The 51,949-nt window shown below is 73.4% G+C and carries 48 protein-coding genes and 1 pseudogene; 20 read left to right on the top strand and 29 right to left on the bottom strand.

Going from position 1 to position 51,949, the window contains the following annotated elements; genetic code table 11:
- Both ABT093_RS23875 and ABT093_RS23870 read right to left on the bottom strand, forming a co-directional pair.
- A pseudogene (locus tag ABT093_RS23875) lies at nt 1–114 on the bottom strand (BTAD domain-containing putative transcriptional regulator); the annotation flags it as partial.
- Nucleotides 110–1,537, bottom strand: a complete 1,428-nt coding sequence (locus ABT093_RS23870; RefSeq protein ID WP_350567622.1) for a sulfatase family protein — start codon at nt 1,535–1,537, stop codon at nt 110–112. The pseudogene ABT093_RS23875 and the gene ABT093_RS23870, both read right to left, overlap by 5 nt.
- A 496-nt stretch (nt 1,538–2,033) precedes the next feature.
- Between ABT093_RS23870 and ABT093_RS23865 the strand changes: the two genes are divergently transcribed.
- Nucleotides 2,034–2,705, top strand: coding sequence for an HAD family hydrolase (locus ABT093_RS23865; RefSeq protein WP_350567620.1), 672 nt, complete (start codon nt 2,034–2,036; stop codon nt 2,703–2,705).
- Between the two features lie 12 nt (nt 2,706–2,717).
- Here the strand turns inward: ABT093_RS23865 and ABT093_RS23860 are convergent, their stop codons facing one another.
- The 6 genes from ABT093_RS23860 to ABT093_RS23835 form a co-directional block, all read right to left on the bottom strand.
- Nucleotides 2,718–3,500: an alpha/beta fold hydrolase gene (locus tag ABT093_RS23860; protein ID WP_350567618.1), complete on the bottom strand. Its 783-nt coding sequence runs from the start codon at nt 3,498–3,500 to the stop codon at nt 2,718–2,720.
- Nucleotides 3,501–3,629: 129 nt separating this feature from the next.
- Nucleotides 3,630–4,307: a phosphonatase-like hydrolase gene (locus ABT093_RS23855; protein ID WP_350567615.1), complete on the bottom strand. Its 678-nt coding sequence runs from the start codon at nt 4,305–4,307 to the stop codon at nt 3,630–3,632.
- Between the two features lie 34 nt (nt 4,308–4,341).
- The gene (locus tag ABT093_RS23850; RefSeq protein WP_350567612.1) at nt 4,342–5,463 is read right to left on the bottom strand and encodes a TIGR03364 family FAD-dependent oxidoreductase; all 1,122 of its coding nucleotides are present in this window, start codon (nt 5,461–5,463) and stop codon (nt 4,342–4,344) included.
- Nucleotides 5,464–5,571: 108 nt separating this feature from the next.
- A complete protein-coding gene (locus ABT093_RS23845) occupies nt 5,572–6,084 on the bottom strand; it encodes a pyridoxamine 5'-phosphate oxidase family protein (protein ID WP_350567609.1) in 513 nt (170 codons plus the stop codon).
- Nucleotides 6,085–6,253: 169 nt separating this feature from the next.
- Entirely contained in the window at nt 6,254–6,922 is a 669-nt protein-coding gene (locus ABT093_RS23840) for a phosphatase PAP2 family protein (protein WP_350567606.1), read from the bottom strand.
- Complete coding sequence (locus ABT093_RS23835; RefSeq protein ID WP_350567603.1) at nt 6,922–7,149, bottom strand: hypothetical protein; 228 nt, start codon at nt 7,147–7,149, stop codon at nt 6,922–6,924. Before ABT093_RS23835 ends, ABT093_RS23840 begins: the two co-directional genes overlap by 1 nt.
- Before the next feature lie 113 nt (nt 7,150–7,262).
- Here ABT093_RS23835 and ABT093_RS23830 point away from each other — a divergent pair, with 113 nt between their 5' ends.
- The 3 genes from ABT093_RS23830 (at nt 7,263) to ABT093_RS23820 (ending at nt 10,456) form a co-directional block, all read left to right on the top strand.
- Nucleotides 7,263–7,643: a BlaI/MecI/CopY family transcriptional regulator gene (locus ABT093_RS23830; protein ID WP_350567601.1), complete on the top strand. Its 381-nt coding sequence runs from the start codon at nt 7,263–7,265 to the stop codon at nt 7,641–7,643.
- A complete protein-coding gene (locus ABT093_RS23825; RefSeq protein WP_350567598.1) occupies nt 7,640–8,791 on the top strand; it encodes a M48 family metalloprotease in 1,152 nt (383 codons plus the stop codon). The genes ABT093_RS23830 and ABT093_RS23825 overlap by 4 nt, the downstream gene beginning before the upstream one ends.
- Nucleotides 8,792–8,956: 165 nt before the next feature.
- A complete protein-coding gene (locus ABT093_RS23820) occupies nt 8,957–10,456 on the top strand; it encodes a GAF domain-containing protein (protein WP_350567595.1) in 1,500 nt (499 codons plus the stop codon).
- Between the two features lie 66 nt (nt 10,457–10,522).
- On the opposite strand, the gene ABT093_RS23815 is transcribed toward ABT093_RS23820, so the two are convergent.
- Nucleotides 10,523–11,029 (bottom strand): SsgA family sporulation/cell division regulator, encoded by a 507-nt coding sequence (locus ABT093_RS23815; protein WP_350567594.1) that lies wholly within the window; start codon nt 11,027–11,029, stop codon nt 10,523–10,525.
- Nucleotides 11,030–11,547: 518 nt separating this feature from the next.
- Here ABT093_RS23815 and ABT093_RS23810 point away from each other — a divergent pair.
- Together ABT093_RS23810 and ABT093_RS23805 are read left to right on the top strand one after the other, a co-directional pair.
- Nucleotides 11,548–12,972: a hypothetical protein gene (locus ABT093_RS23810; protein ID WP_350567592.1), complete on the top strand. Its 1,425-nt coding sequence runs from the start codon at nt 11,548–11,550 to the stop codon at nt 12,970–12,972.
- Between the two features lie 186 nt (nt 12,973–13,158).
- A complete protein-coding gene (locus tag ABT093_RS23805) occupies nt 13,159–14,436 on the top strand; it encodes a TerD family protein (RefSeq protein WP_350567650.1) in 1,278 nt (425 codons plus the stop codon).
- A gap of 54 nt (nt 14,437–14,490) precedes the next feature.
- Here ABT093_RS23805 and ABT093_RS23800 read toward each other — a convergent pair whose 3' ends face one another.
- Nucleotides 14,491–15,186, bottom strand: coding sequence for an RraA family protein (locus tag ABT093_RS23800; protein WP_502884298.1), 696 nt, complete (start codon nt 15,184–15,186; stop codon nt 14,491–14,493).
- 148 nt (nt 15,187–15,334) lie between these two features.
- Here ABT093_RS23800 and ABT093_RS23795 point away from each other — a divergent pair, with 148 nt between their 5' ends.
- Nucleotides 15,335–15,928: a Uma2 family endonuclease gene (locus ABT093_RS23795; protein WP_350567590.1), complete on the top strand. Its 594-nt coding sequence runs from the start codon at nt 15,335–15,337 to the stop codon at nt 15,926–15,928.
- 66 nt (nt 15,929–15,994) lie between these two features.
- On the opposite strand, the gene ABT093_RS23790 is transcribed toward ABT093_RS23795, so the two are convergent.
- Both ABT093_RS23790 and pruA read right to left on the bottom strand, forming a co-directional pair.
- Nucleotides 15,995–16,924, bottom strand: a complete 930-nt coding sequence (locus tag ABT093_RS23790) for a proline dehydrogenase family protein (protein ID WP_350567587.1) — start codon at nt 16,922–16,924, stop codon at nt 15,995–15,997.
- A gap of 138 nt (nt 16,925–17,062) precedes the next feature.
- On the bottom strand, nt 17,063–18,691 hold the full coding sequence (gene pruA, locus ABT093_RS23785) for an L-glutamate gamma-semialdehyde dehydrogenase (protein ID WP_350567585.1): 1,629 nt from the start codon (nt 18,689–18,691) through the stop codon (nt 17,063–17,065).
- Nucleotides 18,692–18,880: 189 nt separating this feature from the next.
- Here pruA and ABT093_RS23780 point away from each other — a divergent pair, with 189 nt between their 5' ends.
- Nucleotides 18,881–20,482 carry a PucR family transcriptional regulator gene (locus ABT093_RS23780; protein ID WP_350567582.1) on the top strand — a complete coding sequence of 534 codons (1,602 nt, stop codon included), beginning with the start codon at nt 18,881–18,883 and terminating at the stop codon, nt 20,480–20,482.
- A gap of 76 nt (nt 20,483–20,558) precedes the next feature.
- Here ABT093_RS23780 and ABT093_RS23775 read toward each other — a convergent pair whose 3' ends face one another.
- On the bottom strand, nt 20,559–22,043 hold the full coding sequence (locus ABT093_RS23775) for an alkaline phosphatase PhoX (RefSeq protein ID WP_350567580.1): 1,485 nt from the start codon (nt 22,041–22,043) through the stop codon (nt 20,559–20,561).
- 289 nt (nt 22,044–22,332) lie between these two features.
- Nucleotides 22,333–23,607, bottom strand: coding sequence for a hypothetical protein (locus tag ABT093_RS23770; protein WP_350567578.1), 1,275 nt, complete (start codon nt 23,605–23,607; stop codon nt 22,333–22,335).
- Nucleotides 23,608–23,782: 175 nt separating this feature from the next.
- On the opposite strand from ABT093_RS23770, the gene ABT093_RS23765 reads away from it, so the two are divergent.
- Complete coding sequence (locus tag ABT093_RS23765) at nt 23,783–24,229, top strand: VOC family protein (RefSeq protein WP_350567575.1); 447 nt, start codon at nt 23,783–23,785, stop codon at nt 24,227–24,229.
- Nucleotides 24,230–24,257: 28 nt separating this feature from the next.
- On the opposite strand, the gene ABT093_RS23760 is transcribed toward ABT093_RS23765, so the two are convergent.
- On the bottom strand, nt 24,258–25,877 hold the full coding sequence (locus tag ABT093_RS23760) for a hypothetical protein (protein ID WP_350567573.1): 1,620 nt from the start codon (nt 25,875–25,877) through the stop codon (nt 24,258–24,260).
- A 333-nt stretch (nt 25,878–26,210) separates the two neighbouring features.
- Here ABT093_RS23760 and ABT093_RS23755 point away from each other — a divergent pair, with 333 nt between their 5' ends.
- Both ABT093_RS23755 and ABT093_RS23750 read left to right on the top strand, forming a co-directional pair.
- Entirely contained in the window at nt 26,211–27,542 is a 1,332-nt protein-coding gene (locus tag ABT093_RS23755; RefSeq protein WP_350567570.1) for an MFS transporter, read from the top strand.
- A 321-nt stretch (nt 27,543–27,863) separates the two neighbouring features.
- A complete protein-coding gene (locus ABT093_RS23750) occupies nt 27,864–28,295 on the top strand; it encodes an NUDIX domain-containing protein (protein ID WP_350567569.1) in 432 nt (143 codons plus the stop codon).
- A 68-nt stretch (nt 28,296–28,363) separates the two neighbouring features.
- Here the strand turns inward: ABT093_RS23750 and ABT093_RS23745 are convergent, their stop codons facing one another.
- The 9 genes from ABT093_RS23745 to ABT093_RS23705 form a co-directional block, all read right to left on the bottom strand.
- On the bottom strand, nt 28,364–28,819 hold the full coding sequence (locus ABT093_RS23745; protein ID WP_350567646.1) for an LOG family protein: 456 nt from the start codon (nt 28,817–28,819) through the stop codon (nt 28,364–28,366).
- A 670-nt stretch (nt 28,820–29,489) separates the two neighbouring features.
- A complete protein-coding gene (locus ABT093_RS23740; RefSeq protein ID WP_350567567.1) occupies nt 29,490–29,864 on the bottom strand; it encodes a metal-sulfur cluster assembly factor in 375 nt (124 codons plus the stop codon).
- Nucleotides 29,865–29,873: 9 nt separating this feature from the next.
- Nucleotides 29,874–30,326, bottom strand: coding sequence for a Fe-S cluster assembly sulfur transfer protein SufU (sufU, locus tag ABT093_RS23735; protein ID WP_344324910.1), 453 nt, complete (start codon nt 30,324–30,326; stop codon nt 29,874–29,876).
- Nucleotides 30,327–30,345: 19 nt separating this feature from the next.
- Nucleotides 30,346–31,593, bottom strand: coding sequence for a cysteine desulfurase (locus ABT093_RS23730; protein WP_502884300.1), 1,248 nt, complete (start codon nt 31,591–31,593; stop codon nt 30,346–30,348).
- Nucleotides 31,594–31,625: 32 nt separating this feature from the next.
- Entirely contained in the window at nt 31,626–32,390 is a 765-nt protein-coding gene (gene sufC / locus ABT093_RS23725) for a Fe-S cluster assembly ATPase SufC (RefSeq protein ID WP_350567565.1), read from the bottom strand.
- Nucleotides 32,391–32,396: 6 nt separating this feature from the next.
- On the bottom strand, nt 32,397–32,714 hold the full coding sequence (locus tag ABT093_RS23720) for a bifunctional 3-phenylpropionate/cinnamic acid dioxygenase ferredoxin subunit (protein ID WP_344324904.1): 318 nt from the start codon (nt 32,712–32,714) through the stop codon (nt 32,397–32,399).
- Nucleotides 32,715–32,719: 5 nt separating this feature from the next.
- On the bottom strand, nt 32,720–33,979 hold the full coding sequence (sufD, locus tag ABT093_RS23715) for a Fe-S cluster assembly protein SufD (RefSeq protein WP_350567563.1): 1,260 nt from the start codon (nt 33,977–33,979) through the stop codon (nt 32,720–32,722).
- A gap of 60 nt (nt 33,980–34,039) precedes the next feature.
- Nucleotides 34,040–35,455, bottom strand: coding sequence for a Fe-S cluster assembly protein SufB (gene sufB / locus ABT093_RS23710; protein WP_350567561.1), 1,416 nt, complete (start codon nt 35,453–35,455; stop codon nt 34,040–34,042).
- A 9-nt stretch (nt 35,456–35,464) separates the two neighbouring features.
- Complete coding sequence (locus ABT093_RS23705; RefSeq protein WP_350567559.1) at nt 35,465–36,310, bottom strand: helix-turn-helix transcriptional regulator; 846 nt, start codon at nt 36,308–36,310, stop codon at nt 35,465–35,467.
- A gap of 164 nt (nt 36,311–36,474) precedes the next feature.
- On the opposite strand from ABT093_RS23705, the gene ABT093_RS23700 reads away from it, so the two are divergent.
- Complete coding sequence (locus tag ABT093_RS23700; protein WP_350567557.1) at nt 36,475–37,401, top strand: ABC transporter ATP-binding protein; 927 nt, start codon at nt 36,475–36,477, stop codon at nt 37,399–37,401.
- Nucleotides 37,398–38,168, top strand: coding sequence for an ABC transporter permease (locus tag ABT093_RS23695; RefSeq protein ID WP_350567555.1), 771 nt, complete (start codon nt 37,398–37,400; stop codon nt 38,166–38,168). The genes ABT093_RS23700 and ABT093_RS23695 overlap by 4 nt, the downstream gene beginning before the upstream one ends.
- Before the next feature lie 84 nt (nt 38,169–38,252).
- Here ABT093_RS23695 and ABT093_RS23690 read toward each other — a convergent pair whose 3' ends face one another.
- Nucleotides 38,253–38,999, bottom strand: a complete 747-nt coding sequence (locus tag ABT093_RS23690; RefSeq protein ID WP_350567553.1) for an LAETG motif-containing sortase-dependent surface protein — start codon at nt 38,997–38,999, stop codon at nt 38,253–38,255.
- A gap of 323 nt (nt 39,000–39,322) precedes the next feature.
- A complete protein-coding gene (locus ABT093_RS23685; protein WP_350567550.1) occupies nt 39,323–40,705 on the bottom strand; it encodes a choice-of-anchor A family protein in 1,383 nt (460 codons plus the stop codon).
- 246 nt (nt 40,706–40,951) lie between these two features.
- On the opposite strand from ABT093_RS23685, the gene ABT093_RS23680 reads away from it, so the two are divergent.
- Entirely contained in the window at nt 40,952–41,935 is a 984-nt protein-coding gene (locus ABT093_RS23680) for a COX15/CtaA family protein (RefSeq protein ID WP_350567548.1), read from the top strand.
- Between the two features lie 78 nt (nt 41,936–42,013).
- On the opposite strand, the gene ABT093_RS23675 is transcribed toward ABT093_RS23680, so the two are convergent.
- On the bottom strand, nt 42,014–42,352 hold the full coding sequence (locus ABT093_RS23675; RefSeq protein WP_350567545.1) for a hypothetical protein: 339 nt from the start codon (nt 42,350–42,352) through the stop codon (nt 42,014–42,016).
- A 72-nt stretch (nt 42,353–42,424) separates the two neighbouring features.
- On the opposite strand from ABT093_RS23675, the gene ABT093_RS23670 reads away from it, so the two are divergent.
- On the top strand, nt 42,425–43,066 hold the full coding sequence (locus ABT093_RS23670) for a DUF2461 domain-containing protein (protein ID WP_350567543.1): 642 nt from the start codon (nt 42,425–42,427) through the stop codon (nt 43,064–43,066).
- Nucleotides 43,067–43,121: 55 nt separating this feature from the next.
- Here the strand turns inward: ABT093_RS23670 and ABT093_RS23665 are convergent, their stop codons facing one another.
- Entirely contained in the window at nt 43,122–44,063 is a 942-nt protein-coding gene (locus ABT093_RS23665; RefSeq protein WP_350567540.1) for a heme o synthase, read from the bottom strand.
- A gap of 499 nt (nt 44,064–44,562) precedes the next feature.
- On the opposite strand from ABT093_RS23665, the gene tkt reads away from it, so the two are divergent.
- The 5 genes from tkt to pgl all read left to right on the top strand — a co-directional run bounded on the left by tkt (nt 44,563) and on the right by pgl (nt 51,418).
- On the top strand, nt 44,563–46,659 hold the full coding sequence (gene tkt, locus ABT093_RS23660; RefSeq protein ID WP_350567538.1) for a transketolase: 2,097 nt from the start codon (nt 44,563–44,565) through the stop codon (nt 46,657–46,659).
- A gap of 87 nt (nt 46,660–46,746) precedes the next feature.
- Nucleotides 46,747–47,901: a transaldolase gene (gene tal / locus ABT093_RS23655; RefSeq protein ID WP_350567535.1), complete on the top strand. Its 1,155-nt coding sequence runs from the start codon at nt 46,747–46,749 to the stop codon at nt 47,899–47,901.
- Nucleotides 47,902–47,958: 57 nt separating this feature from the next.
- Nucleotides 47,959–49,515, top strand: coding sequence for a glucose-6-phosphate dehydrogenase (gene zwf / locus ABT093_RS23650; RefSeq protein WP_350567640.1), 1,557 nt, complete (start codon nt 47,959–47,961; stop codon nt 49,513–49,515).
- Nucleotides 49,512–50,633 (top strand): glucose-6-phosphate dehydrogenase assembly protein OpcA, encoded by a 1,122-nt coding sequence (gene opcA, locus ABT093_RS23645; RefSeq protein ID WP_350567532.1) that lies wholly within the window; start codon nt 49,512–49,514, stop codon nt 50,631–50,633. Before zwf ends, opcA begins: the two co-directional genes overlap by 4 nt.
- Entirely contained in the window at nt 50,630–51,418 is a 789-nt protein-coding gene (gene pgl, locus ABT093_RS23640) for a 6-phosphogluconolactonase (RefSeq protein ID WP_350567529.1), read from the top strand. Before opcA ends, pgl begins: the two co-directional genes overlap by 4 nt.
- Before the next feature lie 87 nt (nt 51,419–51,505).
- On the opposite strand, the gene ABT093_RS23635 is transcribed toward pgl, so the two are convergent.
- Complete coding sequence (locus ABT093_RS23635) at nt 51,506–51,841, bottom strand: RNA polymerase-binding protein RbpA (protein ID WP_207811681.1); 336 nt, start codon at nt 51,839–51,841, stop codon at nt 51,506–51,508.
- Between the last annotated feature and the right edge of the window lie 108 nt (nt 51,842–51,949).

Genomic DNA, 51,949 nt, shown 5'->3' with positions numbered 1-51,949 from the left:
CAGGTCCTCGTGCCGGCCGAGGGCCAGCTCCAGCCGCACCCGCTCCTCGACGGCGCGCAGCCGGTTCTCCTCCAGACGGCGGGCCGAGGACTCCATGTCGGGGGAAGGGTCAGGCGGCCCGGTCGGCGGCCAGCTGCGCCGCCAACGCCGGAATGCCGAGCGCCTGTTCCTGCTGCGGCGTGGCCTGGTACAGCAGGTTGCTCAGCTGGTAGGGGTCGCCCGCCAGGTCGTAGTACTCGCGGAACTTCACCTCGCCGGTGCCGGACACCGTGCCGTTGGCGTCGGTGTGCAGCGCGTAGTACTCGGTGTACTGCTTGTCGGCGGCCACGTAGGAGGACCAGGTGGGCGGGCCGCCCGCCGCCGTGCCCTGCTTCCACCACTCCACCAGCAGGTGGTTCCGGCTGTAGGGGGTGAGCAGCGAGTGACCGTCCTGCGGGGTGTCGGGGGTGATGCCGGCGGCGTCCAGGATGGTCGGGGCGACGTCGATGTTGGCGACGATCCGGTGGTCGGTGGTTCCCGCGCCGAGGCCGCCGGCCGGCCAGGAGAGGTAGAACGGCACCTCGTGCGCCGGGGAGTAGGGCACGGACTTCTTGAGCCAGCCGTGGTCGGCCCAGGTGTAGCCGTTGTCACCGAGGTAGATGACCAGGGTGTTGTCCAGCTGGCCGAGCGCCACCAGCTTGTCGTGGATCGCCTGCACCGCGTCGTCCACGGAGAGCAGGGTGCGCAGCTGGCGGGTGCGCAGCGCCTGGGCGTCGGCGAGCGTGGCGGTGGCGTTCTGGATGTAGCCGGGCTTGTCGCTGCGGTCGGCCTCGGGCACCGAAGGGCGCCCGTTCCACGGCGGGACGACGGTGTCGGCGTACTTGGCGGCGGGGACGTTGGGCTCGTGCGAGGCGTACGGGGTGACGTAGGCGAACCAGGGGCGGGAGTCGGTGGCGGCCTTGTCGAGGAACGCCAGGGTGCGGTTCTTGATGATGTTGGTGGTGTAGCCGGTGAGGGTCTGGACGTCGCCGTTGATGTTCCAGTTGGCGTTGTTGTACGCGGGCTGGAGCAGCGCCCACTCCTCGAAGTGCGGCGGGTTGTCCGCCAGGGTCCAGGAGTTGAGGTACTTGCCGAACAGCCCGGTGCGGTAGCCGGCCTGCTTGAGGTAGCGCTGGACGGTGGTGTGCTGGTCCAGGCTGTGCGAGGCGCCGTTGTTGCGCACGCCGTGGTTGTGGGCGTAGCGGCCGGAGAACACCGAGGACCGCGAGGGCGCGCAGAGCGGCGTGGTGACGTGGCCGTCGGTGAAGCGGACGCCGTGGCCGGCGATCCAGTCCACGATCTGCGGGGTGGCCCACTCGGTGTGCTTGGGCTGGTCGTCGGTGACGATCAGCAGGATGTTGGGCCGGGTGGCCCCGGCCGCGGCGGCCGGGCTCGCGGCCGCGAGCTGGAGCGCCGCCGGGGCCGCGGCGGTGGCGGCCACGGCCGCGGCGCCGGCCAGGAAGCCGCGCCGGCCGACCCGGGGCGAACCGTTCGTTTCCGAATCGTCGATCTCGCTCATGAATTCCCTCCATGCTTTTCGGTGATTCCACGGGCGGCCTCGCGGGGAAATCCCGCGGGCGGCGCCGGAATCATTCACGGGGAAAGCGGCCCACCGGTCCGCACGACGTCCGCGCCCGCACCCCGGACAGCATTCACGGGCACGGCGACTCACCGGGGTTCCGCTGTGAAGGAACCGGGGCACCTCACCGACCTGCACGAACAGTGCGGGTGCGAGTCACCCCGAGGAGGTCCGACGCGCTGCGGCAGGCCCCGTCCACCCGTCCGGGGACCGCCGCCGGTTCACGCCGGAACGGCCGTACAGAGCGCGCTCGCGAGCCGTCCGAAATCGACGTGCCGGCGAGCAGCCAGGAACTCTCCAGCTGCCATGCGAGCGACTGTAGAAGTTCCCGGCGAACACTGGCAATACCCGGGCGCTTTTGTTTCCGCACCGTTTCGGATTTCCGGCCGCAGGTTTCCCCTCGTCAACAACCGGGCGCCGCGCCTATCCTTCGGCCGTGATCACTTCGACCGAACCGATACGGCTCGTCATCTTCGACTGCGACGGCGTCCTGGTGGACAGCGAGCGGATCGCGGCCCGCGTCCAGACCGCGCTGGGCGCCGAACTCGGCTGGCCGCTGACCGAGGAGGAGGTGGTGGAGCGCTTCATCGGCCGTTCGATGGCGTCGATCGACGAGCAGATCGCCGCCCGGCTCGGCCGGGAGACCGCCGAGCGGTGGTGGGCGGAGTTCGTGCGGCGCCACGCCGAGGAGGTGGACGCGGGCCTGGAGCCCGTGGACGGCCTGCCCGAGGCGCTCGCCGCGATCGCCCTGCCGACCTGCGTCGCCTCCAGCGGCTCGCACGAGAAGATGGCGCACACCCTGGGCCGCACCGGCCTGTTCGACCGCTTCGCCGGACGCATCTTCAGTGCCACCGAGGTCGCCCGCGGCAAGCCCGCGCCCGACCTCTTCCTGCACGCCGCCCGCCGGATGGGCGTGCCGCCGGCCGCCTGCGCCGTCGTCGAGGACAGCGCGCCCGGCGTGCAGGCCGCGCGCGCCGCGGGCATGCGCGCGTTCGGCTACGCCGGGGGCCTGACCCCCGCCGCCCGCCTCACCGGCCCGGGCACCGTCGTCTTCGAGGACATGCGCGAACTCCCGGCCCTGCTCGCGGCGCACGGAGCCGCCCGCTGAACCGCCCGCGGCTCACGCCACGCCGTCGTACAGCTCCTCGACCAGCCGGGTGACGGCCTCCGGTTCGCGCAGGGTCGGGTAGTGGTCGGAGGCGGTGAGCCGCACCAGCCGGCAGCCGGGGATCCGGGCCGCCATCCGCTCGTTGAACTCCACGACCACCGGCCGGTCCAGCTCCCCCAGGGCCAGCACGGTGGGCGCGGTGATCCCGCCCAGCCGGTCGAAGGCGGCCGGTTCGCTCCGCAGGTAGCCGATGTTGGCGAACCAGGCCGGCAGCACGGCCCTCATGTGCGCGGCGCCGACCGGGTCGGCCTCGGGGGTGCCGCCGCCGGCCTTCCCCCACAGGCCCAGTCCGAGCCGGACGATGCCCTCCAGGTCGCCGGCCTCGGCCAGCCGGCCCATCTGCCGGGACAGCTCGGCGCCGGTGAGGTCGTGGCCGCTCACCGCGGGGACGAGCAGGACCAGGCCCGCGACCCGCTCCGGGGCCGTCAGGGCCAGGTCGATCGAGGCGGCCCCGCCGTTGCTGTTGCCCACCAGCACCGCCCGTTCCGTCCCGAAGTGGTCGAGGACGGCCACCAGGTCCCGGAGCTGGGAGTACGGGACGGTGGGCGCGGGCGAGCGGCCGTAGCCGCGGCAGTCGTAGCGGATCACCCGGTGCCGCGCGGTGAGCGCGGGCAGGACCGGGTCCCAGATCGTGGAGTCCCCGACCCCCGGATGGACCAGGACCAGCGGCAGCCCGTCCCCGCCGGTGTCCTCCGCCCAGAGCTCGCCGCCCGCCACGGCCACCATGGTCTCCATGCCCCCAGTCTGACGGCCCCGGGCCACGGCACAAGCCCACGGCCCCGCGCTACCGCCGCCCCCGCGACGGTGACACCCGCGCGGGGGCGGAGCGGGCCCCCGACCCCGCCCCGCCGCCGCGCGTCGGGCTCAGCCCGCGAGCAGCGCGGGCAGCTCGGCGACGGACGCCAGCACGTGCGTCGCCCCGTCCGCCCGCAGCCGCTCCTCGCCGTGGGCGCCGGTGAGGACGCCGGCGACGACGGAGGCCCCGGCCCGCGAGCCGGTCAGCATGTCGTAGCCGGTGTCACCGGCCACCGCGATCCGGCTCACCGCGTCGGTCCCGGTGCGCAGCAGCGCGGTGAGCGCGAGGTCGGGGTACGGGCGGCCGCGGCCCGCCTCGGCGGGGCAGAGCGTGAGGTCGGCGATCGACTCCCAGCCGAGGGCGGTGAGGATGCGGTCCTGGGTGGCCCGGGAGAAGCCGGTGGTGAGGACCACCTTGCGGCCCTGGCCGCGGAGTTCGGCGATCGCCTCGGCCGCGCCGGGCAGCGCCTCGCAGTGGCCGGCGTCGACGAGGTCGTGGTAGGCGGCCTCGAAGGCGGTGTTGGCCCGCTGGGCCTTCTCCTCCTCGCCGAACAGGTGGCGGAAGACGGAGATCTTGGACTCGCCCATGGTGGCGCGGACGTGCTCCAGCATCCGGGCGTGCTCGGGGCTGCCGGCCTCGACGCCGAGCGAGCCGGCGGCGGCCTGGAAGGCGCGCTCGACCAGGCCGTCGTCGGCCACGGTGGTGCCGGCCATGTCCAGGACGACCAGGCGGATGTCGTACGGCATGATGTTTCGATTCCTTCGACGGGCTCGGACGGACTTACAGGTTGGCCAGGTCGGCCGTGGTCTCGGCGATGGCGGGCGAGCAGGTCATGCCGCGGCCGCCGGGGCCGGTGACCAGCCAGACGCCGTCGCGCACCCGCTCGCGGTGGACGACCCGGGTGCTGTCGACGCACTGCGCGTACACCCCGGCCCAGCGGCGGCGCACCCGCGGCAGCGGACGGCCGAGCAGTTCCTCGGCCACGCCCACCAGGTGGTCGTACGGGTCCTCGACGACGTCGAAGCCGAAGGGCTGGTCGTACTCGTGGGTGTCGCCGATGGTGAGGCCGCCGTCGCGGCGCTGGACCACCAGCAGCTGCATCCTGTGCCCGGCGGCCACCGGCGGCTGCGGCTGGACCTCGCGCAGGCGGTCCAGGGCGGTACCGGCGAAGGCCGGGTAGTAGCGGAAGGAGTCGCCGTCGGCGACCGAGGTGGTCAGCGGCTCGTCCAGCGGGTCGGTCTGCATCATCTGCAGCCGCACCTTGCGCACCGGGAGTGCGGGCGCCAGCTCGCGGACCAGGCCGCCCAGCCAGGCGCCGGTGCACAGCACCACGAGGTCGCCGGTGTGCACGTCGCCGTGGTCGTCGCGGACGGCGTTCTCGCCGATGACGTCGCGGACCTCGCGGCCGGGCAGGAAGGTGTAGCGGCCGGTGGCGGCCAGGGCGGCGCGCAGCGCGGGCTGGGCGGTGCGCGGCTCGACGGCGGCGTCCCGCTCGCAGTGCAGGGCACCGAGCAGCGTGCCGCGCAGGGCGGGGTTGGCGGCCCGGGTCCGCTCCGGGTCGAGCAGCCGGTAGCCGCGCAGCGCGGCGTCGGGCAGGGTCAGCGCCTGTTCGGCGACCGCGAGTTCCGCCTCGGTGCGGATCGCGGTGAGCGATCCGTTGGCGCGGAAGCCGAGGTCGGGCACCTGTCCGCCGATCCGCTCCCACAGTTCGCGGGCCCGCACCGCGGTGTCCAGCTCCTCGCCCCGGGCCCGGCCGCTGACCCAGACCAGCCCGAAGTTGCGCACCGAGGCGCCGCGCGCCTCGGCCTCGCGCTCCAGGTGGACGACCTCGTGGCCGCGCTCGACGGCCTGCCAGGCGTGCATGGTGCCGAGCACGCCTGCTCCTACGACGATGACTCTCATGCGGCCAGACTGGTGCGGCCAGGTGTCCGAGGGGAGACCGACCGGCGGACCGCAGATGAACCGGCCGATAAGTTGTACAGACAACCTGGTAGCCGGCCGGCCGCCGGGTCAGCGCCGCACCGACGCCCGCAGATAGTGCCGCCGACCGAACCTCGGCTCGTCCACCGCCGTCAGCTCCTCCACCTGGAAGCGGTACAGCGCCGCCGCCCCGCCGCCGGTCAGGAACTGCTCGCGGACCTCCGCGTCCTGCGCGAAGGCGGGGTAGCGCCCCTGGTAGGCGGCCAGCGCCGCCTCCGCCTGGCGCCCCCAGGCCTCGCCCGCGCCGCCGGTCAGCTGCAGGCCGCGCAGCTGCTCGCCGAAGGCCGGCGGCGGCAGGAACACCGTGGCCGCCGCCCGGGCCTCCTCGGCCAGGTGGTGGCTGTGCCGGGTGGCGCGCTCGCTGACGAAGTAGAGGACGAGGTCGTCGTCGTACGCGAAGAAGGCGAGGTTGGCGTGCGGGCCGCGCTCGTGGCCGGCGGTCGCGAGGGTGAGCACCATCGCCTCGGCCAGCAGCCCCTCGACGCCCTTGCCGAGCTCCTCGGCCGGCCAGTCCCCCTGGGTGATGTCGAGTCGGTACGGCATGGACAGCACTTCCCTCCACTGGCACGCCCGGCGCGCGCGGCGCCCTGGCACGACTGAGCCGGGCGGGTACTCCCCTCGGGGGCGGCCGCGCCCGGCTCACATGCTCTCCCCGCCGCCCCGGACGCACAAGGGTTCGGAACGGCGTCCGATCTGCCCGCCCTCGGGCCGGTCAGTCCCGCCCGGCACCGACCGGCCGGCCGGCCGGCGCCGCCACCGACTGCGGACCGGCGCCGAGCAGCGGCCGCAGCGGACCGGTGCGCGCCCGGTCCACCAGCGGCCCGGCCGCACCGGCCACCAGCGCGAGCGGGACGGCCACCGCGAGGCCGACCAGCGCGCCGGCCAGCACGTCGTGCGGGTAGTGCACCCCGACCCAGACCCGGGAGGCGCCCATCAGCACGGCGGCCACCGCGGCGACCGCGCCGATCCGCCGGTCGGCGAACCAGAGCGCGGCGGCGGCCGCGACGGCGATCACCGTGTGGTTGCTCGGGAAGGACCAGTCACCCGGGCCCGGGCAGGCCTCCAGGGTGTCGTGCACCCGCAACTGCGCGCACGGCCGGACCTCCTCCACCAGCCCCTTGATCCCGGAGTTCACCGCGTAGGCGACGAGCACCACCAGCGGCGAGGCCAGCACCCGGGCCATCACCGCCGGACCGGCGCCGCGCGCCCGCCACCAGGCGGCCAGCATCAGCAGCGCGAACACGCCGAGGCCCAGCAGGGTCCACAGCTCGACCAGCCGGTTGAACCAGTGCGGCGCGGCCTCCGCCCAGCCGACCACCAGGCGGTACAGGCCGCCGTCGATGCCGCTGCCGTCGTACACGGCCAGCTCGTGGGGCGTCATCACCGGCCGTCACCGCCGTGACGGCGGGCCCGCCGGGAGCGGAACACTTCGAGAACAATCGGGAGCATGGAGACAACTACTACCAGACCGGCGACAGTCGGCGGATAACCGTCGATACCGTTCACGAAACCGTTCACGAACGGACCGAGGACGGCCCCGGCGAGCGCACCGAGCGCACCGAGCACCCCCGGGGCGGCGGGCGCCGGAGCGGCGAACGACCGGACCATGACCGACGGACCTCCCGTACGTTGGTGGGCGGCACCGCAGGGGCGCGCCCGACTGTCTACAATCGCGTAGACGGTCTACATGACTGTAGACGACATCTGGAGGAAACCCCGCCATGTCCGACGTACCGCCGGCCCGCCGGCCCGCCGGGGAACTGGAGGCCGAGGTGCTCGCCGCCCTCTGGGCCGCGGACCGGCCGCTGACGCCGCAGGACATCCAGGGCGCCCTCGGCACCGGCCTGGCCCGGACCACGGTCGCGACGATCCTCGCCCGGCTGCACGACAAGGGGACGGTGCGCCGCACCCGCGCCGGACGCGGCTACGCCTACACCCCGGCGGTCGCCGACCCCGCCGGTCTCGCCGCCCGCCGGATGCACGCCGAACTCGGCCGGGAGACCGACCGCTCGACCGTGCTCGCCCGGTTCGTCTCCGACCTCTCGGCGGAGGACGAGCGCCTGCTGCGCGACCTGCTCGGCGACGAGGGCGCCGCCCGGTGATCGTCGCGGTCTGGGCCCCGCTGCTGCTGCCCTTCCTCGCCGTCCTGCCCGCCCGCCGGCTCGCCGAGGCGCTGCCGCCGCGCGCCGCCGCCCGGACCCTGGCCGCGACGGCGGCCGTGCTCGCGGGCGGCACGCTCTGCTCGCTGGGCCTGCTCACCGCGGCCGGACTGCTCCGGCTGCCGCCCGTCGCCGCCCTCGGCCACCTCTCCCCGCACTGGCTCGCCGCCGGAACGCCCGGCACCCCGGCGGCGGCCGGGCCGGCCGCCCTGGCGCTCGCCGTCCTCGGGGCGCTCGCGCTGCGCACCGCGCGCCGCCACCGGCGCGACCTGGGCGCCGCCCGCGCAGCCGTCGAGGCCGCCGCCGCCCGCACCGCCGACGGAACCACCGGCGGAACCGTCGCCGAGGCCGCCACCGGGACCGCGGCCCGCCCGCACCGTCCATCAGGCGGCCCGTACGACCAGCATCCGGACACGCGCCCCCCGCGCGCACCCATGCGCCGGGCGCGCACCCCGCTGGCCCAGCGCGCCAGGCAGCTGCTCACCACCCCGCCCGCCCCCGAACTCGCCGTCCTGCCGGACGAACACGCCGACGCCTTCGCCCTGCCCGGCCGTCCCCGCCGCCCCGGCCGGCCCGCCGAACCGGGCCGGATCGTGGTCACCACCGGCATGCTCCGCGCCCTGGACGCCCGCGAACGCGCGGCGCTGCTCGCCCACGAACGCACCCATCTGACCGCCCGCCACCACCTCTTCCTCGCCCTCGCCGCCCACGCGGCCGTCGTCCACCCGGCCTTGCGGGCCCTGCGCGCGCCGCTCGGCTACCACCTCGAACGCTGGGCCGACGAGGCCGCCGCCGCCCGGGTCGGCGACCGCGCGGTGACCGCCCGCGCGGTGGGCCGGGCCGCCCTCGCCGCCGGGCGCTCCCCCTGGCCGGGCCGCCCCCGGCACGCCCCGGCGGCCCACGGCGGACCGGTCCCCCGCCGGGTCGCCGCCCTGCTCCACCCGCGCCCGGCCGGACCGGCCACCACCCACCGGATCGCCGCCCTGGCCCTCACCGCCTGCCTCGCCCTCACCGCCGTGACCAGCCTCGATGCCACCGCCGACCTCCACCGCACCGTCGAGACCGCCCAGCGGCAACCGCCCGCCCGCTGACCCCGGGGCCGGCCCGGCCGGCCCCGAATCGTCGGCGCGGCCACTCTCGTACCGTCTGGTATTCCGAGTTGGCAGACCCCATCCCCAGGAACCGACGGCGCCCGTACGCTTTCGTCAGCGCGTCGGCCCCGGCGCGCCCTCGAACGGCGGCGAGGAGCGACACGAGTGCGGCAGCCCGGACGGCAGACCCGACGACCCGAACGCCGTACTCCGCAGAGCGCGGCCGAACTGGCCAGGATCCACGAGCGCGCCCTCGCCGAGGCCGCCGCCCGCAGCGCCAACCGGGACACCGCCCCCGACGACCCGCCCTTCCTCCAGCCCCGCCCCGAGATCGGCGACTCCTGGGAGCGGTTGCGCCGCATCGGCCTCGACCCGGACGCCGGCGCCACCACCGTCCACCTCGGCCCCGCCGAGATCGAGCACCGCCGGCAGGCCAGCGGCCTCGACCCGCTGCTGCCCATCCTGCGCGACACCCTGGTCGAGCAGACCGACCAGCCCCCGCTGATCCTCGCGATCACCGACTCCGACGGCCACATCCTCTGGCAGGAGGGCGAACGCGGCCTGCGCCGCAGCGCCGAGCGGATCGGTTTCCTCACCGGCGCCCGCTGGGTGGAGGAGCGCGTCGGCACCAACGGCATAGCCGCCGCGCTGCGCGCCCAGCGCCCGATGCACGTCCACTCCGCCGAGCACTACCTGCGCAGCCACCACTCCTGGACCTGCGTCGCCGCCCCCGTGCACGACCCCGGCACCGGCCGGCTGATCGGCGCGATCAACCTCAGCGGCCCGGCCCACTCGGTGCGCCCCTACCTGCTCCAGCTGACCGCCACCGCCGCCAAGCTCGCCGAGACCGAGCTGCGCGCCCGCCGCCTGGAGTCCCTGCACCACCTGCGCACCCTGGCCGCCCCGATGCTGGCCCGGGTGAACGGCCCCGCCCTGGTCGTCGACGCGGCCGGCTGGACGGCGGCCGCGGCGGGACTGCCGCCGCCGGCCCGGCTGCGGCTGCCCGCCGAGGGCTGGGGCTCGGCCGCCGTGCACTGGCTGCCCAGCCTGGGCGAGTGCGTGATCGAGCCGCTCGCCGACGGCTGGCTGGTGCGGCCGGTCCGCCCGCAGGACACCGCCCCGTCCGCCCCGTCCGGGGACACCGCGGGCGGCCCCGGCGCCGGGCTGCTCGCCGAACAGGCCGAGGGGGCCGGGCTCCGGCTGGACCTGCGCCGCGCGGGCGGCCCCGAACTGTCGGTGCACGGCGCGGCCGGCAGCTGGTCGCACGCGCTCAGCCCGCGCCACGCGGAACTGCTGCTGCTGCTCGCCACCGAGCGCAACGGCCTCAGCGCGGCGCAGCTGGCCGACGCGCTGTTCGGGGACCCGGCCCGGACGGTGACGGTGCGGGCCGAGCTGTCCCGGCTGCGCCGCTACCTGGGCGGCCTGCTGGCCCACCGGCCGTATCGTTTCGCCGAGTCGCTGCTGGTCACCGTGCTCGGCCCGGAGGACCCGTACGACCTGCTGCCGACCTCCTCGGCGCCGGCCGTGCGCAGGCTGCGCGCGGGGCTGGTCGGCGGGACGGTCCGGCTGCCCGGCACTCCGCCGTTACCCGGCCCGCGACCCCCGGCCGACGGGTCGGTGCCGCCGCGCTCCCGGACCGGCCGCGTCCCGCTGCCGCCCCCTTAGGACCGCCTTCGAACCCCGCCCGGCGGACGGCATCCGACATCCGGCGGACGGCATCCGGCGTCCGGCTCAGCGCCCGCCGCCGCCGAGCAGTTCGGTCAGCTGGGCGTCGGTCGGCCCGTGGGCCCGCTCGGCCGACTCCGACACCAGTGCGTACGTCCGGTCCAGCCAGTCCTGGACCTTCGGCCTGGGCGCCTCCAGCAGGGCACTGCCGTGCGGCGACTCGAGCGCCAGGTGCAACGTCGAGCCGTGGCACGGGCAGTACGCCGGCCACAGCTTGACGTCGCCCTGGCCGCTCAACGAGCGGAGGCCGTCGCGCAGCAGTTCGCGCGAGAACACCCAGTCGGCCTCGTCCGGCCGCCCCAGGTGGAACGTCAGCAGCACCTCGTACGGGCGCGCGGAGTCGAACCGGAACCGCGTACGGACCTCTCCGACCACCTCCTCGCCCAGCGAGATCCGCAGGGTCAGCACCTCCTCCACCGCCGCCGGAGCGGCGGTGGAGCCTGCCTCATCGCCGCCCGTGGGGGTAGCGGCGAGGGGGGCACTGGAGGGTGCTGGCAGCGGGTCGGGCGGCATGACGGTCTCTCCGGGACGGCGTGGAATGTCCACCAGCGTGCTCCGCCGCGCGCGGGTCGGGCAAGGGTTGCAAAGAGGTTGCAATAACCCCCGCGGCGCCCCCTGATCCCTTACCGGTCTTGTCAGACGGACCGTCAACTTCCGCTGGTCAAAGGGTTGTCCACGGATTGGATCAATTCCGTCCGAGCACTGGCCTCCGCCCCGGGGCCCGCTGCTAGGCTCGTCCCCCTGCCGGCGCACGCCCGCGCGCGCGTCCGGTCGGACTCCGCACGCGCGCCCCCGCAACCACCCGGCCGGACCGTGCCCGAACGAACCGCGGACGACGTTTCCGACCGGACCGGACCAGCCGGTACCACCTCGGACCGTTTCCGACCGGATCCGACGGGACCGGACCGAACGCGCCGGTCACGCCGGGGACTCCGGCGGCCGTCCGCCCGGTCCGGCGGCACCGGCACCGCCGTCGGCACGTGGGACAATGCGACGACCGAAACGGCGACTTCAGGGGAGGGAGGGGTCAGGTGACTCTGTCCGACGACACCGGGCAGGACGCGCCGTACGCGCACGACCGGTACCGCACGCGCCACGGCCGGCACGGCCGTCCCGGGCCGTTCGGCGGCCGCCTGCGGCTGCCCACCCTGCGGTTCTCCGGCGCCGCGATGGCGATGTCCACCGTCGTCGGCATCAGCATCGCCACCACCTTCCTGCTCAACGAGCAGCAGGGCGTGGGCCGCCGGGCCGGGGTCGCCCGGGTCGGCTCCAGCCCGCCGCCCAGCCCGGCCGGCTCCCCCGACGCCGCCTCCGGCACGGGTACCGGCACCGGCACGACCTCCGGCACCGGGACCGCGTCCGGCGCGGAGGCCACCGGCCCCGACGCGGCGGCGGGCCGCCGCCCGGCCACGCCCGGGCCCGGCACCCGCGCGCCCGACGCCGTGCCAGGTCAGCGCTCCTCCAGCCCGGCCGTGCCCCGCACCGGCGGCTCCCCGCCCACCGTGCCGCTGGCCGAGGGCCCGGCGCCCCGACACGGCGTCACCGGCGGCCCCGCCGCGGAGCCGCCCGGCACCGGCGGCGACCCGCAGGCGCTCTCCGGCGGCCGGCCGAACCGCCCGCAGTCCGCCGAGGAGCAGCTCGCGACCGGCGCCGCCGACACCGGCGCCCAGACCGCCCGCCGGCCCGCCGAGGACGCGGCGCCGCCCGCGGCCTCCCCGTCGCCGTCCGCCTCCACCCCCGCGCCCTCCCCCTCGCCGTCCGTGCCCCGGCCGTTCGTCCCCGCCCCGGGCGCCCCCGGCACACCCACGCCGTCGCCGCGCGAGTGGACCGGCGGCACCCTCGGCACCACCGCCGACGCCGACGCGAAGGCCGACCCGTCGGGCGACGGCGCCGGCCGGCCCGCCGGCGGCGCGGACGAGGCCGACGCGAAGGCCGACCCGTCGGGCGACGGCGCCGGCCGGCCCGCCGGCGGCGCGGACGAGGCCGACGACCAGGCGCTCGCCGGCGCGGCCGTCGTCCAGTCGCTCGGCCGCGACGGCACCCGGCACGTCCTCGCGCTGACCGTCACCGAACCGCTCACCGCGCTGCAGACCGAGTTCCGCCTCGCCCCCGGCACGGCGGCCCCCGGCGCCGGAACCGCCTGGACGGACCTCGCCGGCGCCGTGGTCACCGCCCACCAGGACCACGGCGCGGCGGTCTACCGCTTCACCACCCCGCCCGGCACGGACGTCCGCCCCGGCCGCTACACCTTCAGCGTGCGCGGCACCCGCCCGCCCGCCGGTGCGGCCGCCCGCCCGGCGACCGCCGGCCACCGCACGCCCCAGTCCTGGAGCGCGAGCGCCTTCGGCATCGGCCGTCCGCGCGCCGTCGCCGCCCTCGGCACCTTCGCCGCACCGGCGGCAGCACCGACAGCCGCACCGGCACCCGCACCGCGCGCCACCGCCCCGGCCGGCTGACCGCCACGCCGCGTCCCGCACAGCCCCACCCCGGTCCGACAAGCCGACAATGCGACAGGTCAGCGCCCGGTTCGGGCGCATCCGGCCCGGCTCGTTCGTTACTGTGGTCGCCAGCCGGCACAGCCGCCCCACCCTAGGGGCAGGCGCCGCACCACCGCATTCCAGGAGGAGTTCGTGTCCACGGTCCTGACCCAGGGCGGAAACGCCCCGCTGACCGCCGCGCGGGTGACCGTCGAGGTCACCTCACCCAAGGCGCTGGATGTCTCGGGCCTGCTGCTGACCGACGCCGGCAAGGTCCGCTCGGACGACGACTTCGTCTTCTACAACGCCCCGAACGGACCCGGCGTGACCCACCGCCCGGCCTCCCCCGGGACGCCCGACGCGATCACCGTCGACACCGCCGCCGTCCCGGCCGGGATCACCAAGATCGTGGTGACCGCCAGCCCCGACGAGGCCGGCGCCACCTTCGCGGGCATCGAGCCGACCGCGACCGTCCGGGACGCCGCCACCGGCGAGGTGCTGGTCACCTTCACCCCGCCGCCGCTCGGCCGGGAGACCGCGCTGATCGTGGTCGAGGTCTACCAGCGCAACGGCGCCTGGAAGGTCCGCGCGGTCGGCCAGGGCTACGACAACGGCCTGGCCGGCATCGCCACCGACTTCGGCGTCAGCGTCGACGACCAGCCGGCCGCCGCCCCGGCCCCGGTCCCCGCCGCGGCGCCCGTCGCGCCCCCGGCCCCGGTCACCCCGGCCCCGGTCACCCCGCCGCCGGCGCCCGCCGCCCCGGTCGACCCCCGGGTCGCGATGGCCTCCGCCCCGCCGATGCCGCAGAGCGCGCCCCCGATGCCGCCCGCTCCCCCGGCCCCGCCGGCCGCCGCCCCGTCCTTCACCAAGGTCACCCTGGACAAGGGCCGGGTCAGCCTCACCAAGGGCGGCTCGGTCTCGCTGGAGAAGAACGGCAAGCCGTTCCTGTCCGCCGTCCGGATGGGCCTGGGCTGGGAGCCCGCCGGACGCGGCCGCAACATCGACCTCGACGCCTCCTGCCTCGCCTTCGACGCCAAGCGCGAGAAGCTGGACACCGCCTGGTTCATGAAGCTGGGCATCTTCAACGGCGCCATCGCCCACTCCGGCGACAACCTGACCGGCGAGGGCGGCGGTGACGACGAGTCGATCACCGTCCACCTCGACGGCCTGCCGGCCGAGGTCTGCGGCCTGGTCTTCGTCGTGAACTCCTTCTCCGGCCAGAAGTTCACCGAGGTCAAGAACGCCTACTGCCGCCTGGTGGACGCCGCCACCAACCAGGAGCTGGTCCGCTTCGACCTCACCCACTCCGAGTCGCGCACCGGCGTGGTGATGTGCAAGCTGGTCCGCCAGTACTCGGGCGAGTGGGTGATGACCGCGATCGGCGAGTACGTCGACGCCAAGACCGCCCGCGCCATGGTCAAGCCGGCCGCCTCGATGCTCTGACCCGCTCCCGCCGGCGCCCCCCGACGCACCGTCGGGGGGCGCCGGCGTCCCGGCTCACTCCTCGATCGCCCCGCCGACCTGCCGCAGGTGCTGCCGGAAGCTGTACGCCGGGTCGGCGGCGCGGCGCTCCAGGTACGCGTCGAAGGCGGTCTGCCGGCGCAGCGTGTCGCCCGCCCGGATCCGCTCCGCCTGCGCGCGCTCGGTGCGGGCGATGCCGGCCGCCGCCTCCAGCACCTCGTCCAGCCGGTCGCCGGGCACGAACAGCACGCCGTCCGCGTCCGCGAACACCACGTCCCCGGTGCCCACCAGGTGCGGTCCGAACCGGGCACTGGCCAGCGCCTCCGGCTCCCGCCCGTCCAGCCGCAGCGGACCGAGCGGCAGGCTGCCGTAGCTGAACACCGGCAGCCCGATCTCCACCAGCTCCGGGGTGTCCCGGTGCAGCCCCCACACCACCACCCCGGCGGCCCCCGCGGCCCGCGCCTCCAGCACGGCGAGGTCCCCGACGCACGCCTCGTCGGTCCGCCCGCCGTTGTCGATCACCACGACGTCCCCGGGCTCGGCCGCCCCGTACGCCTCCAGGAACACGTCCACGCTCCCGTAGTGCCGCACCGGCAGCACCCGCCCGGCGACCCGGCTCCCCGCCAGCACCGCCCGCACCCCCGCCGGCGCCGCCCGCGGCGCCACCCCCACCCGCACGCACGCGTCCGCCACCAACGGCGTCGACAACTCCGCGAACCGCTTCACCACCATGCCAACTCCCACCGCCGAAAGCCCAGTTCACCAGCGAACCGAGCCTACGCCGCCCAGCGCCTCACACCGTCGGGTGAAAAACCACCGCGCACGGCATAAGTCCGCCGAACCCGGCACTAGCGTGACGTTCATCTGAAGGATGGGCATCATGAGTGCTGTGGCGCATGAGAAACCGATCGCGGACTCCCCGTCGCAGGAGGACATCCTGCTGGAGAGCTTCCTGAGCCTGCACTCCCCCGAAGGCTTCCGGGCCGAGCTCATCGAGGGAGAGATCAGCGTGGCACCACCGCCGGACGGCGATCACGAGGACTACGTCGGGCTGCTCATCGACCAGACGAGCCGTCTTTCCAAGGTCCGGATGCAAGTGGCGGGCACCAAAGGCCTCCGGTTGGTCAGCGGTGGGCTCTGCCCGAAGAACCACGTCATCCCCGACGCGACATTCGCGCCCATGGATCTCCGCCTCTTCCGAGGCGCCCCGTCCTGGATGGAACCGAACGGTGTGGCCATGGTGGCGGAGGTGACGTCCACCAAGCCCGACCAGGATCGGATCGCCAAGCGCCACTGCTACGCGCGCGCTGCGATCCCGCTGTATCTGCTGATCGATCGGGAGAAATCGCAGGTCAGCCTCTTCTCGAACCCCAAGCGCGACGAGTACACCGAGGTGCGCCTGGCCGCCTTCGGTGAGCCACTCCACCTCCCCGCCCCGTTCGAATTCGAGCTCGACACCAAGCCCTTCCTCTAGGACCGGAACGCACGGCGGCCCGCGCCCTCCGGAGGGAGGGCGCGGGCCGCCGTGTGCTCGTACGCGTCAGCCGCGGGTGGCCATGGCGCGCAGGAAGAAGGTGAGGTTGGCCGGGCGCTCGGCGAGGCGGCGCATGAAGTAGCCGTACCACTCCTGGCCGTACGGGAGGTACACGCGCATGGTGTTGCCCTCGTCGGCGAGGCGCAGCTGCTCCTCGGGGCGGATGCCGAAGAGCATCTGGTACTCGAAGGAGTCGCGCGTGCGGCCGTTCCACTGGGCCAGCTGGCCGGCGATCTTGATCATGTTGGGGTCGTGCGAGGCGATCATCGGGTAGCCCTCGCCGGCCATCAGCACCTTGAGCGCGCGGACGTACGCGAGGTCGACCTCGTGCTTGCCCTGGAAGGCGACCGACTCGGGCTCCTTGTAGGCGCCCTTGCACAGGCGCACGCGCGAGCCGGCACCGGAGAACTCGCGGCAGTCGGCCTCGGTGCGGCGCAGGTAGGCCTGCAGGACGACGCCCAGCCAGGGGAAGTCCTCGCGCAGCTCGCGCGCGATGGCCAGGGTGGAGTCGGTGGTGGTGTGGTCCTCCATGTCGAGGGTCACCGTGGTGCCGGCGTCGGCGGCGGCCTCGCAGATGCGGCGGGCGTTCTCCAGCGCGATCTTCTCGCCGTCCACCGGGAGGAACTGGCCGACGGCCGAGAGCTTGACCGAGACCTCGGCGCCGGCGGCCAGGCCGGTCTCCTTGAGCGCCTTGAGCAGGTGCTCGTAGGCCTCGGCGGTGCCGGCGGCCTGGGCGGCGTCCTGGGTGTCCTCGCCGAGGTGGTCCAGGGTGACCTTGCGGCCGGTGGCGACCAGGTCGTCGCAGGCGGTGACGGCGTCGTCGAGGGCCTCGCCGGCGACGAACCGCTCGACTATCGCGTGGGTCGGCGGGAACTTCTCGACGACGGTGCGGACCTGCGAGGACCGGGAAGCCGCGAGGAGGGCGGAACGGAGCATCGTGACTCCTGGAGCTGGTGCTTCTAAGGGTGGCAGAAAGTACGGGCGGCGGACCGAGGGGGGGTGGCCGGTCCGCCGCCCGTGGGACGCGGCCGGCTGCGGGACCGGGGGCGTCAGGGACCAAGTCGTCCGGGGCACTCAGCCCATGTGCGGGTAGCGGTAGTCCGTCGGCGGGACGAAGGTCTCCTTGACCGAGCGGGTCGAGGTCCACCGCGCCAGGTTCTGCTTGGCACCGGCCTTGTCGTTGGTGCCCGAGGCCCGGCCGCCGCCGAACGGCTGCTGGCCGACGACCGCACCGGTCGGCTTGTCGTTGATGTAGAAGTTGCCGGCCGCGTTGCGCAGCTTGAGCATCGCGTGCTGGACGGCCTCGCGGTCCTGGGCGATGATCGCGCCGGTCAGGCCGTAGGCCGACACCGACTCCATCTGCGCCAGCATCTCGTCGTACTTCTCGTCCTCGTAGACGTACACGGCCAGGATCGGGCCGAAGTACTCGTCCTTGAAGTACTCGCTCGCCGGGTCCTCGCAGACCAGGACGGTCGGGCGGACGAAGTAGCCGACCGAGTCGTCGTAGGTGCCGCCGGCCAGGACCTCGACCTGCGGGTCGGCCTGGGCGCGGTCGATGGCGGCCTTGTTCTTGGCGAACGAGCGGTCGTCGATGACGGCCGACATGAAGTTCGACAGGTCGGTGACGTCGCCCATGGTGAGGCCCTCGACCTCGTCGCGGAACTCGTCCTTCAGCTCGGCCCAGATCGAGGCCGGGACGTAGGCGCGGGACAGGGCGGAGCACTTCTGGCCCTGGAACTCGAAGGCGCCGCGGGTCATCGCGGTCTTCAGCACGGCCTTGTCGGCGGACGGGTGGGCGACCAGGAAGTCCTTGCCGCCGGTCTCGCCGACGATCCGCGGGTAGGTGCGGTAGCCGGAGATGTTGTTGCCGACCTCGCGCCACAGGTGCTGGAAGGTGGCGGTGGAGCCGGTGAAGTGGATGCCGGCGAGCGCCGGGTGCTTCAGCGCGACGGCGGAGACGTCCAGGCCGTCGCCGGTCACCATGTTGATGACGCCCTTGGGCAGGCCGGCCTCCTCCAGCAGCTGCATCAGCAGGTGCGCGGAGAACTGCTGGGTCGGCGAGGGCTTCCACAGCACCACGTTGCCCATCAGCGCCGGGGCGGTCGGCAGGTTGCCGGCGATGGCGGTGAAGTTGAACGGGGTGATCGCGTAGACGAAGCCCTCCAGCGGGCGGTGGTCGCTGCGGTTCCACACGCCGTCCGAGGAGACCGGCTGCTCGGCCATGATCTGGCGGGCGAAGTGCACGTTGAAGCGCAGGAAGTCGACCAGCTCGCAGGGAGTGTCGATCTCGGCCTGCTGCGCGGTCTTGGACTGGCCGAGCATGGTGGCGGCGGCCAGGGTCTCGCGCCAGGGGCCGGCCAGCAGGTCGGCGGCGCGCAGGAAGATCGCGGCGCGGGAGTCGAAGGAGAGCGCCTGCCAGGCCGGGGCCGCGGCCAGGGCAGTGTCGATGGCCTCCTGCGCGTCCGCCTGGGTGGCGTTGCGCAGGGTGCCGAGCCTCGCCGCGTGGTTGTGCGGCTGGACGACGTGGAACTCGGTGCCGCCGCCCATCCGGCGCTCACCGTTGATCGTCATGGTCAGCTGGACCGGCTCCTGGCCGCCCAGCTCCTTCAGCTTGGCCTCCAGACGGGCCCGTTCCGGGCTGCCCGGGGCGTAGCTGTGGACCGGCTCGTTCACCGGCGCGGGGACCTGGGTCACAGCGTCCATAGAGCGCACGCTCTCCTTCGTTTCTTGCGGGGGGATGCCGGCGCGGGTCGCACGCCGGCCACATGACGAACGCTATTCCTGCACCGGGGCCCGCTTGATTGGCCGGACGGCTAAAATCATCCGGACGGCGTTGTCCGCCTGGATGAAGATTCGGGCACCAGCCCTCCGGACGCCCCCGAGGAGGCCCGTATGACCACCCCCGGCCTCCCGCTCCGGCAGCTGCTGATGTCCCTGGGCGAGCCGCTCGTCGAGCTCCAGGCCGCGCCGCACGGGCTGGACGTCCCGGTCCGCGACGTCGCCATCCTCGACCCCGAGGACCCGCCGACCGCCGCCCCCGGCGAGCTCGTGCTCGCCATCGGCGCCCGCGGCCGCGCCGCGCTCCCGGCGCTGCGGGCCGCCGGCCGGGCCGGGGCCGCCGCGGTGGCCGTCAAGCTGGACGCCCCCGGGCAGGCCGACGCGCTGCGCGAGTCGGCCACCGAGGCGGGCGTGGCGCTGCTCTCGGTGCGCCGGGAGACCCGCTGGGAGCACCTGGACTCGCTCGCCCGCGCGATCATCGCCGGGCCCGACGCACCGGACACGCCCGGCACCGCCGAGCACAACGCCGGCGACCTCTTCTCGCTCGCCCAGACCGTCGCCGTCCTCACCAACGGCATCGTCTCGATCGAGGACACCTCCAGCCGGGTGCTCGCCTACTCCCGCTCCTCCGACTCCGACGAGGTCGACGACCTGCGCCGGCTGTCCATCCTCGGCTGGCAGGGCCCCGAGCCGTACCTGTCCAAGCTCCGCGAGTGGGGCGTCTTCCAGCACCTGCGCAGCTCGGACACCGCCATCGCGGTCGACCCGCACCCGGAGCTGGGGCTGCGCCGCCGGCTGGCGATCGGCATCCGGGCCGGCGCGCAGCCGCTGGGCACCATCTGGGTGCAGGAGGGCGCCCAGCCGCTCGCGCCGCTGGCCGAGCAGGCGCTGGTCGGCGCGGCCCGGGTGGCCGCCGCCCAGCTGGTGCGCCGGCGCCGGGAGCTGTCCGCGGACGTCCGGCTGACCCAGACCCTGCTCACCGGCCTGCTGGAGGGCTCCACCGGCCCGCAGTCGCTGGCCACCCACCTCGGCCTGGACCTGCGCCGCCCGGCCACCGTGCTGGCGTACAGCGCGGGCACCACCGAGCAGCTGACCCGGGCCGAGGTGACCGGCCTGATCTCGGTGCACACGGCGGCCCGGCACCGCGCCGCGCTGCTCGCACCGATCGAGTCCCGGGTCTACGTCCTGCTGCCCGAGCTGCCCGCCAACCTGCCGATGGCCACCGTGCGCGGCTGGGCGCAGGAGGTGGTCGAGGCGGCCCGGGACCACCTGAGCGTCCCGCTGCGCGCCGCGATCGGCTCGACGGTGGACGGCCTCGCCCTGGTGCCCGAGTCACGCGCCCAGGCGGACCGGATCCTGGACGCGATGGGCCGCGGCGGGGTGGAGCTGGAGGTCGCGGCGCTGATCGACGTCCAGGCCGAGGTGCTGGTCAGCGAGATCCTGGCGCTGCTCCAGGAGCGCGGCGGCCTGCGCGACCCGCGGCTCACCGCGCTCGCCGAGTACGACCGGCGGCACGGCACCCGGCTCGCCGAGTCGGTGCTGGCCTGGCTGGACGCGCTCGGCGAGGTCCGGGTCGCGGCGGACGCCCTGCACATCCACCCGAACACCCTGCGCTACCGGGTCCGCCGGGCCGAGCAGCTGACCGGCATCGACCTCGCCCAGCCGCAGCAGCGGCTGCTCGCCATGCTGCAGCTGCGGCTGCCCGCCGAGCCCTGAGCCCCGGCACGCGACAGGCGCCCGGGCACGCGGAAGGGGCCCGCTCCGAGGAACGGGCCCCTTCCGGTGATCAGGCTCAGGCGCCGTAGCCCTGGCCGCGCTTGTGCTCGTTCAGGCGGTGCCACGGGCCGGTGATGGCCAGCTGGATGCCCGGGGTCTGGATGTTGGCGAAGAGGGTCTTGCCGTCGTCCGAGAAGGTGACGCCGGTGAACTCGCTGAACTCGGGCTTCTCGGCGGTGCCGATGTTGAGCTCGTTGCGGGCGATCGGGAAGGTCAGGCCCTCGTCGGTGGCGCCGAACAGGTGCGAGACGCCCTCGCCGTCCTCGGCGATCACGATGCCGCCGTAGGGCGAGACGGTGATGTTGTCCGGGCCGTCGAAGTTGTCGTGGTCGCCCCAGACGTCGGTGTTGACGCCCAGCAGGACCTTCAGGGTGATGGTGCGGCGGGTCGGGTTGTAGAACCAGACCTGGCCGTCGTGGGCGGCGCCGGGGCTCTCCGCGCGGGCGTAGCTGGAGACGAAGTAGAAGCCGCCGTCACCCCACCACATGCCCTCCAGCTTGCGGGCGCGGGTGACCTCGCCGTCCTTGAACTGCTTGCGGATGGAGACGGTCCTGGCGTCGCGGTCCTGGACCTTGACCCAGTCCACGCCGTAGGTGGTGCCGACCTTGGTGGCGCGCGACAGGTCGTCGATGAACTTGCCCTGGGCGTCGAAGACCTTGAAGGCCTCGAACACGCCGGCGTCGGCGGCCAGCTTGCGCAGCTTGTAGCGGCCGTGCTTGAAGCCGGCCTCCGGGGTCCAGCGGAACAGCAGGCCGTTGGGGTTGGAGGCGTCCTCGGTCAGGTAGACGTGGCCGCGCTTCGGGTCGACGACGACGGCCTCGTGGGCGAAGCGGCCGAAGGCCTTCACCGGCTGCGGGTCGCGGTTGTAGTCGTCGTCGAACGGGTCGACCTCGAAGACGTAGCCGTGGTCCTTGGTGAAGCCGTTCTTGCCGGCCTTGTCCTCGGTCTCCTCGCCGGACAGCCAGGTGCCCCACGGGGTGATGCCACCGGCGCAGTTGGTGGCGGTGCCGGCGATGCCGACCCACTGCTCGACCTTGCCGTTGGCCTTGGCGTGCACGATGGTGCAGCCGCCGGCCGCGCCCGGGTCGTAGACGTGGCCCTCGGTCAGCGGGACCGGGTTCGGCCAGTTGGCGCGGGCGCCGGACAGCTCGTGGTTGACGACCAGCAGGTTGCCGCCGCGCTCGTCCTCGAACGCCGAGGTGCCGTCGTGGTTGCTCGGGGTGAACTCGCCGGTGCGCAGCTTGCTGACGCCGGCGCGGTTCAGGACCTTGTACTTGAAGCCCTTGGGCAGGGCCAGCAGGCCCTCCGGGTCGGCGACCAGCTGGCCGTAGCCGACGGCGACGCGCTCGGCCGCGGCGGCCTCGGCGACCGGAGCCTCGCCACCGGCCGGGGCGGCGATCGCACCCGGCGCGGTGGCCAGGGCCTCGGCGCTGCCGGCGATCAGAACGCCGGCCCCGACGAGGGTGGAACGGTTGACGAAGTCCCGGCGGGACAGCGACATGGCAGTCACTCCTGAGGGGTGGGCCGCCGACCGGGGCGGAGCCCGGTGCGTGGCATGAGAGGTGTCGAGGCTGGTCGTCGACGCCCAGCAGACTCTGCCCGCCCGGTGAACGCCGAGTGAAGCGGACACCTCGTCCGAGTGGTCATTGGCCGACCTTATGCGAACCCATGACACATCTTTTGCCTGGTCACCACAGGTCACACCGCCGGTGGGGCCACCGTCACCCTCCGTTCGGCCCACCCGAGGCCACCGCCGGCCGGCGTCACGCCCCCGGCGCCCGGCCGCCGGCTCACCGTCCGGCGCGCGCCGCCCGCCACTGCTCCCAGGCCGCCAGCCACAGCTGCTCGCCCATCCCGTGCTCCCCGCGCTCCCCGCGCCGGACCTGCTGCCAGGCGCGCTGCGCCGGCAGGCTCGCCACCTCGCTGGCGAACACCGTGTACCGGATCGACTCCTCCACCGCGGCGTCGCCCTCCGGCGTGCCCACCACCCAGTGCGTCAGCTGGGAGAGCCGGCAGAGTTGTTCGACCATCGAGGCCACCGCCTCGGCCGCCTCCGCCCTGGTCTCCGAGGCGAGCCGCATCTGCTGGCGCACCGCCGCCTCCCGGCGCAGCGCCTCCGCCTCCGCACGTGCCCCGCGGGGCGGCCGGAGCGGGCGGCCGGAGCGCAGCCGCGCCTCCAGGGCGGCGGCCCCGCTGATGCCGTGCGCGATCACCGCCCGGTGCGCCTCCAGTCCGGAGACCGGGGCGAGTTCGCGCTGCTCCACCGGCAGGTACCGGCCCCGGCGGACGGCCAGCTCGCGCAGCAGCTCGGTACGGCCGCCCAGGCAGCGCTCGTGGTCGCGGATCCGCACCAGCTCGACGCCGCCCGGCGACACCCCGCGCCCGCAGACCGTGACGGTCAGCCCGTCCACCCGGAACCGGCCCGCCCAGACCGGCTCGCCGCCGCTGACCGGACAGCCGGGCAGCGCCGCGCCGGACCACAGGCCGCGCCGGTCCTCGTGCACCTCCACCGCGCGGGTCTCGCCGTCGACGGTGATCCACTCGCGCAGCGCCCTGACCCGGCCGGGCGTGTCGCCCTCGTCGACGCCGAGCTGCTCGTAGACCCGGTCGCGCTCGTCCTCGACGACGTCCTCCAGCTCGGGCAGCGGCTCGAACCGGTCGGCGCCGGGCCGGTGGGTGCGCACGGTGACGTAGGGGCCCTGCGGCGAGGCCCAGTCGCCGAAGCCGACCTCGATCCAGCCGGGCGCGGCCCACCCGGCCTCCGCTCCCGTTCCGGCCGGCGGCCCGGCGACCGCCGCGCCGGCGCCGTCCGACCCGTAGCCGACCAGCGCGCCGCCGCCCAGGCCCGGCACGGGGGCGACGCCGTACACCGGGAAGTCGGCCGCGGCGAGGGTGCGGCGGGCGAGTCCCTCCTGAACGGCGAGGAACTCCTCCAGGTCTCCGGCCGGGTACTCCTCCGGGGGGCCGTCCGGGTGCTCCCCCGGGCGGTCGTACGGCTCCGGGTGCACCGTCCCCGCACCGTCCCCGTACCGGCCGTCCCGGCCCGCTCCGCTCGCCCGCGTCATCCCGCGCCGCACCCCCTGCACTCGCCGTCCTCGCCGTGCCCTCGGCACCCGGGCAACGATACGTGGCCCGAACTGCCGGGTCATCAAGCCCTTTGCCCGACGGGCCGATCGGCCGCCCCACCGGACGGCCCCGCCCGGGGCGCCGTTGTCGGTCGCGCTCCCTACGCTGGCGGGCATGACAGCGACCACGCCCTTCCCCGCCCGGCTCAGCATCGTCACCCTCGGGGTGGCCGACCTCGACCGCAGCGCCCGCTTCTACGAGGCGCTGGGCTGGCACCGCTCGGCCGCCTCCAGCCCGGAGATCGTCTGGTTCCGCACCGCCGACTCGGTGCTCGGCCTCTTCCCGCACGACGCGCTGGCCGCCGACGCGGGCGTGCCGTCCGCCGGCGAACCGGCGTTCCGCGGCGTCACCCTCGCCGTGAACCTGGAGTCCCCGGCCCTGGTGGACGCCGCCCTGGAGACGGCGGTGGCGGCCGGCGCCGTCGTGGTCAGGCCGCCGGGTGCGACCGACTGGGGCGGCTACTCCGGGTACTTCGAGGACCCGGACGGCCACCTCTGGGAGCTGGCCCACAACCCGTTCTTCGCCTTCACCGAGGACGGCTCGCTCGACCTCCCGCAGTAACGGGCGTCGCTGGGCGCGGGGCGGCGGCTCAGCCCTGGGAACGGGCCTTGAACGCCGCCTTGCGGGCCTCCTTGGCCACCGCCCGGTCCGGGTGCAGCTCGCCGACCGCCTCCAGCACGTCCGCCGTGTACGGGTGCTCGACCCGCCACAGCTCGCCGAAGTAGCCCACCGGGTCGTCCGTCACCGGCAGCTCGGCGACCAGGTCGCGCAGCTGGTCCGGATCGCCGCCGGTGTCCAGCAGCTGGGCCGCGAAGGCGTCCACCACCGTCCACAGCGCCATCGCCCGGTCCGGCACCGGCACGTCCGCCGCGCCGAGCGCGACCAGCCAGGCCCGCGCGCCGCCGCCCAGCTCCGGGTCGTCCAGCACCTCGCGGACGGACGGCTCGGCGGACGCGCCGAGCAGGGTCAGCGCCGAGTGGCAGAGCAGCCGCCGCATCGGGGCGTACGCGTCGCTGCCGCGCGCCGCCGCCAGCAGCTCGCGCGCCGCCGCCACCGGCTCCCGGTCGGCGACCCAGACCTTCAGCTCCTCCTCGGGCAGCACGTTGGCGGCCTCGCTGACCCCGCGCAGCAGCTCGGCGGCGTCGCCCCGGGCCAGGTCCCCGACCAGCGGCGCGTCGTAGCCGTCCTCCAGCAGCCACTGCCGGATCCCGTACTGGCCCAGCGGGGTGAGCCGGACCAGCCCGAACCGGGCGGACTCCGCCTCGTCCAGCTCGGCCGGCTCGGCCTGCGCCGGCCGCTCGTCCTCCCCTTCCTCCTCCTCGTCGAAGAGCTCCGGGTCGATCGGACGGTACTCCAGCACGCCCAGCTCGGCGAGGTCGGCGAGCATCGGGTCCAGGGCGACCATCACATCGGTGATGTCGCCGAGCAGCTCGTCGCTCGGCTCCTCGCCCTCCGGGACCACCAGCAGCGCCGCCAGCACGCCCAGCGGCACCGTCTCGTTGCCCGGCTCGGCGAAGGCGGTGGTCTCGTACAGCACCTGCAGCGCCTCGTCGAGCAGCTCGGCGGCCTCGTCGCGGGCGTCCTCGACCTCGTTCAGGCCGTCGACGTCCTCTTCCTCCGCCTGCTCCCCGGCCTCCGCCTCCAGCTCCTGGGAGTCCGCCTCCACCGCCAGCTCGCGGACGATCCCGGCGGCCGTCAGCCACAGCTCCAGGACGGTCTCGGGGTCCCCCTCCTCGGCCGGCTCCAGGTCCGGACCGGGGATCGCGACGTGCTCGCCGGCCGCCGTGGTGCCGATCTCGACCAGGTCCAGGTCGCAGGCCAGCGACCAGGCGCGCATCGCCTCGACCACCGCCTCCTCCGGCGCGTCCCCCTCCTCGGGGGCCAGGCCCAGCAGCCGGGCGGCCGGGGCCCGGTCCGGGCCGGTGAGGTCGCCGAACTCGTCCACCGCGCGGTGCGGCGCCGTCCAGCGGGCCAGCTTCAGCGCCCACCCGAACATCGGGACGGCCTTCGCCCGATCGGCCAGCTCCGGCTCGGACGGCAGGACGACCGGCGGCACCAGCACGGCCGCGTCGTCCAGGTCGTCGTCGTCCAGCCCGTGCGCGGCGAACGCCCCGTACAGATCCTGCAGCTCCAGGTCGGCGGGCAGCACCGCGCCCTCGCCCGGCCCACCCGCCGGGGTGTCGGCGTTCCTACGACGTCGTGCGGCCATCGTTGCGCGTTCTCCCTACGCCGAGCGGTCAGCCGGTCCGGCCGCGGGGATCATCACCTCCGCGTCACCGGTCCACCACCTCAGCGTATAGGCCGGGCACCCCGGACGCCCGGCCTCCAGGGGCGCGCGACGCGACCGTGCGCCCACCCCTTATCCTTCGAAGTCGGTACCGCGCACAACCCCGCGCGCGCCGACGGGCAACGTAGCCCCCCTCTCAGCTCACCCGCTCCACCAGGGAGCCCGCACCGAGGCCACCACCACAGCGCCGCCAGGACGGGCGCGCCGGCACACCCCGCCGACCCGGGTGGCGCCCGGCCACAGGAGACCCCTGCCATGGCGGACCTCTCCCCCGCCGGCTCCGGCCTGCGCACCGCGCAGCTCGACGGACGCCGACTGTCGGAGGCCCTGCTTCCCCTGGAGCTCGCGCCCCGCGCCCAGCTCCGGCTCGCCGCGATCAGCCGCTGGAACGCGCTGCGCGGAGTACGCGTCGGCCTCGTCGCCGCCGCCCTGCTGCTCATGCTGATCGGCGCCAACCTGGCCACGCCGATCTACTCGCTCCTCCAGCAACAGCTGCACCTCACCGCGCTGGACACCACGATCCTCTTCGCGTTCTACGTGTTCGCGCTGGTCCCGGTGCTGGCCGTGGTCGGCCACTGGTCCGACCACCTCGGCCGACGCGCCCTGATCCTGCCCGCCGTCGCGCTGTCCGCCGTCGGCGACGTCGTGTTCGCGACCTCCGGCAGCTTCTGGCAGCTCGCGGCCGGCCGGGCCGTCCAGGGCATCGCGGTGGGCCTGTCCACCGGCGCCGCCGGGGCCGCCCTGGGCGACCTGATGCCGGACCACCCGACCCGGGCCGCCAAGATCACGCTGGCCTGTTCCGCCGGCGGCGTCGCACTCGGCCCGGTGGTCGGCGCCCTGCTGGCCGGCGGCGCCGACCCGCTGCCGACGCCCTTCCTGCTGCACGCGATCGCCCTGCTCGCCCTCTGCGTGCCACTCGCCCTCGTCCACCCGAGGATGCCCGGCCGCAACCGCCCGCCGGCCGCCCCGCCGCGCATCACCACCCCGGCCCACCTGCGCCCGCAGCGCCTGCGGCTGCCGCGCACCGGCCGCCGGGAGTTCCTGCTCGCCGCCGCGGCCGGGTTCATCTCCTACGCGGTCTTCGGCGTCTACCTCAGCCTGGCCCCGGCCTTCGCCGCCAAGCTGCTGCACACCGACTCCAAGCTGATCGGCGCCGTGGTCGCGGCCCTGCTGCTCGGCTCCTCGGCCGTCGCCCAGCTGCTCGTCCCGCCGACCGCCGACCGCCTGGTGATCGCCCTCGGCATGGCCGGCCTGGCCGCCGGCCTTGCCCTGGTCGTCACCGCCCAGTACACCGGCACCCCGGCCCTGCTGTTCATCGGCAGCGTCCTCGGCGGCGCCTGCCAGGGCATCGCCTTCCGCTCCCTGTTCACCACCGCCGCCGCCGCGATGAACCCCGAACGGAGGGGCTCCGAGCTGAGCTCGCTGTGGATCATCATCTACCTCGGCTCCTCCCTCCCCATCGTCGCCGTCGGCGCCCTCGTCCAGACCTACGGCCTCCTCCCCGCCACCAGCGGCTTCACCCTCCTCGCCGCCCTCCTCTGCACCGCCCTCGCCATCGCCGTAGCCAAGCGCCCCCGCACCACCTGACCTCCTCGCACGGCAAACGCCGCTGCCCGGGACTTCCTCCGAAGTCCCGGGCAGCGGCGCTTCCGCGCCTCGGCATGCCCGCCCCCGGGTGCCCACCCGAGGCCTGGCCGCGTGCCGCCCGGAGAGGACCTCCACCTCTCGGTGCCGATCTCGAAATCAAACGGCCACGGCGGCGACGCCGATGGGTGGCCGCCCGTAGCGCAGCGCCTCTGCCTGCGTTTCGGGTCGGCCGCGTGCACCGGCACGCGGCCGACACCCAGTACCCCAAATCCTCTGGTTCGATGAGCAGAAGGAACCCGCCCCGCTAAGGAAGAAGGCACCATGCAACACCGAGTCCGGGCCGTCCTCCTCACTCCACATGGCACCATGCTGCTGATCAAGCGCATCCGCCCCGGCGTCGACCCGTACTGGGTGATCGTCGGGGGGAAGGTCGAGGCGACCGATCCGGGGCCCGAGGAGGCGCTGTTGCGGGAGGTGCGGGAGGAGGTCGGGGGCGAGGCACGGATCGTCGGCCTGCTCCACACCATGGAGGGCGAGGGCGAGCGCCAGGACTTCTACCTCGCCACCATCGAGGAGTGGAGCTTCGAGGACCGCAGCGGTCCCGAGTTCAGCCAGGAAGGGCGGGGCGAGTACCTCCTGGAGGAGATCCCGCTGACCACCGGGGCCCTCGACGCGGTCCACCTCCTGCCGCAGGAGATCGCCTTGGTCCTCCGCTCGGCCGTCGCCCGCGGGGACCTCACCGCCGTCAGGTAGTCACAAGCACGGCCGCCCCGAAGCATCCGTTTCGGGGCGGCCAGGCTCGCGGCCAGCTGACGGCTCCGTCAGCTTGTACGGGTGGCACCCTCGGGCCACACGATCGTCACAGGTAGCTGGGCTGCACGGGCTGCACGGGCTGCACCGGCAGTGTCAGCGGTCCCCCCGCGCCCGTTGCCGGGCCTGCCGTCCCACACGGCGAACAAGTGGTCAGCACGGCGCAGCAGCTCGTTGTTGGCGGCTTCGTAAGCCTCGCGGTCGGCCTCGGCGAACGGCATGACGACAACCTGGGCGGCGGCCTGGTGAGGACGGTCGAACTCGGCTGCGTGTGCCGGCTTGACCTTGGTCCGGCGGTAGTCGGCCGACGGGACCACGGCGACCAGTCGACCGCCCAGCGAGAGCACCGCGTCGGCGAAGATCGAGTCCGCACCCTTGGCGATGCACGAGACACCGGTGAGGCCGTGCTCGGCATGGTCAGCGAGTAGCTTCTCCAGCGCACGATCACGCCGTCCCCTTAAGGGCAGTCATGGGGCAGCGGTGGCGGGAGTCGCCGAGCCGGGGAGCCTTGGACCCTATCAGATAGTCACGAATACCTCACGCTGCGTCAAATAGCGTAATACGTTCCGTATACAAAGAGAAAAATGCGACCCCGGCGGTGCTGGAACACCCCGGGGTCCGGCAAAAGGAGCTGACACTCCCATGCGTTCCATCGTAGCGCCCACGCGCGCAACTTCTCCGTGTTGCCCAACTCCGTGTTGCAATACCGGAAGTTGAGCTACACCGCCCGCGGTCTGCTCGCGGATCTGCTCTCCCGGCCCGATGGGTGGCGGGAGGACGGGCGGCACATGGCCGACACCAGTCCGCAGGGGCGTGGGGCCGTGCGCAAGGCCTTGAAGGAGCTCACCGACGCCGGGTACTACCGGGTCGAGAAGGTCCGGCTGCCCGACGGGACGCTCCGCAGTGAGGCGCACGTTGTGCGGCAGGTGCCACGATCCGGTGCCCGCACCGGGGATCTGCCGGGCCTGCGCGGGCCTCGGTGGACGGCCCGAGGCGGTCGGGGGCGGCGCTTGCGTGACGGCCAGGGGTGTCGCACGCGCACGTGCCGCCCTGCTGGGGGCGAGAACGCCGCTGCCGCGCGGCCCCTTCCCCGGAGGGAGGAACCGCGCGGCAGCGGGGTGACGATCGGCGGCGGCCTCAGACGTTGAAGCCGAGGGCGCGCAGCTGCTCGCGGCCGTCATCGGTGATCTTGTCGGGGCCCCACGGCGGCATCCAGACCCAGTTGATGCGCAGGTCCTGGACCAGGCCGTCGGTGGCGGTCTTGGCCTGGTCCTCGATCACGTCGGTCAGCGGGCAGGCCGCCGAGGTGAGGGTCATGTCGATGGTGGCCACGTCGGACTCGTCGATGTGGACGCCGTAGATCAGGCCGAGGTTGACGACGTCGATGCCCAGTTCGGGGTCGACGACGTCCATCAGGGCCTCGGTCAGGTCCTCGACGGAGACGGTTCCGGCGCTGGTGCCGACCGGGCCGGAGGGCGTCTCCTCCGCGGGGGAGGTGGTTTCGTCGCTCATGTGGTGTCCTCAGTCGGTGACGGCGGGGTGCTCGGCGAGGGCCTTGGCGGTGGCGTCCTTCCAGGCCATCCAGCTGAGCAGGGCGCACTTGACCCGGGCCGGGTACTTGGAGACGCCGGCGAACGCGACGGCGTCCTCCAGCACCTCCTCGTCGCCCTCGGCCTGGCCCTTGCTCTGCATCAGCTCCAGGAAGGCCTCCTGGACCGCCTGCGCCTCGCCCACGGTCTTGCCGACCACCAGGTCGTTCAGCACCGAGGCGCTGGCCTGGCTGATCGAACAGCCCTGGGACTCGTAGGAGACGTCCGCGACGGTGGCGCCGTCGAGCTTCACCCGCAGGGTGATCTCGTCGCCGCAGGTCGGGTTGACGTGGTGCACCTCGGCGTCACCGTCGCGCAGACCCTTGCCGTGCGGGTTGCGGTAGTGGTCCAGGATGATGTCCTGGTACATCGAGTCGAGCTTCATGGTCGCGTGCCCAGTCCCCTCAGCCGAAGAAGTTCCGGACGTGGTGCAGGCCGTCGATCAGCGCGTCGACCTCGCCCGGCGTCGAGTACAGGTAGAACGACGCCCGCGTGGTCGCCGGAATTCCGTACCGCAGGCAGACCGGCCGCGCGCAGTGGTGACCGACGCGCACCGCGATGCCCTGCTCGTCGAGCACCTGGCCCACGTCGTGCGGGTGGATGTCCCCCAGCGTGAACGAGATCGCCGCGCCGCGGTCGACGGCCGTGCGCGGGCCGATGATCCGCAGGTCCGGGACCTCCAGCAGCCGCTCGACCGCGTACGCGGTGATGGCGTGCTCGTGGGCGGCGATCCGCTCCATGCCGATGCCGGACAGGTAGTCGATGGCCGCGCCGAGCCCGACCGCCTGGGCGATCGGCGGGGTGCCGGCCTCGAACTTGTGCGGCGCCGGGGCGTAGGTGGACGAGCCCATGGTGACGGTCTCGATCATCTCGCCGCCGCCGAGGAACGGCGGGAGGTCCTCCAGCAGCTCCTGGCGGCCCCAGAGCACGCCGATGCCGGTCGGGGCCAGCATCTTGTGGCCGGTGAAGGCGACGAAGTCGGCCTCCAGCGCCTGGACGTCCAGCACCATGTGCGGCGCGGCCTGCGAGGCGTCGATCACGACCAGCGCGCCGACGTCCTGCGCCTTGCGCACGATGGCCTCGACCGGGTTGACCGTGCCGAGCAGGTTGGAGACCAGGGTGAAGGAGACCACCTTGGTCTTCTCGGTGATCAGCTCGTCGATGTTGGAGAGGTCGAGCCGGCCCTCGTCGGTCAGCCCGAACCACTTCAGCTTCGCGCCGGTGCGCTGCGAGAGCAGCTGCCACGGAACGATGTTGGAGTGGTGCTCCATCTCCGTGATGACGATCTCGGACTCGGCGTCCACCCGGTACGGCTCGTCCGCCCAGGTCAGCATGTTGGCGACCAGGTTGAGCGACTCGGAGGCGTTCTTGGTGAAGACCACCTCGTCGCGGCTCGGCGCGTTGATGAACGCCGCGACCTTGTCACGGGCGCCCTCGTAGAGCGCCGTGGCCTCCTCGGCGAGCACGTGCACGCCGCGGTGGACGTTGGCGTTGTGCCGCTCGTAGTACGCGTTCAGCGCGTCGAGCACCTGGCGGGGCTTCTGCGAGGTGGCCGCGTTGTCCAGGTAGACGAGCGGCTTGCCGTCGTGCAGCAGGCGCTGCAGGACCGGGAAGTCCTTGCGGATCGCGTCGGTGTCGAGCAGGCCCGGCAGGATCGCCGGCCCGTGCGACTCGTGCGTCTGGGTCACTCGGACGCGCCACCCTTCACGTAGGCCTCGTAGCCCTCCTCCTCCAGCTTGTCGGCCAGCTCGGCACCGCCGGACTCGACGATGCGGCCGCCCGCGAAGACGTGGACCTGGTCGGGCTTGATGTACCGCAGGATGCGGGTGTAGTGGGTGACCAGCAGGGTGCCCACCTCGCCGGTCGAGCGCACGCGGTTGATGCCCTCGGAGACGACCCGCAGCGCGTCGACGTCCAGGCCGGAGTCGGTCTCGTCGAGGATCGCGATCCTCGGCTTGAGCAGCTCCAGCTGGAGGATCTCGTGGCGCTTCTTCTCACCGCCGGAGAAGCCCTCGTTGACGTTGCGCTCGGCGAAGGCCGGGTCCATCTGGAGGGCGGCCATCGCCTCCTTGACCTCCTTCACCCAGGTGCGCAGCTTGGGGGCCTCGCCGCGGACGGCGGTGGCGGCGGTGCGCAGGAAGTTGGAGACCGAGACGCCGGGGACCTCGACCGGGTACTGCATGGCCAGGAAGACGCCGGCCCGGGCGCGCTCGTCGACGGACATCTCCAGCACGTCCTCGCCGTCCAGCAGGACGGAGCCGCCGGTGACGGTGTACTTGGGGTGGCCGGCCAGCGAGTAGGCGAGGGTGGACTTGCCGGAGCCGTTCGGACCCATGATGGCGTGGGTCTCGCCCTGCTTCACGGTCAGGTCGACGCCCTTCAGGATCTCCCGGGGGCCGTTCTCGGCTTCGACGGAGACGTGCAGGTCGCGGATTTCAAGGGTAGCCATGTGTACTCAGGACTCCTGGTTGACGGAGACGAGCACATCGTCCCCTTCGATCTTTACGGGGTAGACAGCGACCGGCTTGGTGGCGGGCAGGCCGGAGGGCTTGCCGGTGCGCAGGTCGAAGCTGGAGCCGTGCAGCCAGCACTCGATCATGCAGTCCTCGACCTCGCCCTCGGAGAGCGAGACGTTCGCGTGCGAGCAGATGTCGTTGATCGCGAACACCCCCTCGTCGGTGCGGACGACGGCGACCGGGACACCGTTGAGGTCGACGCGCTTGGGCACGTCCTCAGCCAGTTCGCTCAGCGCGCAGGCGCGAAGGAAGCTCATGGGTGTCAGACCGCCGATTCCAGCTCGGCCTCGATCTTCTCCATGAGCTGGTCCTGGATCTCGGCGACGCCGATCTGCTGGACCAGCTCGGCGAAGAAGCCGCGCACCACCAGGCGGCGGGCCTCGTCGGCCGGGATGCCGCGGGCCTGCAGGTAGAAGAGCTGCTCGTCGTCGAAGCGGCCGGTCGCGGAGGCGTGGCCGGCGCCGACGATCTCGCCGGTCTCGATCTCCAGGTTCGGCACGGAGTCGACCCGGGCGCCGTCGGTGAGCACCAGGTTGCGGTTGTGCTCGTAGGTGTCGGTGCCCTCGGCCGCGGCGCGGATCAGCACGTCGCCGATCCACACGGCGTGCGCGTCCTGGCCCTGCAGCGCGCCCTTGTAGACGACGTTGGAGCGGCAGTGCGGCGTGTCGTGGTCGATGACCAGCCGGTGCTCCAGGTGCTGGCCGGCGTCGGCGAAGTAGAGGCCGAACAGCTCGGCCTCGCCGCCGGGCGCGGCGTAGTTCACGCGCGGGTGCAGGCGGACGACGTCACCGCCGAAGGTGACGACGACGGACTTCAGCGAGGCGTCGCGGCCGATCAGCGCGGTCTGCTGGGCGGCGTGCACCGCGTCGCGGTCCCAGTCCTGGACGGAGACGAAGGTGAGCTTGGCGCCGTCGCCGAGCAGCAGCTCGACGTTGGCGGCCCGGGCGCCGGTGCCGGTGTGGCCCAGCACCACGACGGCCTCGGCGAACGGCTTGACGTCGATGACCACGTGGGCGAAGCGGACGCCGCCCTCGCCGTGCACGTCGATCCGCACCGGCTCGGTGAGCACCGTCTCCTTGGGAACGGTGACCACGAGCGCCTGCTCGAAGGCGCTGAACGCCTGCGCGGCGACCCGGTCGACCGGCTTGCCGGCCTTGCCGAGGCGGGCGTCGTCACGGCCGACGGTCTCGGCGGTGACGCCCTCGGGCAGGCTCAGCTCGACCTTGTCGACGCCCGCGGCGATCTTCTCGGCGTCCGCGGCGGCCGTGCCGTCGTGCAGGCCGGCCAGGCGGTGCAGCGGGGTGAACCGCCAGTCCTCCTCGCGGCCGGTGGGCACCGGGAAGTCCGCGACGTCGAAGGAGGGCTCGACCGCGACGCGGGCGTCGATCGGCTGCCGGACGCTGTCCCGGCCGGTGCCGGGGCCGGCCAGCTGGGCGCCGGCGCCGGCGGTGCCGACCTCGATCGAACCGGCGGTGGTGGAGCCGGTGTTGTTCGCAGCGGCATTCAAAGGCGTGTCAGCCATGGCTGTTCGTTGTGCTCTCTTCCTCAAAAAAATGTCGATGGACGGCGGGGCGGCCGGGGGTCAGCCGACGGAGCCCTCCATCTGCAGCTCGATCAGCCGGTTCAGCTCCAGCGCGTACTCCATCGGCAGCTCGCGCGCGATGGGCTCGACGAAGCCGCGGACGATCATCGCCATGGCCTCGAACTCGGTCATGCCGCGGCTCATCAGGTAGAAGAGCTGGTCCTCGCTGACCTTGGAGACGGTCGCCTCGTGGCCCATGGACACGTCGTCCTCGCGGACGTCCACGTAGGGGTAGGTGTCCGAGCGCGAGATCGTGTCGACCAGCAGCGCGTCGCAGAGCACGTTGGACTTGGCGCCCTTGGAGCCCTCGCCGATCTCGATCAGACCGCGGTAGGAGGTGCGGCCGCCGCCCCGGGCCACCGACTTGGAGACGATGTTGGAGGAGGTGTTCGGCGCCATGTGGACCATCTTGGCGCCGGCGTCCTGGTGCTGGCCCTCGCCGGCGAAGGCGATGGACAGGGTCTCGCCCTTGGCGTGCTCGCCCATCAGGTAGACGGCCGGGTACTTCATGGTGACCTTGGAGCCGATGTTGCCGTCGATCCACTCCATGGTCGCGCCCTCGTACGCCACGGCGCGCTTGGTGACCAGGTTGTAGACGTTGTTCGACCAGTTCTGGATGGTCGTGTAGCGGCAGCGGCCGCCCTTCTTGACGATGATCTCCACGACCGCCGAGTGCAGCGAGTCGGAGGAGTAGATCGGCGCGGTGCAGCCCTCGACGTAGTGGACGTAGGCGTCCTCGTCGACGATGATCAGCGTCCGCTCGAACTGGCCCATGTTCTCGGTGTTGATCCGGAAGTAGGCCTGCAGCGGGATGTCGACGTGCACGCCCTTCGGCACGTAGATGAAGGAGCCGCCGGACCAGACGGCCGTGTTCAGCGCGGCGAACTTGTTGTCGCCGGCCGGGATGACGGTGCCGAAGTACTCCTTGAACAGCTCCGGGTGCTCGCGCAGCGCGGTGTCGGTGTCCAGGAAGATGACGCCCTGCTCCTCCAGGTCCTCGCGGATCTGGTGGTAGACGACCTCGGACTCGTACTGGGCGGCGACACCGGCGACCAGGCGCTGCTTCTCCGCCTCCGGGATGCCGAGCTTGTCGTACGTCGCCTTGATGTCCGCCGGCAGGTCCTCCCAGGACTCGGCCTGCTTCTCGGTGGAGCGGACGAAGTACTTGATGTTGTCGAAGTCGATGCCGGACAGGTCGGAGCCCCAGGTCGGCATGGGCTTCTTCCCGAACAGCTTGAGGCCCTTGAGACGCAGGTTCAGCATCCACTCGGACTCGTTCTTCTTGGCCGAGATGTCGCGGACGACGTCCTCGTTCAGTCCGCGCTTGGCGGCGGCGCCGGCCACGTCCGGGTCGGCCCAGCCGTACTCGTAAGTGCCGAGGCCTTCGAGCTCGGGGTGCGAAACGGTGTCAGTCATGCGGGCTTCCTAACGCGCGGACGCTGAATCTTCGGTGGACGTACCGGCAGTCGGCGCTGCACCGGTGTCCCGGCCCGCGGCGGAGCGCAGGGCGGGCGACGATGCGGCACCGGGTGCCGGCACATAGGTGGTGCAGACCCCGTCGCCGTGGGCGATGGTGGCCAGCCGTTGCACATGGGTGCCCAGCAGCTGGGAGAAGACCTCGGTCTCCGCCTCGCAGAGCTGCGGGAACTGCTCGGCGATGTGCGCGACCGGGCAGTGGTGCTGGCAGAGCTGGGCGCCCGCCGGGGCCTTCGCCGCGGCCGACGGGACCCGCCGCACCGTGGCAGCGTACCCGTCGGCGCTCAGGGCCTGGGCGAGGGCCTCGGTGCGCTCCGCCGCCCCGGTGGTGCGCAGGGCCTCCAGGTACTTCTCGGCCTGCCGGCCGAACCGGGCCCGGGCGAAGGCGGCGACCGCCTCCTCGCCGGCCTTGCCGCCGCCCACCGAGTCCGAGATCCAGCGCAGGGCGTCGGCGGCGAGCTGGTCGTACTCCTGGTAGAAGGCGTCACGACCGGCGTCGGTGAGGGCGAAGACCTTGGCCGGGCGGCCCCGGCCGCGGCTGCCGTAGACCCGCTGCTCGCGGGACTCGACCAGCCCGGCGGCGGCCAGTCCGTCCAGGTGACGGCGGACGGCCGCGGCGGTGAGGCCGAGCCGGCTCGCCAGGTCGGCGGCGGAGGAGGGGCCGTGGTCCAGGATCGAGCGGGCAACCCGGTCGCGGGTGGCGCGGTGGCCGTCCAGCAGCACCTCGGCCGCCGTCGCGGGCACGGCGCAGCCGGGGGCCGACTCGGCCTCCTGCTGCGTGGCGTGCTCGCGCATGTTTTTCACAACACCAGTGTTGCGTAATTACTTCCGACAGGACAAGCCGTGATCCAGGCCTCACCCGTGGCATCTGTCACGCAGGTAAGCCTTACCTGACCTGCGGATGAAATGATCAAGCCCAGTGACCGAACGGCCTGTTGGGGCCTCTTAGACTCACCCGTATGCAATCCGAACCCGCGGTCCAGATCACCGGACTGGTCAAGCGCTACGGGGACAAGCCCGCGGTGGACGGTCTCGACCTCAGCATCGCGCGCGGCGCCGTGACCGCCGTCCTCGGCCCCAACGGCGCCGGCAAGACCACCACCATCGAGACCTGCGAGGGCTACCGCCGTCCGGACGCCGGCACCGTGCGCGTCCTCGGTCTCGACCCGGTCACCCGGGGCGCCGAGCTGCGCCCCCGGATCGGCGTGATGCTGCAGGCCGGCGGTGTCTACGCGGGCGCCCGCGCCGTCGAGATGCTCCGGCACACCGCGAAGCTGCACGCCCACCCGCTGGACGTCGACGCGCTGGTCGAGCGGCTCGGCCTCGGCTCCTGCGGCCGCACCACCTACCGCCGGCTCTCCGGCGGCCAGCAGCAGCGGCTCGCGCTGGCGATGGCCGTGGTCGGCCGCCCCGAACTGGTCTTCCTGGACGAGCCCACCGCGGGCCTCGACCCGCAGGCCCGCCGCGCCACCTGGGAGCTGGTCCGCGACCTGCGCCGGGACGGCGTCACCGTGGTGGTCACCACCCACCACATGGAGGAGGCCGAGCAGCTCGCCGACCGGGTCGCGATCGTCGACCGCGGCAAGGTGATCGCCGAGGGCAGCCCGGACGAGCTCTGCCGCGGCGGCGCCGAGTCCACCGTGCGCTTCGACGCCCCGCCCGGGCTCGACCTCACCGTCCTGCTCAAGGAACTCCCCGAGGGCGCCACCGCCGCCGAGACCTCCCCCGGCAGCTACCGCGTCGAGGCGCCGGTCGACCCGCAGCTGCTGGCCACCGTCACCGCCTGGTGCGCGGCCGGCGGGATCCTGCCCGAACGGCTCGCGGTGCAGCGCCGCGGCCTCGAAGACGTCTTCCTCGACCTGACCGGACGGGACCTGCGTTCATGACGACCACCGACTACGCCCCGAAGCCCGGTGCCGCGCCGGTCGGCCGGATGCTGCTCGCGCAGACCGCGTTCGAGACCCGGATGCTGCTGCGCAACGGTGAGCAGCTGCTGCTCACCGTGGTCATCCCGACGGTGCTGCTGGTGCTCTTCTCCGCGGTGGACGTCGTCGCCGTCGAGGGGCCCGGCAAGCGGGTCGACTTCCTCGCCCCGGGGCTGCTCGCGCTCGCGGTGATGTCCACCGCCTTCACCGGCCAGGCCATCGCCACCGGCTTCGAGCGCCGCTACGGCGTGCTGAAGCGCCTGGGCGCCAGCCCGCTCCCCCGCTGGGCGCTGCTCACCGCGAAGACCGGCTGCGTGCTGGTCACCGAGGCGCTCCAGGTGGCGCTGCTGTCGGTGATCGCGCTGGCCCTCGGCTGGTCCCCGCAGGGCAACGTGCTCGCCGTCGCCGCGCTGCTGGTGCTCGGCACGGCGGCGTTCTCCGGGCTCGGACTGCTGATGGCCGGCACGCTGCGCGCGGAGGCGACGCTGGCCGCCGCCAACCTGGTGTTCGTCCTGCTGCTGCTGGCCGGCGGGGTGGTCGTCCCGCTCTCGAAGTTCCCCGCCGCCGTCCAGTCCGCCCTGGAGCTGCTGCCGATCGCCGCCCTCTCGGACGGCCTCCGCTCGGTCCTGCAGACCGGCGCCGGCACGCCCTGGGCCGACCTCGGCATCCTCGCGGCCTGGGCGGTGGCCGCTCTCGCGGCCGCCGCGCGCTTCTTCCGCTGGGAGTAGCGGCCGCGCCGCACCCCCGGTACGACGACGGCCCCCGGCTCATCCAGTGAGCCGGGGGCCGTCGTCGCTGTCCGGTGCTCCGGCTCAGCCCTCGCTGTTGCCGCGACGGCGGCGGGTGAGCAGCAGGAGCGCGCCGCCGAGCACCACGACACCGCCGCCGACGGCCGCGATGACCGGGGTGGCGTCGCTGCTACCGGTCTGCGCGAGCGCCGGCGCGACCGGGGTGTGCGTGGCGGTCGGGGTCGGCGTCGCGGTACGGCTGGGGGTGGGCGTCGCCGTCCGGGTCGGCGTGGGCGTCGGGGTCGGCGTCGCCGTACGGCTGGGCGTCGGCGTCGGGGTCGGGGTGAGCGTCGGCGTCGGGGTCGGCGTGGGAGTCGGCGTCGGCGTCGGCGTGGGAGTCGGCGTCGGCGTCGGGGTGGGCGTGGGAGTCGGCGTCGGGGTGGGCGTCGGGGTCGCGCAGACCGGGATCGTCTTGGTCTCGGTCTTGTTCCAGTCCGTGTTCTTCGGGTCCTCGGTGGTGGTCACCACGAGGACGGCGTCGACCGGCGCGCTGTGCGCGGCCACCGGGAAGGTCTGGTGGAACTCCTTGCCGAACTCCTTCTGGTCGAGCACCTTCACGCCGTCGATGCTCAGGCTGACGGCGTTCTTGATGCCCGCTTCGGTGCTGTAGTTGGTCAGGTCGACCACGATCGTGTCGCAGGTGACCTTCCAGGTCGGCACGTGCGCCGAGGCACTGCCCGCCAGCACCACCGGCAGCAGGACGGCGGCGGCCGCCGTCCCCGCGATCGCCGCGCCGCTCCTGGCCACTGTCTGCCGCCGCTGTCGCGCCATCTCGTTGTCCCCTCCGAAACGTCTTGTGCAGCAGGCGCGTTGAGTGGAACAGCGGTGGCCCGCTACGACCGTCCGGGGGACTCTACCGGCAGTCCCGCACCCCTCCACACCCCGCTGCGCGGCCGGATTTCCTCTGTCCGTCCGCCCACTCGTGTGCTTCGGCAGCCCATCACACCCACTGCCTCGGAAGACACCGCTTCGGCCAACATGGAATGAACTCTGTCACAGTGGCCGAAAAGAGCGACCCCCGATGATCGTTCTCGATCATCGGGGGTGCCTGTTCGGGCAATTCAGGTCAGCCCGGAGCCACCGCGCGGCGGGGCTCAGGCCTGGCCGGCCGCCTTGCGCCGACGCGCGACCACCACCAGCGCACCACCGGCGGCGATCACCACCGCGCCGCCGATCGCCAGCGGCACGACCGGACCGGAGCCGGTGTGGGCGAGACCGCCCCCGGCGCTGGCCTCGGCCGACGGGCTCGCGGAGGCGCCCGGCACCGCCGCGGAGCCGGAGGCGGAGGCCGACGGGCTCGCCGGGGCGCTCGCGCTCGTACTCGCGCTCGGCTTCGCCGAACCGGACGCGGACGGGCTGCCCGAGCCGCCCGGCGTCACGGAGGGACCGGGGGTGCCCGGGGTGCTCGGCGTCCCGGTGCTGCCCGGCGTGGTCGGCGTGGTGGTGGCGGACGGCGTACCGGTCGGCACCACCACCGGCGGCGTGGTGGCCGGGGTGGTCGGCGGCATGGTGGGCGGCACGACGGTCGGCAGGCAGCCGGTGAACGGGTAGTGGTGCGTCTCCGCACCGCCCTTGCCGGTCAGCGACTTGACGATGACCGAGCCGTTCACCGGGGCCGCGGAGCCGAGGTCGAACGCGGCGTTCGGCGCCAGCACGGTGCCGGACCAGGCGGCCTGGCTGCTCTTGACCACCTTGGTGGCGGTCGGGAAGTTCCAGAGCAGCTTGGAGCGGATGGCGCCGCCGTGCGCGCTCTGCAGCTTGTCGTCCAGGACGTAGGCCTTCTTGCCCTCGTCCCACAGGTGGAAGCCGGTGGTCTTCGCGGCGGCCTGGTCGTACGACGAGCCGGTCACGGTGACCACGGTGACCGCGCCGGCCGGCACCTTCACGAAGATGTCGGTCGCGCCCTGGAGGGTGGCGGCGGGGACCGTGAAGCTGTTGAACTTCGCGTCGCCGCTGGTGAGGTGGAGCTCCTTGCCCTTGGCCTCGACCGTGGCGCCGGCGGTCTGCGGCAGCCCCGCCAGCGTGGTGGCGACGGCGCGCGCCCGGGCGAACTCGGCGGCGAAGTCGATCGGCGAGCCGCCCTGGGCGGTGGTGCCCTGGTGGGCCTGGATGACCGCGCCGGCGGCGGCCGAGCCGTAGACGCCGTTCCCCTTCATCACCTGGGTGTTGCCACCGGTCAGCTTGCCGGCGACGACCAGGGCGTTGCCGCCGGGCAGCGCCTTGACCTGGTCCGCGGTCAGTTCCTGGCCGACCGAGAAGCCACCGGTGAAGTCGGCGTTGCCGCCGACCGCCACCGCACCCTCGGCGTCCGGCGTATGGGTGTCGTCACCCTCGACGAACTCACCGTAGAGGTTGGCGACCCCGAGGCTCAGGCACTGGTTCGGGTCGGCTGCGTGGGCGGCGGCCGGGGCGATGAGACCGGCCAGTACGAGTGAACCGCCGAGCGCGAGCGCTGCGGCGGGAACGGATATGCGCATGTGCAGGTTCTCCGCTTACGTGCGGGGGGTGGGAGGGGTCCACCTGAAAAAGGTATGGACCAACCCGCACTCTTTCGGCCAAATGGGTGATTGGTCAAGACCAATGCCCGCGTTGCCCGAACAGTCCTTTTTGCTCCGTCTTTACGGTCAACGGGTTTAGCGCTATGTCGACTCGGGAAAGCTCCGCCGTCAGGTCGGAACGACGGCGTCCGCCCCGCTCCAAGATCGGCCGTAAGGCCGCATACCATGGACGCCGTGCCTAACACCACCCCCTTCTCCCTGCTCGCCGAGCGCTGGCAGCCCTCCGCCGCCGTGGTCAAGCGCGCCGCGTTCGCCGCGCTGGTGATGAGCGTGGTGATCGTCGTCACCGGCGGTGCCGTCCGGCTCACCGCCTCCGGCCTCGGCTGCACCACCTGGCCGCGCTGCACCGACGAGAGCCTCACCCCGACCGCCGAGATGGGCTTCCACGGCGTCGTCGAGTTCGCCAACCGGATGCTCACCTATGTGCTGAGCGCCGCCGTCGGCTGGGCGATCCTCGCCGCCCGCTGCCACCGGCCCTGGCGGCGCGGCCTGACCAAGCTCGGCTGGGCGCAGTTCTGGCTGGTGATGAGCAACGCCGTGCTCGGCGGCATCACCGTGCTGACCGGCCTCAACCCCTACACCGTGGCGCTGCACCTGATCGCCGCGATGGGGCTGGTCTGGGTCGCCACGCTGATGTGGGAGCGCAGCAAGGAGGGCGACGGCCCGGCCCGCCCGCTGGTGGCCGAGCCGATCAAGCGGCTCGGCTACGTCCTGGTCGGCGCGATCGGCCTGCTGGTCGCCGCCGGCACCCTGGTCACCGGCGCCGGCCACCACCCCGGGACGCCCAAGGACAACAAGATGGTCCCGCGCATCCCGATCGACTACGACCGCCTCGCCCAGGCCCACGCCGACCTGGCCTTCGTCTCGATCGGCCTCTCCATCGCGGTGATCTTCGTCTTCGCCGCCGTCAAGGCCCCGCCGGCCGCCAAGGCCCGGGCCCGCGAGCTGCTGATCGGCCTGCTGCTCCAGGGCGTCATCGGCTTCGTCCAGTACTTCACCGACGTCCCGGAGCTGCTGGTCGGCCTGCACATGCTGGGCGCCACCCTGATCTGGATCGCCGCCCTGCGCATCCCCCTCGCCCTGCGCACCCGCGAGGACGCCCCCGCCGACACCCCCGCACCCCGCGCCCCCGAGCCCGCCACCGCCTGACGCCCGCGACACCACGAGGGGCCCCGGTCTTCCCGACCGGGGCCCCTCGGCACGCGTGCGGCGTACGGAGCGCGGGCGTCAGCCGCCGAGCTGGATGCCGGCCATCCGCTTCCACTCGTAGGCGCCGGTCCTCACCTTCAGGGCCAGCTCGCCCTCGAAGTCGTCGTGCAGGGTGAGCCCGGCCAGCTCGGCGGCCCGGCGGCCCACCGCGTAGCTGGGCGCGACCTGGTCGCCCCAGGTGCCGTCGGCGCCGACCACGACGATCCGGGTGGCGACCGCGCCGACGTACTCGACGACGCCGTCGGCGCTGCCGCCGTGCTGCTCGGCGAAGGCGGTCAGGTTCCTGGCGATGCGCTTGGCGCGGCGCTCGGCGCGGGCGTCCGGCGCGGCGGGGGTGGCGGTCTCTGCGCTGCTCATGCCCGCATGCTACCCAGCGGTAGGGAAGCTGGCGACGGGAGCGCGGTGTGCACCGGGCCACATACTGGTGGGGTGACCTTCGACGGCTGGCCGGCCGAGGCCCTCGACTTCTACGAGCACCTCGAGGCCGACAACTCCAAGACCTTCTGGCAGTCCCACCTGGACCGGTACGAGCACGCCGTGCGGGAGCCCATGGAGGACCTGCTGGCCGAGCTGGAACCCGAGTTCGGGCCCGGCAGGATCTTCCGCCCCAACCGCGACGTGCGGTTCAGCGCCGACAAGTCCCCGTACAAGACCCACATCGGCGCCCACCTGCGGGCCGGCGGCTACGTCCAGCTCTCCGCCGACGGGCTGGCCTGCGGCAACGGGCTGTACCGGCTCGCCCCCGACCAGCTGGACCGCTACCGCGCCGCGGTCGCCGAGGACGTCTCCGGCGCGGAGCTGGAGCGCGTGGTCGCCCGGGTCCGCGCGGAGGGCCCCGAGGTCGTCGGCCGGGACTCCCTGAAGTCCGCCCCGCGCGGCTACCCCAAGGACCACCCGCGGATCGCGCTGCTGCGCCACAAGGGGCTGATCGCCTGGCAGGAGTGGGCCCCGGAACCCTGGCTGGGCACCCGGGCGGCGTACGAGCGGATCACCGGCTTCCTGCGCGCCTCGCAGCCGCTCAAGGACTGGCTGGACGGCCACGTCGGCCCCTCCGAGCTCCCCGACCGCTGAGCGGCGACGAAAGAAAAAGGCCCCGGTCGGATCGACCGGGGCCTCACTCACCACATCACTTCACGAACGGATCCACCGCGATCACCACGAACAGCAGCGTCAGGTAGGTGATCGACCAGTGGAACAGCCGCATCTCCTTGAGCTTCGCGCCCACGACACCGGCCTTGGCCCGCGCGTACAGCGCGTGCGCCTCCTTGAGCCAGGCCGCGCCCAGCAGCACCGCCGCCACCGGGTAGAGCCAGCTGGTGTCGGCCAGCGGCCACAGCAGCAGCGAGACCCCCACCATCACCCAGGAGTAGGCGACGATCTGCTTGGCGACCGCCAGGTTGCCCTTGATCACCGGGAGCATCGGCACCCCGGCCCGGGCGTAGTCCTCGCGGACCTTCATCGACAGCGGCCAGTAGTGCGGCGGCGTCCAGAAGAAGATCACCAGGAAGAGCACCAGCGCCGACCAGGAGAGCGAGTTGGTCACCGCCGCCCAGCCGACGAAGACCGGCATGCAGCCGGCGATGCCGCCCCAGACGATGTTCTGCGCGGTGCGCCGCTTGAGCCCCAGCGTGTAGACGAACACGTAGAACAGCAGGGCGCCGAGCGCCAGCGCCGAGGACAGCCAGTTGACCAGGACGCCCAGCCAGACCGTCGACAGCACGCCGAGCGCGATGCCGAACACCAGCGCCTCGCGCGGCGAGACCATGCCGGTGACGATCGGCCGGCGCTCGGTGCGGGACATCACCGCGTCGATGTCGCGGTCGATGTACATGTTGAGGGCGTTCGCGCCGCCCGCCGAGAGGTATCCGCCGAGGACCACCTTCAGCACCAGCACCAGGTCCGGCACACCGCGCTCCGCCAGGAACATCACCGGCACGGTGGTGATCAGCAGCAGCTCGATGATCCGCGGTTTGGTCAGTGCGACGAAGGCGCCGACACGGGCCCCGAACGGCCGGTGCGCAGGCGTCGCCCCGGTGACCCCGGCGGGACGGGATTCGACGGCGGTCACTAACACCCCAACTGAAGATGAATCCTCACAGGCGGCCACCGGAACGTTGTCTCCCGAATCGTCCGCTCTGCGCGTACCACGCCACCTTAGACGCTCCATATCTCCCCACCGGCCCCGGGGTGCCCCGGCGAGGCGGAACGCACACCCCCGGGTGAACCCCCGCCGCCCCGACCTGGAGCGTTGTCCGCCGGACCCCCGCGAGGCCCGCCGTCCCCCTCCCGCACCCCGGAGAGGCGAACCGGACGGATCCGGGCGAGGGTGGACAAAGGGGCCTGCCGCGACGGCCCGCGGTCGTCCACGGACCGACCGGGGAATGACGGCCAACATGCCTGAGTTGTCCCACCACGGAGGGTGAGCCCCGGCCCGGACGGTAGGCTCGCCCACAGAAGCGGGATCTACCCTCCGTGACCGGCACCACCTCAGCGTCCGGCCCCAGCGACGTGGCCGACCCGGTCCCTCACGGGGTCACTCTTCACCATGGAAGGAGCCCTGAGACAGGGTGAGCACGACGCCGAATGCATTCGAGTGGTCGGACCTCGACGAGCGGACCGTCGACACGGCCCGTGTCCTGGCGATGGACGCGGTTCAGAAGGTCGGCAACGGACACCCGGGGACGGCCATGTCCCTGGCCCCCGCCGCCTACCTGATCTTCCAGCGCTTCCTGCGCCACGACCCCACCGACCCGTCCTGGGTCGGCCGTGACCGGTTCGTCCTCTCCCCCGGTCACACCAGCCTGACGCTGTACACCCAGCTCTACTTCTCCGGCTACGGCCTGGAGCTCGACGACCTCAAGGCCTTCCGGGTGGCCGGCAGCCGCACCCCGGGCCACCCCGAGCACGGCCACACCGCCGGCGTCGAGACCACCACCGGCCCGCTCGGCCAGGGCATCGCGAACGCGGTGGGCATGGCCATGGCCGCCCGCTTCGAGCGCGGCCTGTTCGACCCGGACGCCCCGGCCGGCGAGTCGCCGTTCGACCACACCGTCTGGGCCGTCGTCTCCGACGGCGACCTGGAGGAGGGCATCTCCGCCGAGGCCTCCTCGCTGGCCGGCCACCAGAAGCTCGGCAACCTGGTCGCCCTGTACGACGACAACCACATCTCGATCGAGGGCGACACCGAGACCGCCTTCTCCGAGGACGTCCTCAAGCGCTACGAGGCGTACGGCTGGCACGTCCAGCGCGTCACCCCGAAGAGCAACGGCGACATCGACGTCGCCGCGCTCGCCGAGGCGCTGGCCGCCGCCAAGGCCGAGACCTCCCGCCCGTCGATGATCGCGATGCGCACGATCATCGCCTGGCCGGCCCCGGACGCCCAGAACACCGCCAAGGCCCACGGCTCCGCGCTCGGCGCCGCCGAGATCGCCGCCACCAAGAAGGTCCTGGGCTTCGACCCGGAGAAGACCTTCGAGGTCAGCGACCAGGTCATCGAGCACGCCCGGCTGGTCGTCAAGCGCGGCAAGGCCGCCCGCGCCGAGTGGGAGCAGTCCTTCGGGGCCTGGCGCGCCGCCAACCCGCACCGCGCCGCCGAGTTCGACCGGATCGAGGCCGGCGAGCTGCCCGAGGGCTGGAAGAAGGCCGTCCCGGTCTTCGAGGCCGGCAAGGACGTCGCCACCCGCAAGGCCAGCGGCGAGACCCTCAAGGCCCTCGGCGCGGTGATCCCGGAGCTGTGGGGCGGCTCGGCCGACCTCGCCGAGTCCAACCTCACCACGATCGACGAGGACAGCTCCTTCCTCCCCGACGGCAACCCGCTGAAGACGGCCGGCCCCTACGGCCGCACCATCCACTTCGGCATCCGCGAGCACGCCATGGGCTCCACCATGAACGGCATCGCGCTGCACGGGAAGACCCGCGTCTACGGCGGCACCTTCCTGGTCTTCGCCGACTACATGCGCCCGGCCGTCCGCCTGGCCGCCCTGATGAAGCTGCCGGTCACCTACGTCTGGACGCACGACTCCATCGGCCTCGGCGAGGACGGCCCGACCCACCAGCCGGTCGAGCACCTGGCCTCGCTGCGCGCCATCCCGGGCCTGTCCGTGGTCCGCCCGGCCGACGCCAACGAGACCGCCGTCGCCTGGCGCACGGTCATCGAGCGGCAGACCACCCACCCCGGCCCGGTCGGCCTGGCGCTCACCCGCCAGAACGTCCCGACCTTCGACCGCTCGTCCTTCGGCAGCGCCGAGGGCGCCGCGAAGGGCGGCTACGTCCTGGCCGAGGCCTCCACCGGCACCCCGCAGGTGATCCTGCTCGGCACCGGCTCCGAGGTCCAGCTGGCCGTCAAGGCCCGCGAGGTCCTGGAGGCCGAGGGCATCGCGACCCGCGTCGTCTCGCTGCCCTCCTTCGAGTGGTTCCAGGAGCAGGACCAGGCCTACCGCGACAGCGTGCTGCCGCCGTCGGTCAAGGCCCGCGTCTCGGTCGAGGCCGGCATCGCCCAGGGCTGGCGCGAGCTGGTCGGCGACCACGGCCGGATCGTCTCGCTGGAGCACTTCGGCGCCTCCGCCGACTACAAGGTGCTCTTCGAGGAGTTCGGCATCACCGCCGAGCGCGTCGTCGCCGAGGCCCACAACGCGCTGCGCTCGCTCGAGGCCGTCAACCGCTAGCGGCACCGGGCCGGGGCGCCGACCGCACATCGGCGCCCCGGCCGGCCCCACACCCCACAGCAGAAGAAACAAAGGGACGGAAGCACCATGACTGACGCACTGAAGCGCCTCAGCGACGAAGGCGTTGCGATCTGGCTGGACGACCTCAGCCGCAAGCGGCTGAACACCGGGAACCTCGCCGAGCTGGTGCAGCACAAGCACGTGGTCGGCGTGACCACCAACCCCACCATCTTCCAGAAGGCCATCGGCGGCGGCGACAGCTCCTACGACGGCCAGCTGCGCGACCTCGCCGTCCGCAAGGTCACCACCGACGAGGCCGTCCGCATGATCACCACCTCGGACGTGCGCGACGCCGCCGACGTGCTGCGCCCGGTCTACGACGCGTCCAACGGCCGCGACGGCCGGGTCTCCATCGAGGTGGACCCGCGGCTGGCCCACGAGACCGCCGCCACCGTGGCCGAGGCCAAGCAGCTGTGGTGGCTGGTCGACCGTCCGAACGTCTTCATCAAGATCCCCGCCACCAAGGCCGGCCTGCCGGCCATCAGCGAGGTCATCGGCAAGGGCATCAGCGTCAACGTCACGCTGATCTTCTCGCTGGAGCGCTACAAGGCCGTCATCGACGCCTACCTGACCGGTCTGGAGGCCGCCAAGGCCAAGGGCCTGGACCTCTCCCAGATCGAGTCGGTCGCCTCCTTCTTCGTCTCCCGCGTCGACACCGAGATCGACAAGCGCCTGGAGAAGATCGGCGGCGACGCGAAGAACCTCCGCTCCAAGGCCGCCCTGGCCAACGCCCGCCTCGCCTACCAGGCCTACGAGGAGGTCTTCGGCAGCGTCGACGGCAAGACCGCCGGCAGCGCCCGCTGGACGGCCCTGGAGGCCGCCGGCGCCAAGCCGCAGCGCCCGCTGTGGGCCTCCACCGGCGTCAAGGACCCGGCCCTGCCGGACACCCTGTACGTCACCGAGCTGGTCGCCCCCGGCACCGTCAACACGATGCCCGAGGCCACCCTGGACGCCACCGACGACCACGGCGTCGTCACCGGCGGCACCATCGTCCCCAACTACGCCGACGCCAAGGCCGTGATGGACGCCGTCGCCGCCGCCGGCGTGGACTACGACGACGTGGTCCAGGTGCTGGAGGACGAGGGTGTGGAGAAGTTCGAGCAGTCCTGGAACGAACTGCTCGACACCGTCACCGCCTCGCTCGCCGCGCTGTCGGACAAGCACGGCGCCGACGAGAAGTGACCCCTGCTCACAGCGCACGAAAGCGGAGCCCATCCAGTGAGCACTGATTTCCCCGAGTTGGCGCCGGACTCGGACGCGGACAACCTCCCGTCGCCCCCCGTCAACCCGCTTCGCGACCCCTCCGACCGGCGGCTCCCGCGCATCGCGGGCCCGTCCGGCCTGGTCATCTTCGGGGTCACCGGTGACCTGTCCCGCAAGAAGCTGATGCCGGCCATCTACGACCTGGCCAACCGCGGCCTGCTGCCGCCGGGCTTCTCGCTCGTCGGCTTCGCCCGCCGCGAGTGGAAGGACGAGGACTTCGCCCAGGAGGTCCACGACGCGGTCAAGGAGCACGCCCGCACCCCCTTCCGCGAGGAGGTCTGGCAGCAGCTCGCCAAGGGCATGCGCTTCGTCCACGGAACCTTCGACGACGACGAGGCCTTCGACAAGCTCCGCGAGACCATCGAGGAGCTGGACAAGGCGCAGGGCACCAGCGGCAACTTCGCCTTCTACCTGTCCGTCCCGCCGAAGTTCTTCCCGACCGTCGTCCAGCAGCTCAAGAAGCACGGCCTGGCCGACCCCCCGCAGGGCTCCTGGCGGCGCGCCGTCATCGAGAAGCCGTTCGGCCACGACCTGGAGTCCGCCCAGGAGCTGAACCGGATCGTCCACGAGGTCTTCCCCCGGGACGAGGTCTTCCGGATCGACCACTACCTGGGCAAGGAGACCGTCCAGAACATCCTGGCGCTGCGCTTCGCCAACCAGATGTTCGAGCCGATCTGGAACCGGTCGTACGTCGACCACGTGCAGATCACCATGGCCGAGGACATCGGCATCGGCGGCCGGGCCGGCTACTACGACGGCATCGGCTCGGCCCGTGACGTCATCCAGAACCACCTGCTCCAGCTGATGGCGCTCACCGCCATCGAGGAGCCGGCGTCCTTCCACCCGAAGGCGCTGGTGGCCGAGAAGCTCAAGGTGCTCAGCGCCGTCAAGCTCCCGGCCGACCTCGGCCTGCACACCGTGCGCGGCCAGTACACGGCCGGCTGGCAGGGCGGCGAGGAGGTCGGCGGCTACCTCGACGAGGACGGCATCGACCCGGACTCCAAGACCGACACCTACGCCGCCATCAAGCTGGAGATCAACAACCGCCGCTGGGCGGGTGTGCCGTTCTACCTGCGCACCGGCAAGCGGCTGGGCCGCCGGGTCACCGAGATCGCGGTGGTCTTCCAGCGCGCCCCGTACCTGCCGTTCGACTCCTACGCCACCGAGGAGCTGGGGCAGAACGCCCTGGTCATCCGGGTGCAGCCGGACGAGGGCGTCACCGTGCGGTTCGGCTCCAAGGTGCCGGGCACCTCCTTCGAGGTCCGGGACGTCACGATGGACTTCGCCTACGGCGAGTCCTTCACCGAGTCCTCCCCGGAGGCGTACGAGCGGCTCATCCTCGACGTACTGCTCGGTGACGCCAACCTCTTCCCCCGTCACCAGGAGGTCGAGCTCTCCTGGCAGATCCTCGACCCGATCGAGAAGTACTGGGACACCCACGGCAAGCCCGCCGAGTACGCGGCCGGCACCTGGGGCCCGGCCGAGGCGGACGAGATGCTCGCACGAGACGGCAGGAGCTGGCGCCGGCCATGAAGATCGACCTCACGAACACCACCTCCGGCAAGATCAACGCAGCGCTCATGGAAGCGCGCCGGGGCAGTGGCGCCACCGCCGCCGGCATGGTGCTCACCCTGGTGATCGTCACCGACGAGGGCAGCGCGTACGACGCCCTCAAGGCGGCCAACGACGCCTCCCGCGAGCACCCCTCGCGCACCCTGGCGGTCATCAAGCGCGCCGGGCGCTCGCCCCGGGCCCGCGCCGAGACCCGCCTGGACGCCGAGATCCTGGTCGGCTCGGACGCCGGCTCCGGAGAAACGGTCATCCTGCGGATGCACGGCGAGCTCGCCGCGCACGCCCAGTCGGTCGTTCTGCCGCTGCTGCTGCCGGACGCCCCGGTCGTGGTCTGGTGGCCGGACAACGCGCCGCTGCACCCGGCGCAGGACCCGCTGGGCGCGCTCGCCCAGCGCCGGATCACCGACGCGGTCACCGCCGAGTCCCCGGTCGGCCAGCTCGCCCAGCGGGCCCAGAGCTACACCCCGGGCGACACCGACCTGGCCTGGACCCGGATCACCGGCTGGCGCTCGATGCTGGCCGCCGCGCTGGACCAGCGGCCGTCGACGATCACCTCCGCGGTGGTCGAGGGCGAGTCGTACAACCCCAGCGTCGAACTGCTCGGCCTGTGGCTGCACACCCGGCTGCACGTGCCGGTCGAGCGGGTCGTCACCAACGGCCCGGGCATCACCGCGGTGCACCTGCGCACCACGGACGGGGACGTCACCCTGGACCGCCCGGACGGCCTGATGGGCACGCTCTCGATGCCCGGCTCGCCGGACCGCCAGGTGGCGCTCAAGCGGCGCGAGACCTCGGAGCTGATCGCCGAGGAGCTGCGCCGGCTCGACCCGGACGACATCTACGCGGCCGCCGTGCGCACGCCGGTGGACCGGCTCAAGGAGCCGGACAACGCCGAGCAGGCCGCGGCCGGCGAGGTGGCCGCCGAGGCCGGACAGGACGCCGGGCAGGACGCCGGGCAGCCGTCCGGGCAGGACGGCGAGCACGTCGCCAACCCGGCCCGGGTGACCGCCGAGAGCCCCGCCGCCGGCCCCGCGAAGAAGGCGGCCGGCAAGCGCACCACCAAGAAGGCGGAGGCATGACGGCCGCCACCCCGCAGCTGGTCGTCCACCGGGACAAGGAGCTGATGGCCCAGGCGGCCGCGGCCCGGCTGATCACCCGGATCGTGGACGCCCAGGCCGCCCGCGGCAGCGCCTCGGTGGTGCTCACCGGCGGACGCAACGGCAACGCCCTGCTGGCCGCGATCGCCGCCTCCCCGGCGCGCGACGCGGTCGACTGGGCGCGGCTGGACCTCTGGTGGGGCGACGAGCGGTTCCTGCCCTCCGCCGACCCGGAGCGCAACGCCGTGCAGGCCCGTGCCGAGCTGCTGGACGCCGTCCCGCTCGACCCGGCGCGGGTGCACGAGATGCCGGCCTCGGACGGCCTCGACGGCTCGGACGTCGACGCGGCCGCGGCCCGCTACGCGCAGGAGCTGGAGAAGGCGGCCGAACCGGGGTCCCGGCTCGGCGTCCCGGCCTTCGACGTGCTGCTGCTCGGCGTCGGCCCGGACACCCACGTCGCCTCGCTCTTCCCGGAGCACCCGGGCGTGCGGGAGACCGAGCTGACGGTGATCGGCGTGCGCGGCGCGCCGAAGCCGCCGCCGACCCGGATCTCGCTCACCCTCCCGGCCATCCGCTCCGCCCGCGAGGTGTGGCTGCTGGCGGCCGGCGAGGACAAGGCGGGCGCGGTGGCGGTGGCGCTGTCCGGCCCCGGCGAGCTCCAGGCACCCGCCTCCGGGGCGCACGGCACCGGCCGCACCCTGTGGCTGCTGGACCGCGCCGCGGCGTCCCGGCTGCCGCCCCAGCTGTACCCCCCGGCCTCGGCCTGAGGCCCGCGGAACACCTGAGGCCCGCAGCGAACAGCAGGGGCGCCACCCGTTCACCGGGTGGCGCCCCTCTGTACGTTTCGCCCGTCCTCAGATCTCACCGCGGAGCTTGGCCAGCGCCTCCGCGAGGATCGCCTCGCCGTCGGCGTCGGTGCGCCGCTCGCGGACGTAGGCGAGGTGGGTCTTGTACGGCTCGTTGCGGGACGGCGCGGGCGGGTTGTGCTCGTCCTGGCCGGCCGGGAAGCCGCAGCGCGGACAGTCCCAGGTCTCCGGGATCACCGCTTCGGCCGCGAAGCTCGGCCGGGTCTCGTGCTTGTTCGCGCACCAGAAGGAGATCCGGTTGCGGGGGGCGGATTCGCCTCGCTCCGCCTCGCCCATCGGGCCGGCTCCGACCCTGCTGCCACGGATGGCGTTGCCACTTGCCACGGTCTGACTCCCCTGCGTGCTGGTGCGCCGACGCGCGCGACGCGCGTCGGTGGCGAAAGTCGTCCTAGTGTAAGCAGGAGTTAAGCATGCGCCACCACCGGCTCCGCC

It is taken from the genome of Kitasatospora sp. NPDC002551, from assembly GCF_040296005.1.
GTDB lineage: Bacteria > Actinomycetota > Actinomycetes > Streptomycetales > Streptomycetaceae > Kitasatospora.
This window is presented reverse-complemented; position numbering and strand designations above follow the sequence as displayed.

What these genes read in the sequence shown, in the direction of transcription:
- sufB (WP_350567561.1), bottom strand. Translation starts at nt 35,455, where the DNA reads ATGACTGACACCGTTTCGCACCCCGAGCTCGAAGGCCTCGGCACTTAC.
- ABT093_RS23830 (WP_350567601.1), top strand. Translation starts at nt 7,263, where the DNA reads ATGTCCGACGTACCGCCGGCCCGCCGGCCCGCCGGGGAACTGGAGGCC.
- pruA (WP_350567585.1), bottom strand. Translation starts at nt 18,691, where the DNA reads ATGGACGCTGTGACCCAGGTCCCCGCGCCGGTGAACGAGCCGGTCCAC.
- ABT093_RS23680 (WP_350567548.1), top strand. Translation starts at nt 40,952, where the DNA reads ATGGACGCCGTGCCTAACACCACCCCCTTCTCCCTGCTCGCCGAGCGC.
- ABT093_RS23765 (WP_350567575.1), top strand. Translation starts at nt 23,783, where the DNA reads ATGACAGCGACCACGCCCTTCCCCGCCCGGCTCAGCATCGTCACCCTC.
- opcA (WP_350567532.1), top strand. Translation starts at nt 49,512, where the DNA reads ATGAAGATCGACCTCACGAACACCACCTCCGGCAAGATCAACGCAGCG.
- sufC (WP_350567565.1), bottom strand. Translation starts at nt 32,390, where the DNA reads ATGGCTACCCTTGAAATCCGCGACCTGCACGTCTCCGTCGAAGCCGAG.
- ABT093_RS23780 (WP_350567582.1), top strand. Translation starts at nt 18,881, where the DNA reads ATGACCACCCCCGGCCTCCCGCTCCGGCAGCTGCTGATGTCCCTGGGC.
- ABT093_RS23690 (WP_350567553.1), bottom strand. Translation starts at nt 38,999, where the DNA reads ATGGCGCGACAGCGGCGGCAGACAGTGGCCAGGAGCGGCGCGGCGATC.
- ABT093_RS23860 (WP_350567618.1), bottom strand. Translation starts at nt 3,500, where the DNA reads ATGGAGACCATGGTGGCCGTGGCGGGCGGCGAGCTCTGGGCGGAGGAC.
- ABT093_RS23740 (WP_350567567.1), bottom strand. Translation starts at nt 29,864, where the DNA reads ATGAGCGACGAAACCACCTCCCCCGCGGAGGAGACGCCCTCCGGCCCG.
- ABT093_RS23695 (WP_350567555.1), top strand. Translation starts at nt 37,398, where the DNA reads ATGACGACCACCGACTACGCCCCGAAGCCCGGTGCCGCGCCGGTCGGC.
- ABT093_RS23675 (WP_350567545.1), bottom strand. Translation starts at nt 42,352, where the DNA reads ATGAGCAGCGCAGAGACCGCCACCCCCGCCGCGCCGGACGCCCGCGCC.
- ABT093_RS23770 (WP_350567578.1), bottom strand. Translation starts at nt 23,607, where the DNA reads ATGACGCGGGCGAGCGGAGCGGGCCGGGACGGCCGGTACGGGGACGGT.
- ABT093_RS23755 (WP_350567570.1), top strand. Translation starts at nt 26,211, where the DNA reads ATGGCGGACCTCTCCCCCGCCGGCTCCGGCCTGCGCACCGCGCAGCTC.
- ABT093_RS23815 (WP_350567594.1), bottom strand. Translation starts at nt 11,029, where the DNA reads ATGCCGCCCGACCCGCTGCCAGCACCCTCCAGTGCCCCCCTCGCCGCT.
- ABT093_RS23705 (WP_350567559.1), bottom strand. Translation starts at nt 36,310, where the DNA reads ATGCGCGAGCACGCCACGCAGCAGGAGGCCGAGTCGGCCCCCGGCTGC.
- pgl (WP_350567529.1), top strand. Translation starts at nt 50,630, where the DNA reads ATGACGGCCGCCACCCCGCAGCTGGTCGTCCACCGGGACAAGGAGCTG.
- ABT093_RS23720 (WP_344324904.1), bottom strand. Translation starts at nt 32,714, where the DNA reads ATGAGCTTCCTTCGCGCCTGCGCGCTGAGCGAACTGGCTGAGGACGTG.
- ABT093_RS23840 (WP_350567606.1), bottom strand. Translation starts at nt 6,922, where the DNA reads ATGACGCCCCACGAGCTGGCCGTGTACGACGGCAGCGGCATCGACGGC.
- ABT093_RS23790 (WP_350567587.1), bottom strand. Translation starts at nt 16,924, where the DNA reads ATGCTCCGTTCCGCCCTCCTCGCGGCTTCCCGGTCCTCGCAGGTCCGC.
- sufD (WP_350567563.1), bottom strand. Translation starts at nt 33,979, where the DNA reads ATGGCTGACACGCCTTTGAATGCCGCTGCGAACAACACCGGCTCCACC.
- ABT093_RS23795 (WP_350567590.1), top strand. Translation starts at nt 15,335, where the DNA reads ATGAGTGCTGTGGCGCATGAGAAACCGATCGCGGACTCCCCGTCGCAG.
- ABT093_RS23800 (WP_502884298.1), bottom strand. Translation starts at nt 15,186, where the DNA reads ATGGTGGTGAAGCGGTTCGCGGAGTTGTCGACGCCGTTGGTGGCGGAC.
- ABT093_RS23760 (WP_350567573.1), bottom strand. Translation starts at nt 25,877, where the DNA reads ATGGCCGCACGACGTCGTAGGAACGCCGACACCCCGGCGGGTGGGCCG.
- ABT093_RS23775 (WP_350567580.1), bottom strand. Translation starts at nt 22,043, where the DNA reads ATGTCGCTGTCCCGCCGGGACTTCGTCAACCGTTCCACCCTCGTCGGG.
- ABT093_RS23845 (WP_350567609.1), bottom strand. Translation starts at nt 6,084, where the DNA reads ATGCCGTACCGACTCGACATCACCCAGGGGGACTGGCCGGCCGAGGAG.
- ABT093_RS23855 (WP_350567615.1), bottom strand. Translation starts at nt 4,307, where the DNA reads ATGCCGTACGACATCCGCCTGGTCGTCCTGGACATGGCCGGCACCACC.
- ABT093_RS23870 (WP_350567622.1), bottom strand. Translation starts at nt 1,537, where the DNA reads ATGAGCGAGATCGACGATTCGGAAACGAACGGTTCGCCCCGGGTCGGC.
- ABT093_RS23850 (WP_350567612.1), bottom strand. Translation starts at nt 5,463, where the DNA reads ATGAGAGTCATCGTCGTAGGAGCAGGCGTGCTCGGCACCATGCACGCC.
- ABT093_RS23750 (WP_350567569.1), top strand. Translation starts at nt 27,864, where the DNA reads ATGCAACACCGAGTCCGGGCCGTCCTCCTCACTCCACATGGCACCATG.
- ABT093_RS23685 (WP_350567550.1), bottom strand. Translation starts at nt 40,705, where the DNA reads ATGCGCATATCCGTTCCCGCCGCAGCGCTCGCGCTCGGCGGTTCACTC.
- ABT093_RS23700 (WP_350567557.1), top strand. Translation starts at nt 36,475, where the DNA reads ATGCAATCCGAACCCGCGGTCCAGATCACCGGACTGGTCAAGCGCTAC.
- ABT093_RS23835 (WP_350567603.1), bottom strand. Translation starts at nt 7,149, where the DNA reads ATGGTCCGGTCGTTCGCCGCTCCGGCGCCCGCCGCCCCGGGGGTGCTC.
- tal (WP_350567535.1), top strand. Translation starts at nt 46,747, where the DNA reads ATGACTGACGCACTGAAGCGCCTCAGCGACGAAGGCGTTGCGATCTGG.
- sufU (WP_344324910.1), bottom strand. Translation starts at nt 30,326, where the DNA reads ATGAAGCTCGACTCGATGTACCAGGACATCATCCTGGACCACTACCGC.